Raw genomic sequence first — 56,154 nt, 5'->3', positions numbered from 1 at the left:
CACGTCGTGCTGCTGCCAGTAGGCGACCATGTCCGCCACCTGCTTCGCGTTGCCGCCCACCACCGTGGAGGCGGGGGATGCGATCACGGCGACGTCGACGCTGTCCGCGCCTTGCTCGGCGAGGTCGTGCTCGACCTGCTCGCGGGGCAGGGCGACAGAGGCCATCCGGCCTGTGTCTCCTGTGCGCAGGGCCAGGCGGGAGCGGCGGCAGATCACCCGGGCCCCGTCCGCCAGGTCCAGGGCGCCCGCCGTCACAGCCGCGGCCACCTCGCCCATGGAGTGGCCGACCACCGCGGCCGGGCTGATGCCGTGGGCCCGCCACATCGCGGCGATGCCCAACTGCACGGCGAACAAGGTGGGCTGCACCCGGTCGAAGCCGGTCACCTCCGCGGGCGAGCCCAGCGTCTCTCGCAGGGAGAACCCGGACTCGGCGGCCACCAGCGGCTCCAGGTCGTCGATCACCCGGGTGAACGCCGCATCGACGTCCAGCAGGTTCTGGCCCATGCCCGCCCACTGCGAGCCATGCCCGGAGAACATCCACACCGGTCCAGGACCGGTATCGTGGAGCGCCGTCGCCTCGACCACGCCGTCCACCGTCTCGTTCTGGGCCAGGGAGCACAGCTTGTCCGCGAGTTCCTTGGTGCTGCCGGCCACCACCGCGGCACGATGACGCAGGTGTGAACGGCGGACGGTGAGCGTGTAGGCGATGTTCTCAAGCGGGGTGTCCTGGCCGTGCTGGTCCACCCAGTGGGCCAGGCGGGCGGCGCCGGCCCGGACGGCCGCCGCCGTCCCGCCGGAGAGGGGGAATATCTGCGGCACACCGGAACTGTCCCGCTGTCCCACCGCACCGGCCGCGCTCTGAGCGAGGGGTACTGGGGCCTGTTCGACGATCACGTGGGCGTTGGTGCCGTTGATCCCGAATGCGGAGACTGCGGCCAGCCGGGCCGGGCCCGGTACCGGCCAGGGCACCGGCTGCGTCGGCACGAACAGGCGGGTGGAGTCCGCGTCGATCTGCGGGTTCCAACGCGTGAAGTGCAGCGACGCCGGAATGGTGCCCGAGCGCACCGCGAGGATCGCTTTGAGCAGTCCGGCCACGCCAGCAGCGGGCTCAGCGTGACCGATGTTCGTTTTGACCGAACCGAGTGCGCACCGGGCCTGGCCCTGCCCGTAGACGGAGGCGAGTGCGGCGAACTCGATGGGGTCGCCGACCGCCGTGCCGGTCCCGTGTGCCTCGATCATGCCGATATCGCCCGGCTCTACGCCGGCGCGGCGCAATGCCTCACGGGCCAGGGCCGCCTGGGGCGGCGCGGACGGCGCGGTGAACCGGGTGCCGTGCCCGGTGTGGTTGATCGCGGAGCCCCGCAGCACGGCCAGGACCTGGTCGCCGTCGCGTAGGGCGTCCTCATGCCGCTTCAGCGCCACCACGCCGCAGCCTTCACTGCGTACATAGCCGTCAGCGTCGGCGTCGAACGCCCGGGAGCGGCCGGTGGGGGAAAATGCCGACCAGCTCGCGAGGACAGCAGCGGTCTCCGGCACCAGATTCAAGGTCACCCCGCCCGCCAGTGCCAGGTCGGCCTCCCCGGCCCGCAGACTCTGGCAGGCCAGGTGCACAGCGGTCAGGCTGGAGGCGCACTGAGCGTCCAGGGTGATGTTCGGGCCGCGTATGTCCAGCAGGTAGGCGAGGCGTCCCGAACCCACGCTGGCTAACCCGGTGTACAGGGCGTAGGGCTCGTCTCCCAGCTCCAGGGGGCGCCGGCTGCGCACTTCGTAGTCGTGACTGTAGATCCCGAAGAACAGGCCGGTCCGTGAGCCCTTCAGGGACAGTGGAGGGATGCCCGCGTGCTCCAGTGCCTCCCACGACACCTCCCACAGCAACCGGTGCTGCGGGTCCACCCACGCCGCCTCCTGCTTGTTGATCCCGAAGAACTCGGGCTCGTAGGCGTAGATGTCACCATCGAGGAAGCCGCCGTAGCGCATCCGCTCGGCCACCGGTCCGGGCAGCACCGCCAGTTGCTCCTGCGTCCACCGCTCGGCGGGCACCTCGCGCACCGCTTCACGACCCTCTTCCAGTAACCGGCCCAGTGCCTCTAGCGAGTTGGCCCCGCCGGGGTAGCGACATCCTGCGCCCACCACCGCGATCGGCTCATCCGCCGTCTCACGCCCCTCGACTGTCATCAGCAGTCCTCTCCTTCGTCGTTCCTTAGTTGGTCCTTGGTCGATGCGCCGCCTCACGGCGCCTTGGTGTGCGGGCTGCCCCGTGGGGCAGGGGAGACTGCCAGCCCTCGCCCGAATCCGGCGCACCCGCACCCGCCTCATTGCGGCAGCATGCATATGCCCCCTCTGTATTCCGGTGGGCATCGGATGCCGACAAGGGGACTACCCCTGGCGAGAAACGTTACTGCAGAAAACCCCTGCGGGAACGGAGCGCCGAAGAGTGCACAAGGCGTACGGGTGTCAGAAGAAACGAGCCCGCTCGCGCTGGCAACGCCTGCGTGCGACCGCGTGCGCCATGCGGTGAAGCCAGAAACCATCACCCGGCACCTCACTTCCGCATGACATGCCCCTCCTTCTCCGTATTCCCCGAGCGCCCCAGAGGCAGCCGGGACTATCGCACTTTCACGGCAGGAATATTCGGCACCACCGCACCCCGAACTTCTGGGGCAACAGAGAAACGAGTTGCCGCGCGTTCTCGCCCTCCGCCCCGCCCCGCCCCTCCAACAGGCCGCATAAATCCGGCCGTTCCAAGCACACAACCCGAGCACGGGAGTGAACCCTCTTGACAGGAAGCCGGAACAGGGCGTTAACGTCAGAGGGCCGGCAGAGGATTCCGAACCCCGTTTGCAGGTGCCTGAGAAAAATGTAAGCCGCAGCCCATCGAAGGTTCTTCCCAGATTTTCCGGTTGTTTTTCCGTTGCGCACTAATTCGGGCTGTTGCCATGAAGGGGGACGGGGGCGGATGTCAACAGCCCAAGACACCTGCCCCCCTGTGCCGGACCGATCAGGAGTCATCCGTGCGCCCCATGGGGGCAATGAACGCGCCTGGGCGGAAGGTTCCCGCGCCGACTGATTCCGTCCAGGCGCCCCGCCAGCAGAACGAGATATCACCGCACCCACGAGAAGGAGGATCTTGCTATGGCGAGGAAGAACGCCCTCACCCGGCTGGTCCGCAACAGTGAACGCATGGACAAGGACATCCGCCGGGGAATCCGCAAGGGCCTGGGCACCAAGAAGAAGAAGTCGAAGAACAAGAAGCGGGCGAAGAAGAACCAGCGTCAGATCAACGCGCTCGCCGGCCAGATCGGACAGCTCACCCAGCAGGTCTCCACCCTCGCCACCGTCGTGGCCGAGGACCGCAAGGGCAAACCGGCCGCGTAGCCTGCCCGCCCTTCCGCGCAGTGCGACGGACGAGGAGCATGCATGGCCCAGGGGCGTACCCGCCGCACCGTCCGCATCCTGTCCCGGTCCTTCGCCGACGAGGCCGGCCGCACCCTGAGCACCCGGCGCGGCCGGCCCGCCGTCCCCGACTCTGAGGACCGCAAGCTGCACAGGGCACAGACATTCCGCCGGACACTGGAGACGCTGGGCCCGCTGTATGTGAAAGTCGGACAGATCCTGGCCACCCGCCCGGACTTCGTCCCGAAATACATCCGGGACGAACTGGAGAACCTCAACGACAAGGCCAACGTCGAACCGTTCGCCCGGTTCGCAACGGTCCTGGAGGAAGACCTGGGCGCCGACTGGCGAGCACAGTTCAGGGAGATCAACACCGAACAGCCGCTGGGCGCCGCCTCTTTGGCCCAGGCATACAAGGCCGTCACCACCGATGGCACCCCCTGCGTCATCAAGGTGCAGCGCCCCAACGCCTCCGTGGCAGTCCTGGGCGACATGGCCGTTCTGAACAACCTTGCCCGGCTGATAGCGAAGGCGGCCCCGCACTTCAACGAAATCGTGGACGTCAAGGCCATGCTGGAAGTCCTTTTCACCGTCATGGAAGCCGAACTGGACTTCACACGCGAGGCACGCAACATGAAGGACGCCAGGAAAGCCGCCAGGCACTTCAAACGGATACGAGTGCCCAAGGTCATCACCGCCACCCCCCGGGTTCTGGTACAAACCTTCGCGGACGGTGTGCCCATCAATCGGGTGAAGAGTGACGACCTCAGCATGAAGCAGCGAAAAAAAATCTCCTACCAGCTCATCCAGTTCATGTTCCGCTGCTACTTCCTGGAAAGAAAATTCCACGCCGACCCGCACCCGGGAAACATCATCATCAGCCCCGACGGCAAAGCACACCTCATCGACTGGGGCATGGTCGGACGCCTCGACCGCACCACCAGCGCCGCCATCCTGGGCACCTTCATGGCAATGGCCCACAACGACGGCACCGCCATGGCCAGACAATGGGTCACCCTGGGCACCGCCACCCCGTGGAGCAACGTATCGGCCTTCATCGGCGACCTCACCCGCATCGTCCCCCACTGGACCGACGCCACCCTGGCCGAACTCAACTTCGGCGTCGCCCTCATGACACTGCTGCGCTACTCGTCCCACCGCGGCATTCAGATCACACCGCTCGTCTCGGTCGTGGGAAAATCCGTCGCCAACATCGAAGGATCCGTGCGCTTCCTCTACCCCAAACTGAAACTGTCCACCGCGCTGCGCAGAACACTCAAAGACATCATGCGAGACCTGCTGCTGGACACCCTCACCGAAGAACAAGCCGCCCAGAGCGCCCTGCACCTGCTGGGCACCCTCACCCAGACCCCCGCCCAACTGCAGGCATCCCTCACCGACCTCTCGACCCGCCAGCTCACCGTCCAGACCCGCACCAACCTGGGTGACCCCATCACTCCCGGCCGCCGTCAACGGATCCCGGGACGCAGCGGTGCGGTGCCGGCCGCCGCTCTAGGCGCCGCCTTCGGCCGGATCCGCGAACGAGCACGGAGGAAGTCATGACCGCCGCGACGCCACCCACCAACCCACGCCTTCGGCGAGTTCACCGCACACCCTCGGCCCCCGCCCAGGCCACAGTCACCGCCACGCCCCTGCCCTCCCCGCAACGCCCCGCCATCTGCCCGCACCACCACACTTCGCGCCGGTGTCCCTGATCAGCGACCTGGACGGGACGCGACTGTGCATCGTTCGGTGTGACTCCTGACCAAGGAAGATGCATCGATGACCAGCGGCCCTCGATGAACACGCCAGACAGGTGGTCACCAACATCAGTCACGCACCGTGACCAAAAGCGGATATCGACCCGCCAACTATTGCCCTCAAGATCCGCCAACCAGCTCCCTCCTGCTGCAGACGACCTGCGCCGCAGGGAGCATCACCCGCCAAGTACGATCCTCGGTCACACCACGGACCCTTGTTCGGCCCGGACGCCCACCGACGCACCGGTGGCCGACACGCCGACATTGGATACGCCTGTGACACTTGGGCTTTCGGGCCCCAACGCCCTGGGACCGTCCTGGACGACCCAGCAATGCCGTTCCTGCGGACTTCAAGGGGCAGCCGGGGGACTGGCCAGTCATAGAACCGGCTGAGAGTGAAGGAGCCTGCTGGCCCTCGCGAGGTCCTCCGGTGTGTCGACCGCGAGACCGTCGTCTATGACGCGGAGCATCCGTACACCATGGCCGTGTTCGACGAAGCGCAGCATCTCCACGCCTTCGGTGCGCTCCAGCGGCCCCTGCGGGAGGTGCCGGAACAGGCTGAGGGCCGTTCCGGTGAAGCCGTAGAGTCCGAGCTGCCGCAGGTACTTCGGCCGGTCCCCGCGCGGGTAGGGGATCGGCTGTCGGGAGAACAACAGGGCATTGCTCGCGGCGTCAACGACGACCTTGACGACGTTGTGGTCCAGGACGGTACCGACGTCGTCCAGCTCCGTGTACGCGTTCACCGCGAGCGTCCCGGGCGGCAGGTGTTCCAGGGCTTCCGAGACGGCGTCGATCGCGACGGGCGAGATGAACGGCTCGTCGCCTTGGACGTTGATGTATGCACCGGCGGGCAGGCGCTCCGCGCACTCTGCGACGCGATCGGTGCCGGTGAGGTGTTCTCCGGTGCGCACGCACTCGATGCCCAGGCCCTGACACGCCACCTCGATGCGTTCGTCGTCGGTGGCGACTACCACGCCATCGAGGCGCTTCGCTTCCAGGCAGCGCTGGTAGACGTGCCACAGCAGCGGCTTGCCCCTGAGCTGTGCCAGGGACTTCCCTGGAAAGCGGGAGGCTCCCCAGCGGCAGGGGATGACGGCTAAGTGGCGTCGGGGCGCGGTGCTCGGCGGTGCGGCGGTGGTGGCGGCCACGGCGTACTCCCGTTGGTGGGTGTCAGGAACGGGTGGGGCGGGGGAGGAGGGCCAGCTTGGCGCGGACGGTCGGCGATGCGGCATTCTCGAAGGAGCACCACTCGTAACCGCCGACCTCTTCGGCCTGGAGTGTCACGGTGTGTTGGGTGCGGAGGACGAAGGCCCAGCGGAAGTCCACGTGCTGGTGGGCCGACTCGCCCTTCGCGGCGTTCGCGGCGATGTCGTGCACGTCGATGTCCAGCGGCACGGTCTCGAAGCCCGGGAGGGGGACGACGGCGTCACGAGGGATACCGGTCTCCTCGAATAGTTCACGTAGAGCGGCACCAGGCAGGTCCTGGTCGCCCGGCTCGTTGTGGCCGCCGGGCGCGAGGGCCTTGCCCGTCACGTTGTGGTGGATGTGCAGTACCCGGTCTGCGGCGTCGATGACGATGGCGCTGCACGTGACGTGCGTGGGGAACGTCTTGCGGCTGGTCGGATCGTTCTCGCCGTCGAGAGCGGCCAAGAGCGCGGTCAGGACGTCTCGCTCGTCCGGGTAGCGGTCGAGGTACGCCTCTGCGGTGGCGCGGATGTGGTCGGGGGACGGTGGCATGGGATCACCTGTTGAAGGAGTCGAGCCAGGTCCTGGCGATGGCCTGGCGATCGGGTGCGGGCATGTCGTGCAGGCCGCTCTGGAAGCGGCCTTGGCTGAGGGCTGCGGTGGCGGCGAGTATCTCGGCTTGGACGAGATGGATGTAGGTGCCGACGGCGGCCCCATGCACGAAGTTGACGGCGCCGCCGTCGGCGAGGACGTAGAAGTAGTGGCCGGTGATCTCGTAGCGCGTCAGGTGTTCGCCGACCGGCGTGCGTTGATAGAGCCCATGGAGGCTGCCGAGTTCGAGTTCGTCCTCCGAGGACGTCACCGACACGAGGTAGGCCCCGTTTCGCAGCGCGGCGAAGTCGCCGTGGCGGAGTGCGAGGTTGCCGGTGGCGCACAGGACAAGTTCCGCGTCCTGGAGTGCCACGGCCGTTGATGTGCTCGTACGGAAGCCCTGGGAGTGGGCCTGCACCCTCTTGACCGGATCGGTGTCGTGCACGGTGACGCGCAGGTCCTGGGCTCGCAGGGTCTGAGCGATGGCCCGGCCGACTTTGCCGAACCCGATGACGCAGGCGTTTCTGCTGGTCAGGATGTCACCGCGGCCACGTACGAGGGCGTCGGTCGAGAAGACGATGGACCGGCCCACGAGGTGGTCCTCGCAGTCCTTCAGCGGGGAGCGGGCCACCGAGACGACGGGACAGGACAGGTGGTCGAGTGCCGCGTACCTCTGGTGTCCGTTCTCGGTGTCCTCGACGACGCCGAGGACGCGGCCGGAGAACTTCTCCACCAGGGTGTCGAGACACGGCGCGAAGTAGCCACCGATATCCACCAGGACGACGTTCCGGCCGCCGGCCGTGTCCTCCAAATACTCCAAGGCCCTGGTCGAGTCGGCAAACAGCTCTCGACTGAGGTCATGCACGGTGAAGGCGCGTCGGACCTGCTCCAGCGTCGGCTCGTCGACGGACCTGGGCTTGGGCAGGACGGCGGCGACCGTGGACGTCGCGGCCATCGCGCGGAGGAACGCCGGCCGCTCGGGCAGCAGGTGCGTGATGACCAGTGTGGTGACGGGGTCGCCGGCGGGAAACCGCGTCGTGATCTGCTGGAAGAAGGCGTTCAGCCGCGCCTTCTCAGGACTCTCCACTGCAACTCCTCGTGGTGTCGCGCGGGTTATGCCGCGCGGCTGTACGCGGCGGGCTCGGTGGCCAGTGCCTGCATCTGGGCCCGCATTCCGTTGGGGAGGTCGACCTGGGGCTGCCAGCCCAGGACCTCATGGGCGCGACCGGGGTTGGCGCGGGTGGTGAGGACGTCGCCGCTCCGCGGGTTCTCCTGGTGAACCTGGATCTCGCGCCCGGTAAGGCTGTTCGCGATGTTGATCACTTCGAGCAGGGAAGCGCTTGAACCGCCTCCCACGTTGATCACCCCGTTGGCCGTCGGGATGGTGGCCGCGGCGATGGTCGCGGCGACCGCGTCGTCGATGTACGTGAAGTCCCGGCGCTGGTGGCCGTCCCCGTAAAGGCGCAGCGGCTGACCGGTGAGGGCGGCCTTGAGGGCGCGGTGCGTGAACATGTCGGGGCGCTGCCGGGGGCCGTAGACCGTGAAGTACCGCAGGGCCACGACGCTGGTGGGGCAATGGGCCTGGGTCGCGTGCGCGAGGCAGAGCTGCTCCTCGGCGAGTTTCGTGACCGCGTACGGGGAGGCCGGCTGGGGCCGGTCGGTCTCGACGCTCGCACCGCCCTGGGTGGGGCCGTAGACGCTGGAGGACGAGGCCACCACGAGCCGGGGGACGCCCATCCGGGTGGCGGCTTCCATGACGCGGTGGGTGGCGAGGACGTTGGAGGCGACGTATTCGCCGAACTTCGGTCCCCAGGAGGGGCGTACCCCGGGGATGCCCGCCAGGTGGAAGACAGCGTTCGCGTTGACGAGCATCGGCTCGATCGCGCAGCTGAGGAGGTCCCCAGTGACGTGCATGTAGCCCGGGAGCCCCTGCAGGACGGCGAGGTTGGCTGCGACTGTGGGGTCCGTGGCCGGGTCGCGCCGGTCGACGCCGATGACGATGGTGCCGGCCTGGATGAGGGCGTGCGCCAAGTGGGAGCCGATGAAGCCGGCGGCGCCGGTCACCACCGCTCGACGGGGTACGGCGGTGGTCAGGTGGGATGAGAGCTGTGACACGGAGGTCTCCAGGAAGTCCGGGAAGGGGGTGGTTCAGAGGAGCCGGGCCAGAACGGTGCGGCCGTGGGTGCTGAGGGCGAGGTCGTCCTGCTCGTGTCCGCGGACCAGTGCGGTGACGGCCTCGATGGCGCCGAAGGACTCCAGCAGCCGCTGTTCGGTGTCGTTCAGCGGTTGTCCGTACCCGGCGAAGAAGGCCGTGCGGAGGTTGGGGGCGGCCTGCCACCGGCGGAACTCGAGCCGGGCGAAGTCCCGGATGCGGGCGTCGCGGCGCATGTGCTCGAAGTCGCACAGCCCGAAAACGTCGCCCAGGATCCAGTTCCGCGGCTGGTAGTCGAGGTGGCATACAGCGCTGTCCATGAGCGTGTTCGCCAAGACATCCGTGTGGTGGCTCAGACGGTCGCGTTCGACCGTGGAGATGAGGCCGGCCCGGTTTGCGCGGGCGGTCCAGTTGCGCAGCCGCTGAGCGAGTTCCGTGCCTACAGCGCCGGTACGCGCTACCGAGGTGGCGTGGTGCAGCTTGCCCAGCACTCGCCCGGCCTCATAGTGAGCCTGCTCCTCCTCGGGCGAACCTGGTGCGACCGAGTCCACCCGTACCCCGGGAACAGCGGTGAGCAGCAGGGTGCACGTCCTGTCCTGCCGGCCCACCACACGGGGGACGTGGCCGATCAGGTTGGCCCCCCAGGTCAGATAGGCGTGCAGCTCCCGGACGTACCGATCGCGTTCGCTGTGGTGTTTGGCGAAGAACTCGTTGCCCTCGGCATCGACCAGGCGCAGGACGCGGGGCGGGAGCGTCGGATCGTGCACGATCCGCACCGATCCGAGCGCGCCTCGGGCCAGGTTCAGGCGCGGGTCGTCGGACAGCGTGATCACGAGGCGGCCTCCTGCGCTAAGGCGGCCAGGTGCTCGGTGTCGTTGTGCCGGTCGAGCATCCACCGTCTTTGTCCGAGGCGGTTGAGGTGGTGCTGCCAGCGGCTGATGGAGCCGTGGGAGATCGTGAATCCGGCCGAGGCACCGAGTGGGATGCCCAGCAGCAGGGTGTGGGCGACGATCACGGTCTCGCCGTGCGCGGCGAAGAGGACGCGTTCGCCTTCGTGCTGGTCGATGAGTTCCCGCAGGAAGCGGCCGGCCCGCTCCAGGTAGCCGTTCCAGGTGTCGGATTCAGCAGCCCAGGGTCTATCTGGGTGGGCGTGCGGTCCACCATCGGCGGCGGTCTTCACTTCGGTCCAGGGCTGGCCGTCAGCGGCGCCGTGGATGGGACCGTCGAGACGCTCATCCACGGACAGGGGGATCCTGAGAGCCTGGCTCATGATCTCGCCGGTCTGGCGCAGGCGGATGCGCGGTCCGGCGTACAGCACGTCGAACGGCTCTTCGCGGTGCTCGGCGGCGAGTCGCAGTGCCACCTGCTCGACCTGCGCGTATCCGCGGTTGGTCAGCCCGGTGCAGGTGCGCGGGCCTCCGACCAAGCCGTCGACGTTGCACTGGGCCTCGCCATGGCGGACGAAGACGAGTTCGGTGGTGATCATGCGGAACCTCCCGGGCAGGGGTGGAGTGCCCCGCTGTGGCGGTAGCCGTTGCGCCAGACGTACGGGGCGGTCAGGACGGCATGCAGGGCGAGGAAGTCGTCGAGCCGCTCGCGATCCGTGGCACCGAGCCGGGCGTCGTGGCGTCCGGCGGCCTCGTTATACGCCTGCAGGCTCGCGTTGACGGACTCGGTCGGCAGAGGCCCGTACGTCAGGATCAACGTGGCGATCAGTTTCGCCAGGTCGTACGCCATCGGGGCGAGCGTGAGATCGTCGGTGTCGACGGTGTAGACGTCGCCAGCCTCGGTGATGATGAAATTCCGGGGGTTGCTGTCCTTGTAGAACGCGGTCGGCCCCTCGGCGGTCTTCTCCAGCAGCGCCAGCATCGCCTGGAGAGCGACCCAATCCGGCAGGTAGCCCTGTTCCAGCCTTCTTCGCAGGGCGGTTTGCCGGGGACCGACGTAGTCGCCGAACAGGGTGCCGTCCTGGAAGCGGTGCGGCGTGTTCAGCGCGGCCGGCCGGAGGTCGCTGCTCCAGGCGGCACCGTGGGCGTCGCCCAACAGCCCGGCCAGGGTGAGCAGGTCCTCGGGCCGGGCCGGTCGGCCGTCGATCCACTCGTACGTCAGGCTCGTCGGCCCGACTACCGTCAGCACCGGCAGACGCAGCGGCCGTGCGTGCTCGGCGAGCCAGGCGTGGTGACGGGCGGCCGAGGCCACCTTGCCGGGGGTCTCGTAGCGCTTGATGAACCGGCGGACGGTCACGGCCTGCCTCCCCGTGACCGGGCCACGAAGAAGGTGACGAGCGACCTGGTGGTGAGGGGCCGGTCCGGCACGAATTCGTGCAGGGTCGCCGCGAGGGCGCCGGGATTCCCGTACAGGCCGGGGGCGAGGTCGTACTTCGGGTTGGTGGCCAGGTACTCGGCAACGTGGTCGTGGCCGTCGAAGGTGAAGCTGTGCTCCTGCTGCTCCACGGCCAGTACGTCGAGCGACAGGGCGGCCAAGTCGGCGAGGTTGCCGCTGTGCGCCGAGATGTACAGGCTCTCGTGCTCCTCGGCCCGAGGGTCGAGGCCGGCGGCAGCGACCAGCTGGTCCATCTCCCGGTAGCTGTCGAGCCCCTTCGTGACGAGCACGGCCAGCCCTCCGGGCGCGAGCGCCCGCTCGATCTCCGCGACCACGGTCTGCGGGCGCGGCGAGTGGTACAGGCAGAACGCGGCGACGACGACGTCGCACGAGCCGGCGGCCACTGGGAGATGGTGGAAGTCGCCTTGAAGGAAGCTCGCCGGGAGGCCGGGCATCCGCCGGGCCCTTTGGAGCGCATGCTCGATCAGGGCCGGCGCGGCGTCGAGGCCGACGACGCGCCGGGACCGTAGCTCCTGGGCGAAGGTCAGGCTGCTCGTGCCGCGCCCGCAGCCAAGGTCCAGGACCAGGCCGAGACGGTCCGGCCGCTCGTGGTGGGCGCGCACCAGTCCGACGATCGTGTCCGGTACGGGGCGCCCAGTGGTCTTCGCCCGCATCAGGGCGTTGGACCGGCCAGCGAGCCGAGAGGCGTGCCCGTACAGCTCCTCCTGACGCGCGCGGTCCAGGAACGGGTTGGCGCCGCTCATGCCGCGCCCTCCCCTCGTGGGCGCGGAGCGCTCAACTGTGCTCGGCGGCGACCTTTCGCAGCCAGCGGCGCGTCTGCCGTCGGTTGGACAGCAACACCACGTCGGCACGGCCCGAGGCGAACTCCTCGATCTTGGCCATCACGCGCGGGCGCATCTTGCGGCGGTACGTCGCCACGTACTTGATCACGCCCCAGTGGATGCGGTTGTGCACCCCGTTGCCCTTGTGCCCGGCGCCGTGCCGGATCTGCCGGGAGAAGATCCCGTACAGCGCCGCCACGGTCGAGACGTCCATCAGGACCACCGTGTCGCAGGCTTCGAGCCGGATCTGCAGCGTCGAGTTGTAGTTCCCGTCGATCACCCACGCCGGCCGCGCGATCAGCTCCCGCTGAAGCGCGGCGAACTTCTCCATGGGCAGCTCGTTCCACTCGTCGTCGTAGAACGCGGCGTCCAGGTGCGTCACCGAGGCGTCGAGAATCCTGCCCAGCTCGCGAGCCACGTACGATTTGCCGCTGCCTCCGCAGCCGACGATGGCGACCTTCTTCATGATGCTCCAGCGTAGAGGCGCTAGGCCGCCCAGTCAGACCGGCCGTTTGGACACGTTCGGATGATCCAGACACCATGGCCCGGGTGGTCAACTGCATCACGCCGCTCCCCGCTCTGCCGCGACGGGATTGACAGCCGTGTCCAGGGCGGCTTCCAGCGCCACGACCTGCCGGCTCAGGCGGAACAAGTCCAGCCGATCCAGGCAGGCTGCGATCAGGTCCGCGTGCTGCTGGGTGCCGGCGATCCGCTGGAGATACGAGAGCCGCTCGAAGACGTCCTGGCCTGAGCGCACGATCAGCTCTGCGGGCACGAACTGATCGACGTGGCGGATGTCCGCCGGGGCGAGCGGGAGGCAGCCGGCGAGCACGGCCTCGAAGATCCGCTGCGTCATCTGCCCGACGGCGGCGTACCTCTCGGGGAGCATGAGGATGGTCGCCAGGGACCGGCCGTACACGGCGTGCACCGCCGGGAAGGGGAGCCTGCCGAGGAACCGCACGTGCGGCCAGCGGCTGGTCTTGGTCCACTTGCCCCCGACCAGGTGGTCGAAGCGGGCGGCGGCCGGCGCGAAGAAGCGGTCGAAGTGGTCGTCGCGGTCGTACTGGTTGCCGACGTAGCCGAGGGCGAGGTCTCGGGGCTTCTTGGCGAGCGCGAGCGGATCCGCCTCGGCGAGTAGACGGTCATCGACGGGGAAGAGCAGCCGGTGGGCGCCGGGCGTCGGGTCGAGGGCGGCCTCGCAGACGGCGGTCCGGTGAGCACCCCGCCACATGCTGTCGGGGCGGAGCTGGCGGTCCTTGTCCCAGACCACGGTCGGCGTTTTCCGCCGCACGGTGTACCGGGTGATGAGTTCGGCTTGTCGGTGCAGGTCGCAGGTGTGCCCCTCGGTGCCGCACGGGGTGGTGTTGCGCCCGTCGATCGCCCAGCGCCACTCCAGGAACAGCACGTCGATGTCCGGGGTGCCGCCGTGGAAGGTGTATGCGTTGCCCAGATCGTCACCGGCCTCGATCAGGTCGCGGTTGGCTTGCAGGAAGACGATCTCGTGGCCGCGGCCGAGGAGGGCGTCGGTCAGGGGGCGGCGGTGGCTGCGGCCCCCGTCCGGGGTGTCGGTGATTCCGTTGCCGAGGAAGCCCCAGAAGCTGTATCCGATCTTCACTTGGTGATCCACCGGCCTTCCAGCAGCAGGGCGTCCAGTCCGGAGTTGGCCAGGCAGTCCAGGGCCATCTCCGGTGTCCCACAGATCGGCTTGCCCTTGACGTTGAGTGAGGTGTTGATCAGCACCGGCACCCCGGTGCGGCGGGCGAAGGCGTTCAGCACGTCGTGCATGAACGGGTTCTGCGACTGGGTGACGGTCTGAAGACGCGAGGTGCCGTTGGCGTGCACGATGGCCGGCACGCGCTCGTGCCCCTTGTCGGTCACGCCGGATGTCATCGACATGTACGGCGCCTCCTGGCCGAGCGTGAAGAACTCCGCAGCGCGTTCGGCCAGGACCATGGGGGCGAAGGGGCGGAACGGCTCTCGGAACTTCACGGTGGCGTTCAGTCGCTCGACGACCCCGGGCTTCAGCGGGGAGGCGAGGATCGAGCGGTTTCCCAGGGCGCGGGGGCCGGCCTCGACGCGGCCCTGGAAGAGGCCGACGATCATGCCGTGGGCGAGCTGGTCGGCGAGGAACTCGGCGCTCTCGACGCCTAGCGTCTTCTGCTGGAGGTCGGGCCACGGCGTGAGGTCGAGGGCCTGGTCCTGGTACGAGGGGCCGAGGTAGCAGGCCCGGGCGACACCGGACACGGGCCGCCGGCTGCGGCTGGCGGTGTGCACGGCGATGGCGGCCCCGATCGCAGTGCCGGCGTCGCCGGGTGCGGGTGGGACGAAGACCTCGTCGAAGATGCCGTCCTCGATGATCCGGCCGATGCTCACGCAGTTCGTGGCGACTCCGCCGCCGACGCACAGACGGCGCGACCCGGTGATCATCCGCGCCCGGGTGGCCAGGTGCAGCATGACCTGCTCGGTGCGCTCCTGAAGGGCGGCGGCCAGATCCCGGTGGACGTCATGGATCGGCTCGCTCGGGTGACGCTCCGGGCACGTCTCGGCGATGAAGCGACGAGAGGTCCTCGGATAGCCCGAGGCCAGCACGCGCGGCGGGAAGTAGGCGGCGTCGACCGCGAAGCCGGTGGGTGTGGTGCGCACGGCCCGGGCGAAGAGGTGTCGGAACCGCTCCGGATCGCCGAGGGCGGCAAGCGCCATCACGGTGCCTTCCTCGTCACCGCGGCGCCACCCGAGGTGCTCCGTGACCGCGCCGTACACGTAACCCAGGGAGGCGGGGTCGGTGATCGCCTTCAGGGTGCGGGTGGAGGGGTGGAGCACGTCATGGCCGCGGGCGATGGTCGTGGTCTGCCGCTCGCCGAGGCTGTCGACGACGAGCACGGCGGACTCGTTCCACCCGGAGGCGGCGAAGGCCGTCAGCTGGTGGGCGCGGTGGTGCAGGACGGGGGAGACGTGGGCGGCGGGGAATCGCCGGCCGAGGGTCCGGGTGCGCCGTTGGGTGCGCAGCGCCACCTTGGCGAAGCCCCGCGCCCTCGGCAGAGCCCGGTCGCGCGTCGTCGCCGACAGGGCCAGGCGCAGGGCGGCCGGGGACTCGGCGAGGTAGCGGGCGGGCTGGAAGTTGTAGGCGACGGTGTCGACGTCGGCGGCGGTGAGCCCGGCCTCGCCCAGCAGCCACTCGACGGCGTGGCGGGGGTAGTCCTTGGTGTGTTTCTCCTGTGAGAGCCGCTCTTCCTCGACGAAGCCGATCAGCTCCCCGTCCACCAGCAGGGCGGCGGAGGAGTCGTGCGTGTAGGAGCACAGCCCGAGGATGACCGAGGGCGTGCGGTCCGTGGCGGCCATCACCGCGTCCCCGCCGTGTCACGCGCGGTGGAGATGCGGCCGCGGTGGTTCAGTTCGCCGTACCAGGCGGTCAGCGCCTCGCCCAGCGGACCGTCGACCTTGTCGGCGACCCGCCACGCCTGCTCGCGGGAGCCGTCCTTCCACAGGCGGTAGCTGCGCAGTGTCTCGGCCATCGCGTCCCAGCCCGGGTGGCCGGTGACGTCCTGGGCCCCCACCTGGTCGAGGAGGTCGTCGAAGCCTCGCCACGGTGTGGTGAGGTCCGGCATGACCGCGCTCGCGGTGACCGAGGTCAGCTCTTCGGCCTGGTCGAGGTGGTCCTCGTAGATGTGCAGGGATCCCACGTGGTGGTGGAACTCGCCCAGCTCGGCGCCGAGCCACCCGGCGACCAGCTCGTGCAGCACGGTGTAGAAGAACAGGTCGTAGGGCATGCCGATCCACACGTCCTGACCGCGCATCGTGGTCGACATGTGCAGGCGGCCGGCGCGCAGGTAGAAACGGAAGCCCAGCGTGCACGGCACGTCCTTGTGCCCGGCGGCGTCCTGGGCCGGGTCGTAGAGCTGGATCAGGGCCCGGCGCGAGTCGGGATCCTCCTTGAGGATCTCCACGATGCGGTGCAGTTGGTCCACGGTGCCGCCCCACTTCCGCATCCGTGGCCCGTACGCACCGCGCAGGACGCCGTTGTCGGCGTACTGCCGCAGGCGTGCGTTGTAGTCGAAGATCCATGGGGCGTCCGAGCCGGAGAGGTGCCAGACGGTCTCCGCCACGGCGAACGCGGGGTTGATGAGACGCGTCGGCGGCGCGTACAGCAGACGGGCCCGCGGCTGGGTCAGCCGCATGTGGACGTCGAGGACCTCACGGGTCGTCATGCCCCGGGGGCTGACCGTCTCGCCGCTCTTGGCCAGGGCGACCGCGCCGACGAAGAGTTCGGCGACGCCGTCGGCGTTCAGGTGTGTCATCGGGTAGGTACTCCTTCGCCCTGCGGCCGTCCGGAGTCGGCGCCGCGGGCATCGTGGTGGACACGGCGGGAATGCGGGACATCGCCGTCGGCGCGCCGGGCGATGAGGCGCGCGACCTGGGCGGCGCTGTCGCCGCGCCACCGGCACACCGCGTCCGTCGCCGCCCGGTCGGCGGGCGGGCTCGGATCGCGCAGTGCGACGACGGCGTCGGCCACCTCGTCGGCGGTACTGCACCGCCGTGCGAGGCCGTGGTCGGAGAGGCCGAGCGTGCGCTCGTCGGGCGAGCCGAGTTCGAGCACCGGGACCCCGAGCAGCGCGGCTTCGATGCCGCACGTCGAATAGGCGCTTGCCAGGGCGTCGGCGCCGGCGAGGCAGCCGCGAGCGCCGACCCGGGGATCGGCCACAGCCACGAGCGGCCGGCTGTCCCGTTGGAGCACGGGGGCGAAGACGTCGACGCTCTGTGCCGGGTGCGGCGCGATGACGAGTCCCCAGTCGCCGGCCTTCCACAGACCGTCCAGGAGGAGGTCGGCATGGGCCTTGAGCCGGTCGGGTCCGAAGGGCTGGCAGGCCCACACCGCGATTCGGGCAGGGCCTCGCCGTGGGCTGGGTGACAGCAGATCCTCCAGGTAGCGCCGCTGGGCTTCGCGGCTGAGGCCGGCGAGCGCGTCGAAGCGGGGCTGGCCCAGGACGTGGATCTCAGCGCCAGGGTGGCGCACCCACGCCTTCGCGAGAGGGAGATCCCGTTCACCCATGACGACGATGTCGCGGCTGTGTAGCGCAGGCCATGCGACCGACTCCGCCGTCCAGGCTCCGTGCTGGACATGCACCGCATTCGCGCCATGGCGCTCTGCCACGTGTACAGCCAGTGCACCCAGCGGGCTGGTGTCGTTGCTGACCAGAACGGTGTGCGGCCGGGCTGCGGTGAGGACGCCGTCCAGCCACGTCTCCGCCCGGACCACCGATCGCCACGAGGGCTGCGTGCATCCGCCGCTCGTCTCCAGTAGTACGGACACGAGACGGACCAGCCGGTCCAGTCGAACCTCGTGCTCATCGACCCGAACGACGCGGCCGTCGTCCCGCCGCCTCAGACCGTCCACGGCGCCGGAGAGGTCGAAGAGACCGGTCGGCGGCGAGCACAGGTTCACCCCCGCGACTTCTGAAGCCGGGCACCGCTCCGCTGGGTCGGTCGCCAAATCCACTACGAGGCTCGGGCGTCCGTTCCTGGCCAGCTCCTCCAGCACCGGCAGCAGAGTGGCCGCGTGACGGGAGGACCACGACAGCGCCACCACTTCACTCAGCGGCAGCTCCGAGGGAGCCGGACCCGGCACCGCTGCGGCCGCCAGGAGAGGAGGGAGGTTGCGTAACTGAGCGGAGCGGAGGGGATTGTGAGGGCCCGCGGCACCGAGCAGATAGGCGATGCCCGACCAGGTGACGGTGTAGGCCCGGTACTCCCGCGAGCTGCTCGACCGCAGCCCGACGAGTCCTTCGTACGGCGCGAGCCTCAGCGGACCTGGAGCCTTGGCGAACGGCCCCCAGGTGCTGAGCGCCGCCAGCTTGCGTACGACCTGCGCCACCAGGCGCCGCGCCGGCACGTGCTGGACGTACAACCACCCCGCGCCACCCGGCGTCCTCGCGAGGTCAGCGCCGTACGCTTCGAGGGCCTCCATCACCTGGTCAACACGTGCTTCCGCTCCCGCCGGGTAGAAGGGCAGGGCCTCCAATTCGGACGTGGCTATCCGGTCGGATTTCATAGTCGCGAGCGCGCCCTCGCCGACCAGCGCCCAGAGGGGCTTGCCATCGGCCTCGACCCGGGCGATGCCGAGGGCGCTGCGCTTGGGCGGCGTCATACCAGGCTCCCTTCGAGGAACGGGCCGGTGTCCACGAGCCGCAGCAGGTCCTTCGGCGATTCGGCGACGAAGGGGGCCGGGGAGCTCGGGGTGCCGTAGCCCCAGCCCGCGTGCACGTACGAGACGCCGGCGCGGCCGGCCGCCTCCTGGTCGACTGCCATGTCCCCGACGTACAGCGCGTCGGCCGGGTCGGCGCCGAGGTCGATCAGGGCGAGCATGATCGGGTCCGGTGCGGGTTTGCCCCGCCCCACCCCGTTGGGAGTGCGCACCGTGGCGAACGGGACGCCGAGCTGGGCCAGCAGAGGAGTGGCTCGCTCCAACGGTTTGGACGTGACGATCCCCATCCGCCAATCGGCCGCGGCGAAGGCGTGCAGGACCTCCGCGACGCCGTCGAACTGTCGGGCGAGGTGAGAAGCGTCCGTCGATGCCTTCGAGTAGGTCTGGTGGATCGGCTCGGCGTCAGCGAGCCCGAGCTGCTCCATGATGTCGGCGAAGGGCCGACCCAGGTGGCGCTCGTACTCCTTGAACGGCACGTCCAGGCAGTGGTCTTCACGGACCTGGCGCCACGCACTTTCCATGACTGGGCGGGTGTCGACGAGCACGCCGTCCAGGTCGAGCAGCAGCACACGTACGGCTTCGGTGCCGAAGCCCCGCCTCGTTCCGCCGGAGAGCGGCATGGGCGAGGGCGTAAACCGGGATGGCATCACGGGTCTCCAAGGGGAGTTGGTCAGGAGGTGATGGGCGACTCGGGGCGCCTCACGAGGGCGATCACCCTCTTGCCGCGTCCGTCTTCCGTGGGGCAGGCAGTCCAGGCGTCAGCCGTCGCCGACACGAGGTGCAGGCCCCGCCCGCTTGTGGCGTAGAGCGAGGCAATCTGAGGCACTGGGGGCTCCGGGGAGTTGTCTTCGACCTCGATCCCCACAACGTCGGCCTGGAGGGCGAGCGTCAGCGTGATCTCATCGACGGGTTCGCAGTCCGTTCTGGGGAGAAGGACCCGGTCGGCGTCGGGAGTTCGGCCATGCCGCTCGGCGTTGGTGGTGAGCTCGCTGACGATCAGCTCGGCCTGGTCCAGAACGTCTTCCACCCCCCACGCCGTCAGCGCCTGGCGGGTGAAGGACCGTGCCCTGCCCGGAGCCCTGTCATCGGCGGCGAGCGTCAGGCTCTTCTGGTGTTCAGGGGCGCTGATTACGCTGCCCAGGCTTTCGATTCGGTCCATGTTCGCCTTCTCGCAACTGGTGAGCTTGAGCCCCTGGAGGACTCGATCGGCGGATCTGTCGGAGCGGTCGAAGCGGCGGAGGTTGTGCACGAGCTCGGCCATCGGCGGGGGTTGGTCGAAGTGCCGAACTTCGGACGTCGAGGCGGGTGCTCGCCCGTCGCCCGAAGAGGTCCGGGCATCGGCGCCAGTCGTGTGGCTGGTCTTCACCGGTTTCCTCCCGGGCAAGAGCAGTTGGTGGTTTCGTTGACCACGAGCGAACCGCGGATCACATCGCGGCGGTATCTCCGGGCGGCTGCCGGGGCCGTCAAACCCGTCAAAGATCGTTTTGGTGAACCGAGGTAGACGATGGCGCGCGAGCGGAATGTGAAGCTGGCCGACGCAATCGCGGAAACAGGCTGGTCGCAGCCAAAGGTGGCGGCTGCCTTCGTAAGGGTCGCGGCCGAGGTAGGAGCGCAAGAACTGCTGGGCACCAGCCGGTCGCACATCGCCATGTGGGTAGGGGGAACACAGCCCTCGGGCAGAGCGCCCCTTATCTTGTGCGAGACGTTGTCCCGGCGGCTCCAACGCCCCATCACTCCGGCTGAAATCGGGCTCTCCGTGCCAGACACGGGTGCAGTCACGGCATCGGAGTGGAACGTCGATACGCTGACTGCGCTGGTAGACCTTGGGAGAAGCGACGTGGACCTCGAACGCCGCCGACTGCTGGCCGGCGCCGCCTACTCGGTGGGCGGCTTGGCCCTGCCCGGACAGCAGTGGTGGGACGAGGCACCCCAGCGGGCGAAGTCCCGCCCCCCGGCGACGAGCCGGAGAATCGGGGTCGCAGAAGTCAGTGCCGTCCGTGAGATGACGGAGTTCTTCTCTCGGAGAGACCAGCGCCACGGCGGCATGGATGGCCGTACGGCGCTCTACCAGTACCTCGTCGACGACGTCGCCAGGTATATCGGCGGGGTGTTCGCCAGCGACGACACTCGTCGTGCCCTTCTTGCCGCTGCCGCCGAGGCGGTGTACGTCGCCGGTTGGATGAGCTTCGACGCCTCACACCACGAGTCCGCGCGGCGCTACTTCACGTTGGCCCTGAAGCTCGCGGCGGAAGCGGACGACGCTCCGTTGGCCGGCCATATCCTGCGGGCGATGGCTCATCAGGCAACGGACCTCGGTCACCCACGGTTTGCCGTCGATCTCGCCACGGCCTCCGTGGCGCGCAAGCGGTACACCCTGGCGACCCCCCGCGAGAGGGCGCTGCTCGGAGTGGTGCAGGCACGCAGCCTGGCCGCCGACGGGCAAAAGCGCGCCGCGATTGCAGCGCTTCTCCGGGCCGAGGACGACCTCACTGCGGCGGACGTCGGCGACGAGGATCCGAGTCGGGTGTGGTTCTTCCAGCGGGCTTCCCTTGCCCACGAGACCGCCCGCACCCTGTGGACGCTCGGCGATCTCGACGGAGCGCTTAGAGAGTTCAACAACAGCGTGCTGACGAGGAAGGCCGACACCTTCAGCCGGACCCACGCGGTGACGTTGGGCTACATGGGCACTGTGCAGGCCCGTCAGGGGAACGTGGAGGCCGCGTGCCACACGTGGGCACAGGCCCTGGACGCGATGGCAGGCGTGCAGTCGGGCAGAGCACGCGAGGCAGCCGTGAACATGCGCCGAGTGCTGTCCCCCTTCCGCAATCGGGGAATCAGCGTGGCGGCGGAGATCGACGAGCGCGCCAAGGCCGTACTCGAACGAGTAGCCTGACGGCGCCATGGTGGTGAAGGCGGGCATGCTGTGGTTGACCGCCTTGCCGTGCCGCGAGCGGAGAAGGGGGAACCCGTGTCCACAAAGTCCATCGAGGTGCCGGTGATCGCCGAGGTGGTCGGAGGCCACAAGGGGCGGCTCGACGACTTCAAGGGCGGTGTGGAGTCGATCATTCGGCTGCGCCCGGAGTACCCGGAGGAGACGCTGCAGGGGATCGAGGAGTTCTCCCATCTCCAGGTCACCTGGTTCTTCAACTTCGGTTCCCCCGAGGACGTCGCTCTCCACGCGCGCAGCCCGCGGGACAACCCGGAGTGGCCGGCCACGGGAACCTTCGTGCACCACAACCACCGACGTCCGGCCCGGCTCGCGACCTCGTTCCCCAGACTGCTCCGCGTCGACGGACGGGACCTGCACGTCACCGACCTCGATGCCGACGACGGCACCCTGGTGGTCGACCTGGTGGCGGTCTTTGAAGAATTCCTGCCGCGCGGCACGGTCACCCAGCCCTCGTGGCCCAGCGAGATGCTGAAGGACTACTGGAGGGACGCCGCCGAACGCTGAGTCGGGGCATCCTCCGGAACCGAGACCGGCGGCCCGACGGGACGTGGCCGCTGAGCGGGGCGCCAAGGGCCGCTGTCGCGCAAGGTCGTTCCGGGAGGCACTCATCGCTCGGTGCCTCCGGCGGCGAGGAGCGGAGCGGCTGCACCTGGTGGAGCCGTCTGTTCACCGCGGATCAGCAATCGATGGGCGCCGGCTTCGCTCAGCTGACTGCGGCGCCGTTCAGCCGCTACGGCCATCCCCCTGGCCGGTGGTGTGCCCCGGGCGGATCAGCTCTCTCCGGCCGCGGTGGCAGTGAGCCAGTCGGCGGCTTCTACGTCAGTTATCAGCACCACCTGCGCCGGGTGGGCGTCGCCGTCCCGCAACGCCGCCTTCGAGACCAGTCCGCAGTTGTGGGAGGCGTCGACGCCGCGAAGCTGCCCGAGCACCGCTTCGTCGTTCTCGACTAGAGCAGGACGGTGCTGGGCTGGCGGAGAGCAGGGTGTCCGACCGGCGCGCGTACGCGGGCGCGGTCGAGCAAGGTGTCTACGTCCATCCCGGCGCGCGGGGCCGAGGCGTCGCCGCCGCCCTGCTCAAGGTGCCTATCGAGTCCACTGAGGCGGCGGGGATCTGGACGATTCAGTCCGGGATCTTCCTGAGAACGCTGCCAGCCTCGCCGTCCACGCGCGGGCCGGGTTCGGGTGATCGGCACCTGCGAGCAGGCCGGTCGGCACTTTGGTGTGTGGCGGGACATGGTGCTCATCAAGCGCCGCAGCACCACCGTGTGTAACTGGTCTTCTCCCGGGGGCGGCTCCAGGGCCGCGCGGGGCGGCGGTCTCAGTCCTGGGTGATTGCCGAGCCGTCTTCAGCGGCCCGATTCCACAGCTTGCTATAGATCCGCAGGTCTTCTTCGGACAGGTTCAGATCGCCGTGGACGCGGACAGTGGTGGTGTCCCAGGGCCGCAGCCCATCGTGGCGGGGAGTAAGCAGGATGCCGAGTGTGGAGGACCCGTCGGCCCTGCCGGTGCGGGAGGTCACCTCATGGTGGCGCAACTGCACGAAGGCGGTGAACGCGGCCCGAATGTCGTCGTCGAAGCGGCTGGCGGCACCAACGATGAGCTGCCGGGTTCCGCCCGCGTCGAGCTGGCGCCGAAAGCGCCACTTTGCCTGCTCGCCAGAGACCTGGGGAACATCATCGAGCATGTCCAGCAGGAGGTGGCCCCATTCGGTGCGCGCTCCCACGGGTAGCCGGTCGAGGTCGGAGAGCACAATGTGTCGGTTGGCCTCGGTGAGAAGGCCGGCCAACGGGCTGAGGGCGATGTCCTCGAGCATGAAGCGGATCATGAGGTGGGCGCGGGTGCCGTCATCACCGGCGGGCGCCTGGGGGAGCTGTGGGACGGAGTACAGCACGCCGCCTTCTCCGACGAGGTCGGTGTCCATCTCACCGGGCGGGGCGATGGCGTCGGCCGCGGCGAGCTCGTAGTAGCGCACCGGCTCCTCACCGAGTGGGACGGCCGGTTCCTTGGCGGCGCGGAAGAGGTAGTCGAGTACGGCGGTGGTCGAGCGCAGCTGGTCGAACAGGAAGTCCCAGTCGCGGCGGGTCAGGGCGATGGCGGGTATGCCGGTTGGCTGCCACGTGGCAATGATTCCTTCCGGCACGCCGGGATGGTCCAGGAGGAACACCGCGATCCACTCATAGTCGTTGCCATCGACGTGCAGGACGCGGCCCCGGCCGTTGACCATGTCGGCGGGCAGCATGCGCAGTTGCCGCACACTGCCCTTGGACTGGCTCATCGCCTTGGCCGCGACCTTCTGGATCCAATTTGCCTCGAGCGCGTCGGGCTTCGGCGGGATGGTGCGGGCCTTGACCTGCACCACCGCGCCCCGGTGGCCGGCGATCAGGAGCCGGTCCCCCTGCTCGCGCGAACCTGATCCCTTCGCCGCGTGCGCCGCCTGTTGGAAGACGAAGTCCGGCAGACCCCAGGTGGCTGCAGCGGTGTGGGCGGCTTCCTCCGCGGCCTTGCCGTGCTCAATGTGGGCCGGCAAGGGTAGCGCCGGGGGTATGCGCCGCATGTGCGGGCCGTTCGACGTGTCGACGATCAGCGTCAGCGACGTGGCGTCGTCCTCGTAGACGAGGCGCCATAGGGCCGCTGAGGGCGTTTCGGTCATGGCGCCCATTAGACGCCACGCTCTACGGCCATCGCCGGGAATTTGTTCGGATTCCAGACAGGAGCTGTGTGAGCTGGCGGGCCGCTTCGCGAGTCGGGCGGCCGGAGCTGATGAAGAGACGGGCGTGGGATGGTCCCGGCGCCGTGGCCAGCAGATGCAGGCAGCGTGGATCGCTGAGGTCCCAGATACTGCTTACGTCGCCGGCCCGGCGGCGGCACGGCGCGGTCCGCCGGGCCGGGATCAGCCGGACAGGGGGATGGATAACGGTCCAGCGTCGTAGGCTGTGCTCACGGCGCGGGGCCTGACAAAAAGAGGTCTCATGCATCGTCCTCGCGTCACCGCGGCGAGCTTCATCGGTCGCGTGCTTCCCGATCCGTACGAGGTCCGACTCGGCGGTCCGGACCCCGAAGCCCTCCACCTCCTGGCCGCCGTCCACGCGGACTTCTCCTGCCCGCCGACCGGTCACCAGGTCTCCTGGCAGGATTGCTACGACGCGGCATAGCAGCGTCCCCTGCCGCACAAGGCCGGCTTCCTGCTGGACGAACGGGGCGACCCGGCGCCCGTCCCCGCCCATTTGCGAGGCGAGGCTGCCGACCTGGCCCGCGAAGCCCAGACAGCAGCGGTCCGAATCCGCCGGGCAGCCGCGGGCATGCCGCTGGGCAACCAGGGCTGAAACCGGCCGGGACCTGAACGCCGGGGACATCCGAGGCCGGTGCACCGAGCCGCCGTGCTCCTGCGTCCTGCTGACAATGCCAGCGACGTTCGCCGAGTCGAAACACGGCATCCAGCGGGGCTTCATGTCCTCCTGGACCGTGGCGAGGCCACCGAAAGAGGCGTCCTCTGGCCCGCCCTCGGCCGTGGAGAGCACGGTGTAGATCATTTCCGGCTGCGCCGCCGAACAGCGAACGGTAGAAGGAGAGGGCGGCCGACGGGTCCGAGACGTGAAGATCCAGCACAGGGCGCCGCCCTCGGAAGTCGCTTCCAGCCCATTGACCGTGGCCGGCTGCCGCACAGCGAAGTCGGCACCACCGGGTCAGTGAGAGCGGCCGTTCGCCCGGTGTCTATGACATCGCACGGCTCGACCCGCACCCTACCGTCGCCCCACTCCACCGCCTTGGCTGTTGCGTCGGCGTCCGGCCGGAAGCCTTATCGACATTCCGGCGGGGTGATAGCGGGCATTCGCTCACGGCAGACGAGATGCAACGGCGAAAGACTGGAACGTCGGTCAGGAACATGTCAACGTACAACGCCTCGGGAAAACGCCAAGTCAGGCGAGAACTGCTCGACGAACAGGGAGGGAAGGTTGCAATCCCAGTCGTGTGCGATTGGCGCGCTGAAATGGTTCCTCGCTAGGACCGGATGAATATCTGGTGACCATGGTGCTGTCTCTACCGGACTGTGCGTCCGCGCCTGCGTGGCTGTCCTCTTTGGCGAGGACGTCCTGCAGCGAAGCTATCGTCGCGACCGCGCCGTCTTAGCTCATATTGCGGGCCCCCTAGGGGCGCGAGGAGTCATGTGGCCTGAGCCGTGATTGTTTCCGAGCGCTGCGCGAAATCTGACCGCCCTACTAGGTGACCGTCTGCTGGCGATCGTTGCAGACAGAATCTCACCGGCCCTGCGCTGGTACCGCTTGGCTTCCTGACGGAAGTCCACCCGAGGGCAGACAGCTGATCGGCGCGGGGCGCGCAACATAGCCGACGATCGCCGGTTAGCCAAACCGGCGATTGCCAGGACGATTCAGGTGTTCGCGTTCGACTGTGCTTGGCGGTGGAGTCGTACTGGACACGGGCTGCTTGGGCCCGTTCTCTTTCGTCCCTCACAGGAACCCCTCTATGCCTGCACGATCGCCGTTCATACCCTCGGCTGCGCCTGATCCCGCTAGCGCTGTACGCGCGGGCTTCCTCAACGTAAAGGATGCTGCCGCGTACCTCGGCATATCACCGCACACGCTTTATGTCTGGAGGCATCGGCGGCAGGGGCCGCCCAGCTTCCGCATGGGTCCTCGTGGTCGCGTCATGTATCGGCGGACGGCCCTTGATGCCTGGATCCACGAGCAGGAACGCGCAGACTCTCGCTCCAACCCCGCCTTGAACCCACTGAGTGCGCCTCCGCAGCGACGTACGAACCCCGCTGCTTGACACACCGAACGTTGACGGGTGCCGTTCGCATCCCTGAAAGGAAACCAGCCTGTCCGGCTATATCGAGGATCGTTGGATCAAAAAGAAGAAGGACCCGGTCACCGGGAGAAGGGAGAAGACCGCCCGCTACGGCAAGGGCAAGCGGTACAAGGTCGCCGGCATACCTGGGGTGCGAGACCGATCCTTTGACGTGCTGGAGGACGCCAAGGCGTGGCTTCGCCGGACAGCCACGGACGAGGAGCGAGGCGAGTTCGTAGACCCGCGCGACGGGTCCATCACGCTGGCCGACTACATCGCGACGCACTGGGCGCCAGGGCGAGGAGGTGCTCCGAAAACCCAGGACAGTCAGGAGCGTAGGTGGCGTCTCCATATCGTCCCGCACCTGGGCCAGCTTCCGCTCAGGAACATCGTCGCAACGGATCTGCGCGCGTTCATAACCAAGCTGGAGTCGACGGTCTCGTCAGTTGACTACCAGCGCGGCATCCTGTCGGAGCTTTCATCCATTCTGGAAGCGGCCGTCGACGACAAGCGCCTCGCTCGCAACCCCATGCACGCGAAATCTGTGCGGTGGCCCAAGTCGCCACGGGAGCGGCGCGACGCGTGGCCGATGGCTACGGCGCTGCGGGTCCGCGATGCCATCAGCGAGCGGAACAGGATCGCCGTCGTACTCGGATTGGGCTGTGGACTCCGCCAGGGCGAGGTGTTCGGGCTGAGTCCGGAGGACATCGACTATGAACGCGGCCTGCTGCACGTTCGGCGCCAAGTGCAGGCGATTCACGGAAGGCTGTACTTCGCTCTTCCGAAGGGGAAGAAGATCCGCACGGTGGATCTGCCCCCCTCGGTAGCCGAGGATCTGAAGCGTCACATCGAAGCTTTCCCGCCGGTAGAGGTGGAGCTGCCGTGGGGCAAGCCGGAGGGGGAGAGGAAGAAGTTCTCCCTCCTGCTCACCACGCGCTTCGGCAACGCCGTCGCGGTGAACACATGGAACACCTACACCTGGAAGCCCGCCTTGGCCAAGGCCGGCGTCATCCCGCCACGTGCCGAGGGGGCGAAAGCCTGGCAGTGGGCGGCGGCCCCCAGGGACGGTTTCCACGTGCTTCGGCACACCTACGCCTCGATCATGTTGGAAGCCGGAGAGTCCGTTGTGACCCTGGCCCGGTGGCTCGGACACTCCTCACCGGCGATCACACTCGGTTACTATGCTCACTTCATGCCGGAGGCTGGCAGCAAGGGGCGCGGCGTCATCGACGGTCTGCTGGGGGAGCGGGGAGACCGGCCCGCCGGCCGAAACTCCCCAGATTCTCCCCAGCGTCGTTGACCGGCGATTCCCGCCGCTACGCCCCGCAGAAGTCGTCCGTGGATTGCAAGGCTGAAGAGATAGGTGGCATGGGAAAGTGCTGGAAGAGGTCGTCGCGACCCGCTATATCACGCCTTTGCGTGAGGGCGGCTCGCTCCCCGGGATCGTCGAGGCCGACGACCTCGGCACGTACGTCATGAAGTTCACCGGAGCCGGGCAGGGCCGCAAGACCCTCGTGGCGGAGGTCGTCTGCGGGCAGCTCGGCCGGCGGCTCGGCCTGCGCGTGCCCGAGCTGGTCACCATCCAGCTGGACCCGGTCATCGGCCTCGGCGAGCCCGACCAGGAGGTGCAGGAACTGCTCAAGGCGAGCGGCGGGCTGAACCTCGGCATGGACTACCTGCCGGGCTCGATCGGCTTCGACCCGCTCGCCTACACCATGGACCCGGCCGAGGCGGGCCGTGTCGTCTGGTTCGACGCACTGATCAACAACGTCGACCGCTCCTGGCGCAACCCGAACATGCTCGTCTGGCACGGCGAACCCTGGCTGATCGACCACGGCGCCACCATGATCTGGCACCACAACTGGCCGGGCGCGCGGGCGTCCGCCGCCAAGCCGTACGACGCCTCCGACCACGTCCTGGCCTCCTTCGCGCCCGACGTGGCCGCCGCGGCCGCCGAACTCGCCCCCCTCGTCACCGAGGAACTGCTGACCGAGGTGACCGCCGACGTACCCGACGAGTGGCTGGTCGACGAGCCGGGCTTCGACACGGCCGACGCCCTGCGCCGCGCCTACGTCGAGGCGCTGCTGCCGCGCGCCGCCACCATCCACGAGCGGATCGCCCTGGGCGAGCGGACCCGGCCGGGCCCGTCCCGTGCGCCCGGATGGCTCACCGACCACCTGGCCCCCTGGCCGCACCCGACCAGGAACAGCGCCGACGGCAGCACGAACGGCAGCACGAACGGCAGCGCGAACAGCACCGAGGACGGCAGCGAGTGAACGACCGGGACGTCTTCGAGTACGCGCTGCTGCGCGTCGTGCCGCGCGTCGAGCGCGGCGAGTTCTTCAACGCCGGCGTGGTGGTCTACTGCCGCGCCAAGGCCTTCGTGTGCGCCCGTACGCACCTGGACGAGGCCAAGCTGCGGGCCCTGGACCCCGCCGCCGACGTGACCGGCGTACGCGCCGCCCTGCACGCCGTGGAGGGCGTCTGCCAGGGCGGCGAGCACGCGGGGCAGGCGGCGCGGGACGACGCCGGACGGCGCTTCCGGTGGCTCATCGCGCCGCGCTCCACGGTGGTCCAGCCCGGACCGGTGCACACGGGGCTGACCGCCGATCCCCAGAGCGAGGCGGAACGCCTGCTCGACCTGCTGGTGCGCTGAGTGACCGGGCGCACCCGGTGGGCCGTTGACACCGGGTGCCAGGGTCTCTAGCGTCTCGTCTGCTGAAGGTACTAAGCGGTCGCTCACCGGCAGGGACGTTGCCGGCCGGGCCGCTTATCCGGGATCCAAGGGCGAGGAGAACCAGCATGTCCACCACCGAGCAGCGCGTCGCCGTCGTGACCGGGGCCGCGCGGGGCATTGGCGCCGCCACCGCGGTCCGGCTCGCGGCCGAGGGCCGCGCCGTCGCCGTACTCGACCTCGACGAAGCGGCCTGCAAGGACACCGTCGAGAAGATCACCGCGGCGGGCGGCAAGGCCATCGCCGTCGGCTGCGACGTCTCCGACGCCGCCCAGGTGGAGGCCGCCGTCGCGCGTGTGGCCACCGAGCTCGGGGCGCCGACGATCCTCGTCAACAACGCCGGCGTGCTGCGGGACAACCTGCTCTTCAAGATGAGCGAGTCCGACTGGGACACGGTCGTGAACGTGCACCTCAAGGGCGCCTTCCTGATGGCCAAGGCGTGCCAGAAGCACATGGTCGACGCGGGCTTCGGCCGCATCGTCAGCCTTTCCTCGTCCTCCGCGCTCGGCAACCGCGGCCAGGCCAACTACGCGGCCGTCAAGGCGGGCCTCCAGGGCTTCACCAAGACCCTCGCCAAGGAGCTCGGCAAGTTCGGCATCACGGCCAACGCCGTCGCGCCCGGCTTCATCGTCACCGAGATGACCGCGCAGACCGCCGAGCGCGTGGGCATGGGCTTCGAGGACTTCCAGGCCGCCGCCGCCACCCAGATCCCCGTCCAGCGCGTCGGCCGGCCCGAGGACGTCGCCAACGCGATCGCCTTCTTCGCGGGCGACGACGCCGGCTTCGTCTCAGGCCAGGTCATGTACGTGGCCGGCGGCCCGCTCAACTGAACCGGAGAGTGACGGACATGACCGCACAGGAACTTCCCCCGCCGTCCGGCAAGGTCGCCCTCGTGACGGGCGCCAGCCGCGGCATCGGTTACGGCGTCGCGGAGGCGCTGGTCGCCCGCGGGGACCGGGTGTGCATCACCGGCCGCGGCGAGGAGGCCCTCAAGGAGGCCGTGGAGAAGCTGGGCGCCGACCGCGTGATCGGCGTCGCCGGCAAGGCCCACGACGAGGCCCACCAGGCGCACGCCGTGGAGCGTGCCATGGAGGCCTTCGGACGCGTCGACTTCCTGATCAACAACGCCGGGACCAACCCCGTCTTCGGCCCCATGGCCGAGCTCGACCTCGACGTCGCGCGCAAGGTCTACGAGACCAACGTGATCTCGGCGCTCGGGTTCGCCCAGCAGACGTGGAAGGCGTGGCAGAAGGACAACGGCGGTGCGATCGTGAACATCGCGTCGGTCGCCGGCATCGCGCCCTCGCCGTTCATCGGCGCCTACGGCATGAGCAAGGCCGCCATGGTCAACCTGACCCTCCAGCTGGCGCACGAGTTCGCGCCCGTGGTGCGGGTGAACGCGATCGCCCCCGCGGTCGTGAAGACGAAATTCGCCCAGGCCCTCTACGAGGGCCGGGAGGCCGAGGCCGCGGCCGCGTACCCGCTGGGCAGGCTCGGAGTGCCCGAGGACATCGGCGGGGCCGCCGCCTTCCTCACCTCCGCCCAGTCGGACTGGATCACCGGCCAGACGCTGGTCGTCGACGGCGGAATTTTCCTCAATGCCGGAGTCGGCTGATCCGGTTTTCCCCGGTTGACCGCCGAATGCCTTGAGTGCCCCGCCCGGCCACCAGATTGACCTGGCGGGGCACTGCGGTATGGTCGGCCGACCCATGGCTGAACGAGGAGCGTGCGCACGTGTTCAACCGGACCAGTCTGCAGGCGGCTGCAGCCCTTGCGTCCATATCCCTGCTGGCGGGATGCAGCCTCTTTTCCGGGGATGACGCCGATGGGGAGAACAAGATCGTAGTCGGCACGACGAGCGAACCCAGCACGCTCGACCCCGCTGCCGCCTGGGACGGCTCCTGGGAGCTGTACCGGAACGTCTTCCAGACCCTTCTGAGCTTCCCGACCGGCAGCGCGACGCCGCAGCCGGACGCGGCCGACTGCAAGTTCACCGACACCGTGAGCAAGGTCTACGAGTGCCGGCTGAAGGAAGGCCTCGCCTTCTCCGACGGGGGCAAGCTCGACGCCCGCGCCGTGAAGCACTCCATCGACCGCATCCGCACGATCAACGCCAAGGGCGGTCCCGCCCCGCTCCTCGGGTCCCTCGACAAGATCGTGACCAGCGGTGACCGCACCGTCACGTTCCAGCTCAAGGAATCGGACGCCACCTTCCCGTACATCCTGGCCACGCCCGCCATGTCCATCGTGCCGCCGGAGCGGTACCCGGCGGACGCGCTGCGCGAGGACGGCAAGCTCACCGGCTCCGGCCCGTACGTGCTGAACGCGTTCGAAGAGGGCAACAAGGCGGAGCTCACCAAGAACCCCACCTACAAGGGCTTCGCCAACCGCAAGAACGACGCCGTCACCATCCGGTACTTCCAGGAGTCCGAGGCGATGGTCGGCGCCCTGCGGAAGAAGGAGATCGACGCCACCTACCGCGGTCTCACCGCGGAGGAGGTCGTCCAGCTCCAGGAGAAGAAGCCCGAGAACGAGGGGCTCCAGCTGGTCGAGTCGACCGGCGCGGACATCCGCTACCTGGTGTTCAACGCCAAGGACCCGTCCGTCAGCAAGATCGCCGTCCGCCGGGCCATCGCCCAGGTCGTCGACCGCGACACGCTGGTCGCCAAGGTCTACCAGGGCACCGCCGAACCGCTGTACTCCATGGTGCCCAAGGGCATCGCCGGACACACGACCGCCTTCTTCGACCGCTACGGCGACCCGGACGTCGAGAAGGCCGGGAAGATCCTGGACGAGGCGGGGATCGACGGACCCGTCGCACTGACCCTCTGGTACACCACCGACCGCTACGGCTCGTCCACCGAGGCCGAGTTCGCCGAGCTCAAGCGGCAGCTGGAGGCGTCCAAGCTGTTCAAGGTGACCGTGAAGGGCAAGCCGTGGAAGGACTTCCAGAGCGGCTACCAGAAGGGCGAGTACCCGGCCTTCGGGCGTGGCTGGTTCCCCGACTTCCCGGACCCCGACAACTTCATCGCCCCGTTCGTCGGCAAGGAGAACGTGCTGTCCACGCCGTACGTCCGGCCCGAGATCACCGACCAGCTGCTGCCCAAGTCCCGCAAGGTCAGCGACCGGGGAGCGGTCACGGAGGAGTTCGAGCGGGCGCAGGAGATCCTCGTGGACGACGTCCGGCTGCTGCCGCTGTGGCAGGGCAAGCTGTACATCGCGGCCAGCGAGGAGATCGCCGGCGGCGAGCGTGCGCTGGACCCGCAGACGGTCATGCAGATGTGGGAGCTCCAGCGCAAGACCAGTTGGTGAGGCGAGGCGGGGCCCGGCGGCCCCGCCCGGGGACAACGCCTGGTGGGACCGGTTGTCAGTGGTCACCGGTAAGTTCTGTGAACAGACAAGGCGATCACCCCACCGGAGGTTGTTGACGTGACCGACACCGACATGCTGCCCGAGTCCTGGCGCGGCGTCCTCGGAGACGAGCTGCAGAAGCCGTACTTCAAGCAGCTCGCCGAGTTCGTCGAGGAGGAGCGGGCCAAGGGGCCGGTCTACCCGCCGCGCGAGGAGGTGTTCGCCGCCCTCGACGCCACCCCGTACGACAAGGTCAAGGTCCTCGTCCTCGGCCAGGACCCGTACCACGGCGAGGGCCAGGGGCACGGCCTGTGCTTCTCCGTGCGGCCGGGCGTCAGGACGCCGCCGTCGCTGCGCAACATCTACAAGGAGATGCAGGAGGAGCTGGGGCACCCGGTGCCGGACAACGGCTACCTGATGCCGTGGGCCGAGCAGGGGGTCCTGCTCCTCAACGCGGTCCTGACGGTCCGGGCCGGCGAGGCGAACTCGCACAAGGGCAAGGGCTGGGAGAAGTTCACCGACGCGGTGATCCGCGCGGTGGACGCGCGGCCCGACCCGGCCGTCTTCGTGCTGTGGGGCAACTACGCGCAGAAGAAGCTGCCGCTGATCGACGAGACGCGGCACGTGGTGGTGAAGGGCGCCCACCCCTCGCCGCTCTCCGCGAAGAAGTTCTTCGGGTCCCGCCCCTTCACGCAGATCGACAAGGCCGTCGCCGACCAGGGCCACGAGCCGATCGACTGGCGCATCCCGAACCTGGGCTGAACCGGCCGGCCCGCCCGCGGCGCGGCCACGCCGGTGCCGATGGGGGCGAGCGGGCCTGCGCCGCCCCCGGTCGCCGGGCGGTGGTCCGTGCCGCCGGGGCACCGGCCCCGGCGGGCCCGGTGTGTGTCCCGGCGGTACGCCCTGCGGCCTGTGGGCGGTGCGTGTGCGCGGCGGTGCGGCCGGGCGGCGGTCCGGGCCGTCCCGTAGGCCCCCTGTGGTGTCCCGCCCCGCTGACGCGCCCGGCCTGAGCGGGGATGCGGGTGACTGCGGATAGCGTCGGAACACCGGCCCCCGGCCTTCACCGGCCCGGTGCCGGGTCGCCGACGGACGAGTGGAGGCCGCAGTGCGCGAGCAGCAGCAGGACGCGTCGGACGCGTCGGAGGACGCCGTCCTGACCAGGATCGGGCAGACGATGATGCTGCTCCACGGAGGCGACCGGGAGGAGGCCCGCAACCGGTTCGGCCGCTTGTGGGAGCAGCTCGGGGCGGAGGGCGACCCGGTGCAGCGCTGCACGCTGGCGCACTGCATGGCCGACGCCCAGGACGACCCCTACGACGAGCTGGCCTGGGACCTGCGGGCTCTGGCCGCCGCGGAAGGAGCCGGGGGCGGTGACCACGCCGGTATGCGGGCCCTTTACCCCTCGCTGCACCTCAACCTCGCGGCCGACTACGTCAAGCTGCGGCGCCCGGACGCCGCGCGGATCCACCTGGACCGGGCCCGTGCCGCCTCGCACACCCTCGACGACGATCGGTACGGTGCCGGCGTCCGCGCCGCCATCGCCCGCCTCGCGGAGCACCTCGCCACCGAGTGACCCCGCGCCGCGCGGGCCCGCGGGCCCCGCTCGCGCGCGGGGCCCGCACCTCGGGCGTCAGTGGCCGTAGGCCTCCTTGCAGAGCCGGGCCTCGCGGCTGCCGGGGTCCCAGCCGCCGTGGCTGCGCCCGAGCGCGCACACGTCGGGGACGGTGCCCGTGACCGGAAGGGACGGTACGGCTGGAGGGCGGACGCGGGGGAGCCGGTCCCTCGGCTCGTCCGGTGACGGCAGCCGGGGCGGTCGGGCGGCGGGCGGGGCGGAGCGGGGGGCGGCCGGGGGCGCGGAGGCGGGGGCGCGGTCGGGCACCGCCCGGGAGGGGGTGCGCGGGTCGGGCTCGGCGGCGGGTGGCGGCAGTGCGGCTTCCAGCGCCTCCCGGGCGGGGCCCTCGACGATCTGCGGCGCCACGTCCTGCTCGGCCGGGCGGCTCGGCCCCGGGGCGGCCGGCGCGGGAGCGGGGCCCGCGTCCACCGCCACGCAGCCGGAGACGGCCGCCACGGCCATGGTGGCCAGGACCCTCGCTGTGATTCTGGTTCGATGCACCCCGCAACTCTCGCCGGTCACCGGCCCGTTGGGCATCCCCACCGGCGGATGTTGGCCCGCACGGGTGAGGGGCGGGCCGGCCGGTGATCAGTTCCCGGTGTCCGGTGGGCCGCCGAGCATGCCGGCGAGCAACTCGCCGAAGCCGGTGCGAAGTTCCTCCGGGCTCGGTACGGACGAGTGGAACGACCCCACCGCGCAGGAGAACATCAGCCCCTCGCACCACGCCACCAGGGAGAGCGTGTGCCGTTCCGGCCGGGTCGAGCCCGCCGCCCTCATCAGGTGGGTCAGCGGCTCCCGGAACCGGCGGCCCGTCTCGTCGTAGAAGGCCCGCAGCTCCGGGCGGCGGGTGGCTTCGAGGCCCAGCTCGTAGCGGGCGACGAGCAGTTCGCGGTGGTCGGTCAGGTAGCGGTGCAGCGCCAGTGACAGGGCGTCCAGCAGACCGTCCATCCCACCGGGCCCGACGCCACCGCCCGGAGCCCCCGGACCCCCGGGACCGCCCGGCCCCCCGGGACCGTCCGCACCGTCCCCGCCCGGACCGTCCGCCCCGTCCCCGCCCGGGCCGTCCGGCTCGGTCCCGCCGGCGGGTGGCGCCGGCATCCCGTCGACGAACAGGACCTGCGCCTCCCGGTCCGCCAGCCGCCGGACCGCAGTCTCCAGCAGCGCCTGCCGGGTGCGGGCGTAGTTCGACGTCGAGCCCTGGGGGAGTCCCGCGGCCTCGTCCACGGCGCGGTGGGTGAGCCCGCGCATGCCTCGTTCGGCGAGCAGGGCCAGGGCGGCGTCGGCGATCAGGTCGGCGCGTGCGGTCATGGGGCCAATCTACCGTCCGCACTACATCCGTAGTACGGTGCAGAGGACACTACAGGTGTAGTACCCGGCCTCCCGGAGGAGCCATGGACACCCCGACCGCCGCCACCCCCCACGCCGTCGTCATTGGCAGCGGGATCGGCGGCCTCACCGCAGCCGCGGCCCTGCACGCCCGCGGGTGGCGCGTCACCGTCCTCGAACGCGCCGCGTCGCTCCAGCCGGTCGGCGCCGGCATCGGCCTCGCCCCCAACGCCCTGCGGGCCCTGGACGTCATCGGTGTCGGCGACGAGATCCGTGCCCTCGCCACCTGGCAGGGCGACGGCGGGATGCGCACGCCGAGCGGCCGCTGGCTCGCCCGTACGAGCGCACAGGCCGCCGCCGACCGGTTCGGCGACCTGATGGTGCCGGTCCACCGGGCCGTGCTCATCGACGCCCTCGCCGCCCGCCTGCCGGACGGCACCGTCCGTACCGGAACTCCCGCCGCACTCGCCGACCCGGGCGCCGCCGCCGGGGGCCGCCGTGCCGTCGTCACGACCCCGGACGGCGACATCCGGGCCGACCTCGTGATCGGAGCCGACGGCATCAACTCGGGCGTCCGCCCCGCCCTGTTCCCCGGCCACCCCGCACCCTCCTACGCGGGCCTCACCACCTGGCGCGTCGTCATCCCCGCCCCCGACCGGCCCTTCGCCCCGCACGAGACCTGGGGCCGCGGAGCCCTGTGGGGCACCCAGCCCCTCAAGGACGGCCGCGTCTACGCCTACGCGGCCGCCGCCGCCCCCGCCGGCGGCGCCGCCCCGGACGACGAACGGGCCGAACTGCTGCGCCGCTTCGGGACCTGGCACCACCCGGTCCCCGCCATCATCGGCGCGGTCGCCCCCGACCAGGTCCTGCGGCACGACGTCCGCCACCTCACCACCCCGCTGCCCGCCTTCCACCGCGGCCGGACCGCGATCCTCGGCGACGCCGCCCACCCCATGGCGCCCACCCTCGGACAGGGCGGCAACCAGGCGATCGAGGACGGTGTCGTCCTCGCCCACCACCTGCCGCCGCACGGCGACCCGGGCGCCGGGCTCGCCGCGTACTCCGCCGCGCGGGTGCACCGCACCACCGGCATCGTCCGCGCCTCCGCCCGCGTCGCCCGCCTGGTGGCGCTCAAGGGCGCACCGGCCGTCGCCCTCCGGGAAGCCCTGATGACCCTCTCCCGCTTCGGCCCCGGCCTCGCGCTGCGCACCTTCGACGGCATCGCCGACTGGAGGCCGCCCCAGCACACGTATTCTGACCAGGCGCAGGAGCACGACGACAGGCGCGCACGGCGATAGGGAGAGCACTGTGAAGATCGGCTGCATCGGACTCGGCGACATCGCGCAGAAGGCCTACCTGCCGGTGCTCGCCACCGTCCCGAACGCCGAACTGCACCTCCAGACGCGCACCCCGGCCACCCTCGACCGGGTCGCCGGGACCTACCACGTGCCCGCCGGCCGGCGCCACACCGACCTCGACTCGCTGCTCGCGGCCGGCCTCGACGCCGCCTTCGTGCACGCCCCGACGTCCGTGCACGCCGAGATCGTCACCCGGCTGCTGGAGGCGGGCGTCCCGACGTACGTCGACAAGCCGCTGGCGTACGAACTCGACGAATCCCGCCGCCTGGTGGAGCTGGCCGAGCGGCGCGGCACCGGCCTCGCGGTCGGTTTCAACCGCCGCCTCGCCCCCGCCTACGCGCAGTGCCTGGACCACCCGCGTGAGCTCATCCTCATGCAGAAGAACCGGGTCGGACTGCCCGAGGACCCCCGCACCCTGGTCCTGGACGACTTCATCCACGTCGTCGACACCCTGCGCTTCCTGCTGCCCGGCCAGATCGAGCACACCGACGTACGGGCCCGGATCCGCGACGGCCTGCTGCACCACGTCGTGCTCCAGCTGTCCGGCGACGGCTTCACCGCCATCGGCATGATGAACCGGATGAACGGCTCCACCGAGGAGATCCTCGAAGTGTCCGGACAGGACACCAAGCGCCAGGTCCTCAACCTCGCCGACATCATCGACCACAAGGGCCAGCCCAGCGTCCGGCGGCGCGGCGACTGGGTGCCGGTCGCCCGCCAGCGCGGCATCGAACAGGCCGTGCACGCCTTCCTCGACGACGTACGCGCCGGAAGGACGCTCAGCGCCCGGGACGCACTCGCGACCCACGAGCTGTGCGAGCGGGTGGTACGGGAGTGCCTGGAGCAGGCCGCCGCCTGACCGCCCGGACGGTCCCCACCGCGCCCAGCCCGGCCAGTACCGCCAGCGCCGCGTACACCGCCCAGTCGCCGAACCGCACATAAGGGGTTGTCGCGCCGGCCAGGGGGACCTCGTACACCGCGGCCCCGCTGCGGTCCGTACCGAGCGGGGCACCGACCCTGCCGCCGTCCGGGCCGTACACCGCGCTCACGCCGGTCAGCGTCGCGTGCACCACCGGCCGGCCCGTCTCGGCCGCCCGCAGCGCCGCCAGCGAGGCGTGCTGCCCGGGCGCCCAGCTGTCCTGGAACGTCGACGTCGCCGACTGCGCCACCAGCAGCTGCGCGCCGCCGCGCACGAGGTGCCGGCTCATGTCCGGGAACGCCGACTCGAAGCAGACCAGCGGGCCCAGCCGCAGCCCCCGCTGCCCGGGCGCCTCCCCGACCGTCATCACCACCGGCCGGTCCCCGCGCCTGCGGTCCTCCTGCGCGGCCTTGCCGACCGAGGTGGCCCAGCCCAGCACCGAGCGGAAGGGGACGTACTCGCCGAACGGCACCAGCCGCATCTTGTCGTACCGGTCACCGGTGGTGCCCCGGGGGCCCACCAGGACGCTGCTCTTGTAGATCCCGGGCCGGTCCGCGCGGCGCGCGTCCACGTTGACCAGCACCTCGGCGCCGACCTGCCGCGACAGCGCAGAGAGCCGGGCGGTGTACTCGGGCCGTGCCGTCAGGTCCGTACCGACACTGCTCTCGCCCCACACCACCAGGTCCACGTCCGCCCGCCCGGCCAGCCCCCTCGTCAGCTCCTCGCCCCGCGCGAACCGCCGCTCCGCCCCGCCCGCCCCGTCGATGACGCCCGGCTGGACGACCGCGACCCGGACCTGACCCGACGTCCGGGGGGCCGACGCCCACCACGCCGCCGCCCCGACGGCGAGCGCGCACACCGCGACCCCCGCCACCGCCTGCACCCGCAGGGCGCGCACCGACACCAGCAGGACCACCGCGGTGTTGACCGCCACCACGAGCAGCGTCACCAGCCACACGCCGCCCAGCGACGCCACCCGCAGCACGGCCGGCACCTGCCACTGACTGGCCCCCAGCAGCCCCCAGGGCCCGCCCAACCCCTCCCAGGACCGCACCAGTTCCACCATCAGCCAGCCCGACGGCACGACCGCGAGCGCGGCCCAGGCACGCGCGCGTGACGGCGCCCCGGCCAGCATCAGCCGCACCAGCGGACCCCACGGCGCCCACAACGCGCCGAGCAGCGCGGCCAGGAGCACGATGAACACGTGCAGGCTCGGCATCAGCCAGTGGTGGACGGCCAGCATGAAACCGATGCCGCCCAGCCACCCGTCGAGCGCCGCACGGCGCCCGGTGGGGGCCGTACGGATGAGCAGCATCCACGGCACCAGCGCCACGTACGCCCACCACCACAGCGACGGCGCGGGGAACGCGAACGCGGGCAGCGCCCCCGCCGCCACCGCGGCCGCACCCCGCCACCACGGGGACGTCCCCGCACCCCGCCACCACGACACTCCCGCGGCCCGCCGCCGCGGGGGCACCGGCAGCCGCCCCGCGCCGCCCCGCCGGCCGACCGCGATCCGCATCCCGCGCCTCCTCGCGCAGTGGGCCCCTCCTGATGCCTCCAGTGTGCGGGAGGCGCTCATTCCGCCGACAGTACGCCTCGGGCGCGTCGCCACCTCTCGTGCACCACCACGGTGCGCAGCCGCCAGCCGTCGTCCGTCCGCGCCAGTGCGAAGGCGTACCGTCCGCCGGAGACGACGTCATCCCCCGCCCCGGGGCGCATCGGGTTCAGGTAGTCGGCCAGCGCCTCGGCGGTGTCGCCCGGGTAGCCGCCGAGGTCCTCGATCGTCACGCGCCGGTTCACGATGAGGTGCTGGCGCACGGGGAACGGCCGCATGGCCGCCGCCAGCCAGTCCGCCACCTCACCGGGCCGGCCGGCGACGCCGCCCGCGTCCCGGTAGTCGGCCCGGCCGTCCGCCGTGAACAGCTCCCGGTAGGCCGCCCAGTCGGAGTCGTCCAGGGCCACCGCGTACCGGGTGATCAGTTCGTCGATGGCGAGCCGGTCCAGCAAGGTCGCGAGGTCCACGCGCTGCGTCATCGCCTCAGTGTCGGGCAGCGGACGCCCGGGGCCAAGAGCCCTGCACGCCCGTCCCGCGCGTGCCCGTCAGGCCGCTTCCCAGTGGTGGGCGCGGCCGCCGCGCCACTCGACGAGGTGCGGGTCGTCCAGCGAGATGTCGGCCTCGTCCAGCCCGGCGCGGCGCAGGAACTCCACGAGGTCCGCGTCGTTGTGCGCGAGCCCCGCGATCTGCCCGCGTATCGTGACGCGCCGCCCGCCGCCGGGGGAGGGGCGGTGGACGACGACGGGTGCCTGCCAAGCCATGGGACCAGCGTGCCCCGCACGGCGGGTGATCGCAGCACGAGCGGGCCGTGTCCGGCGGTCGCCGGCCGGTGCTGCGGGCCCCGGTTCACACGGGGTGTGAAAGGAGTGCGTGCATATATGCGCCGCGTGCCCTCGCGCCGGGCCCGTCGGCGCGGGAGGCTCGTCCTGCGCGCCCGGGACGGAGGACCGGGCACCGGGCCGCCGGTCACCCCCCCCTGCCGGCGGCCCCCGCGCATGCCCGGGGGGACGGGGCGCGGGTCAGGAGTGCGGCCCCTCCGCCGCAGGCACCCCGCGAGCGTGAGGGCCGTTCACGGCGGGCCGGGGGCGGCGGATAGCGTGCGGGCATGGCGAACACGGGGAAGCGAAGGGTCCTGTACCGGCAGGGCAGCGGATTCTGGCGGATGACGGCGAAGTGGGTCCTGGTGTTCGGAACCCTGTATCTGCTGGACGGCGGGCTGATCCGGTCGTGGGGCGACGCCGTGGCATGGCCCCTGATCGGGATCGTGCTGTACGTGCCGTTCGGGATCGGCGTCGCCTGGTACCCGAACAAGGACCGGCGCGTCGAGTTGACGCCGGTGGAACTGCGCGTGGGGCGCAAGCGGCTGCCGATGGAGAGCGTGAACCTGCTGCACGTGGCGCGGCTGTGGCTGGAGGGACGGTCCACCGCGGACGACCAGCCGGTGCTCCGATGGCCACGGGCCGTCCGGGTGGTGTGGGTGCCACTGTGGGACGGCCGGGCGTTCGGCGTGGAGTTCCGCGACCCGGGCGCGTTCGCCGGGGTCTTCGGCGACTTCGCCGTCGAGGCGTGCGGCGGGGCCGACGCCGTCCGCGCGCGGGCCGCGACGGAGACGTACCCGGAACCGCGCCCGATGCGGTCGCGCCCCGCCGGCGACGCGGGCTCCCGGACGGATCTCCTGGACCTCTTCGACTGACGGACACCCCGCCGACTGCGGGGGACCCACGGTCGAGCGTGCCGACGCGCCGCACCAACGCGCCACCGCGCTCGACGGGTGCGGCCGCCGTCAGGGGCCCGGCACGTCGAGCCGTCGGGCGTCGCCCGGTGCCAGCAGGAGGCCGGCCTGCCGTTCGATCCGCGCCAGACGGGTGCGCCACTCGGCACCGTACGGGACGCCCAGTGCGCGCAGCCGCACCTGGGTGGCGACGAAGCCCGCGCTCTCTTCCGGGGTCCAGGGACGGCTGCGTTCCTGCTCGAGTGCCCGGCGGAGCCGTGGGGGGTCGGTCCAGCGGCCGGTGGCGTCCAGGACGTTGCGGTACCGGGGGCGGCTCTCGCCGTGGCGGTGGACGACGGCCAGGTCGGCCAGGGCGCCCCGGTCGACTCGCTCGGCGAGCTCCAGGATGCCGGCGTAGGACTCGTCGGCGTTCGCCTGGACGGTCAGCCGCCCCTGGCCCCGGTCGGCGAGCTGCTCGAAGTACCGGCCGACGATGCCCTGGTTGCTCATCGCCCGCGGGACTCCCAGGAACAGCGCCTCGACACGCGCTCCCGCCCGGCGGTGCGCCCGCATCCTGTCCTCCGTGGACCGGGCGTTCTGGGAGGTGTCCTGAATGACGGCATGCACGCGGTGCGTGCGTACGTACTCCTCGGCCCGGGCCATCCAGGCCCGGCCGTCGGCGCGGGTGCAGGCGGCCATGAGGGAGTCGTCCCGCGCCAACAGCTCGGCGTAGGCGGGGTGGTAGGGCTTGTAGAGGTCGCTGTCGACGTCCACGAAGCCGCCCCGCCGGTCCAGCACGTCGGCCAGCGCGTGCGCGACCCGGCTCTTGCCCGCGCCGGGCGGGCCGACCAGGAAGACGACCGTCGGCCGCTCCTGGACGGCGGGCCCCTCCAGCAGCTCCGGGACGATCTCCTCGTGGAAGATGCGCCGGTTCTCCTCCTCCGGCAGCCGGTAGCGCTCCGGGGTGACGGGGCCGGTCACGCGCCGCCCGCCGTCACGTCCCGCGCCAGTCGCGCGTAGTGCGCGCGGGCGGCGGCGATCTGCCGGTGGTCGGTCGGCCTCAGGGCCCTCCGTTCGCGGGCCAGCCGCGCCCGCGCCGCCCGGGCCTCCTCGACGACCGCCCGGTCCGGGGCCGGTCTGCGCTCCTCCGCGGCGATGACGGCGCTGTACGCCCCGACGGCGCCGTTCACCGCCTCGACGGCCGCCTCGTACGCCGCGGTCTCCTCGTTCGACCACGTGTACGGCTCCAACCGGTCCGTGACGAAGGTGTCGTCGGCGGGTTCGGACATGTAACCCCCTGTCTGCGGCGGCCGGTCCCGGCGGACGGCCGGCGCACTGCCGGATCGGGCTCCGGGCCTGCTTCCACGGGGAGCCTTCCCACGGGAGCCTCGTGGAGACCGGAGCCATCGGCAAGGGGGCGGTGGCGCGCGCACGTCAGGATGTGCGGCGCCGGGTGCCGGGCGCGCTGTCCGGCACGGTCGTACGGAGGAAGCGGCGCGCGCCGGTCGGGTGACGGGGGCGTCGGCCGGGCTCAGGTCCGGACGAGCCGGCCGAGGGCGAGGCGGGCGAGCGGGGCGTAGGCGGCCAGGACGGGGAGCGGGCCCCGCATCGTGAGCCGGGTCGCGCTGCCCTTCGGGTGGGTCTGTACGCCGTGGTGCAGCCGGAGCCGGAGCGGCCCCGAGCGGACGCGCCAGGTCCATTCCCGGCGGTCGTGGTCGACGCTCTCGACCACGAAGGCGGCGCGGATGCCCGCGACCGAGGCGACGCTGCCCTCCAGCCCCGCCACCAGCGCGCGGCCGTCCGCGTGCACGGCCCTGATGTGCGGCGCCCACCGCGGCCACTCGTCGAGGAGTGCGTAGCGCTGCCAGACCGTGTCCGGCGACGCCGGACCGGCGGCGTGCAAGGTGATCGTCCCCATGGCGGGTGCTCCTCTGCCGGTGGCGCGGTCCCGTCGTCCCGCCGTTCGGCGTCCAGCCTCGCCCGGGCGGGCGCACCCCGCATCCCGGGCCTACGCTGCTGCGGGTGCACACCGTGGAACTGCTGCCCGACCCGGCCACCGAAGGCGTGGTGCGGGAGGTCTGGAGGGCGCTCGCCGCCCGGGGGCTGCCCAGCCTGGACGGTCACCGCCACGGGACGAACCGCCCCCACCTGACGCTGGCGGCGGCGGACGAGCTGCCGGGGGACGCGCGGCGGCGGCTGGAGGCCGCGACGGGCGTCCTGCCCCTGCCCCTGTGCCTCACGGGCACGCTCCGCTTCACCGGACGGACCCGGGTGCTGGCCTGGCGCGTCGTGCCCGGTCCTGGGCTGCTGGATCTGCACCGCGCCGTGTGGGACGTCCTGCACCCCCGGGGCGGAGAAGGGGGCAACCCTCTGCACGCACCGGGACGCTGGGTGCCGCACATCACCTTGGGCCGGACCCGGGCGAAGAGCGGCGACTGGGCGGAGGACCTTCTCCCGCCCGCCCTCGGCCTCCCCTGGAACGGCATGTTCACCGGGGCGCGTACCTACGACTCCGTCACCAGGACCACCGCAGCACTGCGCGGGATCCCGTAGGCGGGATGTACGCCCTAGGCGGCTTCGGCGATGTCTCCCTGCTGCGACGTCCGGGCGTACTGGAGCACCAGGGCGCTGTAGATCCGCTGCTCGTCCGGGGAGAGCCGGCCGCCCGCGCGCACCCACAACTCACGGATCGCGGCGTTGAGGGCCTCGGCGTCCGGGGTGGGCAGGTCGGCGGGGGAACTGGTCATGGCACCCAGCGTAGGCAGAGGGCCGGGGGGTCCGGCTACTTCTGAGGGTGCTTTGTGACGAAGCTCCCCCGGCGCGGCACATGTGGGCGACGTCTCGTCGCCGGGCGCCGGCCGGGGGCGTGGCGGGCACTCCGGGGGCGTCCCGGGCCCGCCGGCGCAGGGGCCGGGTGGCCGGGGCCGGGGCGGGTCAGCCGCCCGACTCGCCGGCGTGGGGGCTGAGGACTCCCAGCCCGACGAGGGCGAACAGCACCAGGCCGAGCAGGATGCGGTAGATCACGAACGGCATGAAGCTCTTGGTGGTGATGAACTTCATGAACCAGGCGATGACCGCGTAGCCGACGCCGAAGGCGATGACCGTGGCGAAGATCGTCGGACCCCAGGACACGTGTCCGCCCTCGGTGGCGTCCTTGAGCTCGAAGAGTCCGGAGGCCAGGACCGCGGGGATGGCGAGGAGGAACGAGTAGCGGGCCGCCGCCTCGCGGGTGTAGCTCATCAGCAGGCCGCCGCTGATCGTCGCCCCGGACCGGGACACGCCGGGGATCAGGGCCATCGCCTGGCACATGCCGAAGATCAGGCCGTCCCTGACCCCCAGGTCCTTGAGGGTCTTGCGCTCGGGGGCGGCGCGGTGCCGGCCGCCCTCCTCCACACGGGCCGCCAGCCGGTCCGCGATGCCGAGGACGATGCCCATCACGATCAGGGTCGTGGCGATCAGGCGCAGGTCCCGGAACGGGCCCTCGATGTGGTCCTTGAGGGTGACGCCCAGCACACCGATCGGGATGGACCCGACGATGACCAGCCAGCCCATCTGGGCGTCGTGGTCGCTCCGCATCGCCTTGTCCCGCAGCGACCGGAACCATGCGGAGACGATCCGTGCGATGTCCTTGCGGAAGTAGATGAGGACGGCCGTCTCCGTGCCGATCTGCGTGATCGCCGTGAAGGCCGCGCCGGGGTCGTGCCAGCCCGCGAAGGCCGCGGTGAGGCGCAGGTGCGCGCTGGATGAAATGGGGAGGAACTCCGTCAGCCCCTGGACGAGCCCGAGGATGAGTGATTCGAACCAATTCATGGGGCTACGGCCGTCCCGAAGGTGCTCGTGCGGTCAATGGGGGGCGGCCGTTGATCGACGGCCGGTCGGTGCGCAGCGTACAGCCCTCAGGTGAATGAACCGGTCTCAGGCCCCGACCGGCCCCGCGGTCGTCCAGCCGGGAGCCCGCACGTGCGGGGTCAGGGTGTCGCCGCGGGCCTCCTCGCCGCAGCACCCGCAGACCACGACCGGGCGCAGCGTGGCGCCGCAGGAGTGTTCGATCACGGTCGGGGGCTCGTCGGTGAGGTGCCGGTCGCCCCAGGCCATCAGCGTGAGCAGGACCGGGTGCAGGTCGCGCCCCGCGTCGGTGGGGCGGTACTCGAAGCGCCGCGGGCGCTCGCTGTAGGCCACCTTCTCCAGGATCCCCGCGTCCACGAGGCGGCGGAGGCGGGCGGTGAGGACGTCGCGGGGGGCGCCGGTGTTGCGGGCGATCCGGTCGAAGCGGCGTACGCCCAGGAACACCTCGCGCAGCACCAGCAGCGCGTACTTCTCCCCGACGAGCGCCAGGGTGTCGGCGATCGAGCAGGGCCGGGCGTCCTTCATGCGGCGTCCTTCCTTCCCGGAGCTCCGGGTCCGGGTGGTTCCGTGGCCAGCCTAGAAGTGAGGGTTGGATTTCCCAACCCACTCCGTTATGTTACCCACGAGTGAAGGTCCAGTTTTCCAACTCACTCCACTCCCTCGCCCGTCTCCCGCGAAAGAGGAGCCGCACCCATGCGTGACGCCGTCATCGTCGAGGCCGTCCGGACCCCCATCGGCAAGGGCAAGCAGAACGGAGCCCTGGCCGGAACCCACCCCGTCGAGCTGCTGTCCCACACCCTCCGCACCCTCGTCGAGCGCAGCGGGATCGCCCCCGCACTCGTCGACGACGTCATCGGCGGCTGCGTCGACCAGGTCGGCGAGCAGGCCATGAACACCACGCGGTACGCCTGGCTCGGCGCCGGGCTGCCCGAGTCGGTGCCCGCCACCACCGTCGACCGCCAGTGCGGCTCCTCCCAGCAGGCGACGCACTTCGCGGCGCAGGGCGTGCTGTCGGGCGCGTACGACATCGTCGTCGCGTGCGGGGTCGAGTCGATGAGCCGCGTCCCCATGTGGTCGAACGTGCCGCCCGGCGCCGACCCCTTCGGCCCCGGCGTCGCCGCCCGCTACCCGGAGGGCCTCGTGCCGCAGGGCATCAGTGCCGAACTGATCGCCGCCAAGTGGTCCATCGGCCGCACGGCGATGGACGAGTACGCGGTCATGTCGCACCGGCGCGCCGCCCGCAGCTGGGCGGACGGTCTGTTCGACGCGGAGGTGGCGCCCCTGGGGCAGCTGACGCGCGACGAGTGCGTCCGGCCCGGGACCACCACCGGCGTACTCGCCGGCCTGCGGCCCGCCTACCACGACCCGGTCTTCGCCGAACGGTTCCCGCAGATCGACTGGTCCGTCACCGCCGGCAACGCCAGCCCCGTCAACGACGGGGCGTCGGCCGTGCTGATCATGTCCGGCGACACCGCCCGGCAGCTCGGTCTGCGCCCGCTCGCCCGGCTGCACAGCTTCGCCGTCACCGGCTCCGACCCGCTGCTGATGCTGACCGGTGTCATCCCCGCGACCGAGAAGGTGCTGCGCAGGGCCGGCCTCCGGCTCGACGACATCGACCTCTTCGAGGTCAACGAGGCCTTCGCCGCCGTGGTCCTCGCCTGGCAGCAGGAGACCGGCGCCGACCTCGACCGGGTCAACGTCCACGGCGGCGCCATCGCTCTCGGGCATCCGCTGGGCGCCAGCGGCACCCGGCTGACGACCACGCTCGTGCACGCCATGCGCGAGCGAGGGGCCCGCTACGGGCTGCAGACGATGTGCGAGGCCGGCGGCCTGGCGAACGCCATGATCCTCGAAGCGCTGTAGGGACTCGCCTCACGCGACCGCGCCCCCGGTCGGCCGCCATACCCCCGGCCGGCCGCTACGCCTCCGGCCGGCCGCTACGCCTCCGGCCGGCTGCGCAGGCGGTGGCGCTTGCACCAGGCGACCACCGCCGCGCCCAGCCCGCTCAGCACGATGAACCCCATCGCGAACAGGAAGGCGGGCGAGGTGGGCGACGCCGCCTCGCTCCCGGCGATCACATAGGCCGCCGTGTTCGGTACGGACCCGATCGCCGTCGCGAGCAGGAACGGCAGGTACCCCATGCGCGACACCGCGGCGCAGTAGTTGGCGGCGGCGAACGGCACCCCCGGGAACAGCCGGACCGCGAGCATCGAACGGAACCCGTGCCGGCTCAACTGGCCGTCCGCCGCCTTCAGCCAGCGCCCCCGCACCAGCGGCCGCAGCGCGTCCTGCCCCAGCAGCCGGCCGAGCGTGAACGCGATACCGGCGCCCAGCACCGTCCCGGCCACCGCCGCCGCCAGCCCCGCCTGCGACCCGAACAGCGCCCCGGCCGCCAGGTTCAGGATCGGCCGCGGCACGAAGGCGGCGGTGCACAACCCGTACGCCAGCGCGAACAGCACCACCGCGCCGGCGCCGCCGACCTGCGGCGGCCATCCCGCCGACAGCAGCCGCTGCGGCTCGTAGAGGACCACCGTCACCGCCGCCGACGCGAGGACGACGAGGAGCAACGACAGCCGCGACCACGGCGACAGAAGGGCGCGGGAGCAGCGGACGGCGAGACCGGCCTGGGGCCTGGTGACGGGGTCGAGCATCCGGGGAGACTAACCGACGGGCCGCCGTGATCGCCGTAACGTCCGCCTCATACGGGCCACAAGAGCCCCGGCGGCCACATCACCACCACCCGCCCCGGGCACGCCGAAAATCGGTCGACGCGCGCGCCCGTCCCGGCGATGATCAGCACATGTTCCGGTACGCCTTCCCCGCAGCGTCGTCCGCAGTCGCGGACGCGCCGAAGGCTGACGTCGCCCCGGCGCTCCCGATCCTCGACGGCGCCCGAGGCTGACCCTTCCCGGATCGTCCGGCGGACCCCGCAGGGGGAGGGTCGGCCAGGCCGTGGGGTCCCCTCAACGCTTCGAGTTCCGGGAAGGAACCGCCGGCAGTCATGTCCAAGACGGCATACGTGCGGACCAAGCCGCACCTCAACATCGGCACCATGGGTCACGTCGACCACGGCAAGACCACGCTCACCGCCGCCATCACCAAAGTGCTCAGCGAGCGCGGGACCGGCACGTTCGTGCCGTTCGACCGGATCGACCGGGCGCCCGAGGAGGCCCGGCGCGGTATCACCATCGACATCGCGCACGTCGAGTACGAGACCGACACCCGCCACTACGCGCACGTCGACCTGCCCGGGCACGCCGACTACGTCAAGAACATGGTCACCGGCGCGGCGCAGCTCGACGGGGCGATCCTCGTCGTCTCCGCGCTCGACGGGATCATGCCGCAGACCGCCGAACACGTCCTGCTCGCCCGCCAGGTCGGCGTCGACCACATCGTCGTCGCCCTCAACAAGGCCGACGCGGTCGAGGGCGGCGAGGACGCCGTGCTCGCCGACCTGGTGGAGCTGGAGGTGCGCGAGCTGCTCACCGCGCACGGCTACGGAGGCGACGCCGTCCCCGTCGTCCGGGTCTCGGGTCTCCGGGCCCTGGAGGGCGACCCGCGCTGGACCGGCGCCGTCGAGGCGCTGCTCGACGCGGTGGACACCTATGTGCCGATGCCCGTGCGGTACGTGGACGCGCCGTTCCTGCTGCCCGTGGAGAACGTGCTGACCATCACCGGCCGCGGCACGGTCGTCACCGGCGCCGTCGAGCGCGGGACGGTCCGGGCCGGCGACCGCGTGGAGGTGCTGGGCGCGGACACGGAGACGGTCGTCACCGGGGTGGAGACCTTCGGCAGGCCGATGGAGTCCGCCCAGGCGGGCGACAACGTGGCGCTGCTGCTGCGCGGGGTGCCGCGCGACGCGGTCCGGCGGGGCCACGTCGTCGCGGCCCCCGGCAGTGTCGGGCCGCGCCGGCGCTTCGCCGCGCGGGTGCACGTCCTGTCCGCGCGCGAGGGCGGCCGCGCCACGCCCCTGTCGACCGGCTACCGGCCGCAGTTCCACATCCGCACCGCCGACGTCGTCGGGGACGTGGACCTCGGCGAGGCGGGCGTGGCCCGCCCCGGCGACACGGTCACCATGACGGTCGAGCTGGGCCGTGCCGTCCCGCTGGAGCCGGGGCTCGGCTTCGCGATCCGCGAGGGCGGCCGCACGGTGGGCGCCGGGACGGTGACCGAGGTGCTGTGACGACCGCCGCCGCCCGCCCCACCGGAACGCCCTCCGGTGGGGCGGGCGGCCGGGCCGCGTCGCCGGCCGCACCCGCCCGCGCGGGGGGACCGCGGCCGTCGTACGGCACCGCGTCGTACGGGCACAATGGGGCGGTGAACCACCTCCCGCCCGAGCCGCTGCCCGTCCTGCGCGAGGTCGACCACGGCACCGCCAAGCTGATGCCCGACGTGGACCGCGACCGGGCGTGGCTGCTGACGGTCGACGGGGCGCCCCAGTCGTACGTCGACCTCGACGACCCGGTGCACCTGGAGTTCGAGTACGCCCGCCGGCTGGCCCACGCCGTGGACTGCGCGGCGCCCGACGGCGAGCCGCTCGACGTGCTGCACCTGGGCGGCGGGGCGCTCACCCTGCCCCGCCGGCTGGCCGTCACCCGGCCCGGCTCCCGGCAGGACGTCGTCGAGGCCGACCGGGGCCTCATCGCGCTCGTGGCGGAGCACCTGCCGCTGCCGCCCGGCAGCGGGATCACCGTGCACGGCGCGGACGCCCGGGCGTGGCTGGAGGCGGCGCCGGAGCGCTCGGCCGACGTGCTGGTCGCGGACGTCTTCGGCGGGTCGCGGGTGCCCGCCCACCTGACGTCCCTCGCGTACGCGCGGGCCGCCGAGCGGGTGCTGCGGCCGGGCGGGACCTACGTGGCGAACCTGGCGGACGGGGCGCCGTTCACGTTCCTCCGCTCCCAGCTGGCCACCTTCGCCGCCGTGTTCGCGCACCTCGCGCTGGTCGCCGAGCCCGCCGTGCTGCGCGGCCGGCGGTTCGGCAACGCCGTGCTCGTCGCCTCGCACCGGGAGATCGACACCGCCCGCCTGGCGCGGCGGGCGGCCGCCGACGCCTTCCCCGCGCGCGTGGAGCACGGTGCGTCGCTGGCCCGCTTCACGGGCGACGCGCGGCCGGTGCGCGACGAGGACGCCGTCGCGTCACCCGAGCCGCCCGGCGGGGCCTTCGGCATCGGATGACGCCACCGGCACGGCCGCCTGCGCGGTGACCTCCTTGGTACGCCGCCTCAACTGCCGTACGTCCGGCACCAGCAGCACCAGCGCCGTGACCAGCACCACCAGGGCCGCGCACCCCCACAGGGCCTGCGACCGTCCGAACACGCTCTCCGCCGGCCCGGCCAGCGCCGTCGACAGCGGCAGCATGGCGGTCGAGCCGAACCAGTCGTACGCCGAGACCCGCGACAGCTTCTCCTCCGGGATCTCCTGGTGCAGCGCGGTCATCCACGCGACCCCGAAGATCTCCAGCGAGACGCCGCAGACGAACATGGCCGCGATCAGCCCGCCGACCGGGAGCGGCACGGCCAGCGCGGCCGACGGCAGCGCCAGCGGGAAGACGCACACCGTGCCGACCAGGAGCAGCCGGCGCGGCTTCCAGCGCATCGCCAGCAGCGCCCCGCCGACCGTGCCGACGCCGAACGCCGCGAGCGCCAGGCCCCAGGGCCGCGCCCCGCCCAGCCGCTCCTCGGCGACCAGCGGCCCGTACACCGACTCTGCGGCGCCGACCACGGCCACCACGACCGAGAACTGCGCGACGATCGCCCAGAGCCAGGGGCGCCCGGAGAACTCCTGCCAGCCCTCCCGCAGATCGGCCAGCAGCCCGCCGCCGGGCTCCCGCTCGCGGATGTGGCCGACGTCGAGGAAGGCGCGCAGCCCGCCCGCCACGGCGAACGCCGCCGCGTCGATGGCGAGCACCCACCCGGGGCCGAAGGCGGCGATCATCGCGCCGCCCAGCGCGGCTCCGCCGATGCCCGCGCCGTTCATGGCCATCCGGAACAGCGCGAAGGCGCGGCTGGCCTGTTCGCCGCTGACGCTGGACATCAGCATGCCCTCGGCGGCCGGGCTGAAGAACGCCTGTCCGGTGCCGCACAGGGCGGTGAGCAGCATCATCTGCCACAGCTGCGGGTCGCCGGCCAGCACGAGGACGGCGAACACCGCCTGGGAGACGCAGTTGAGGGCGTTGGCCGCGACCATGACCCGGTGGCGGGGGAGCCGGTCGGCCACCGCCCCGCCTATGAGCAGGAACAGCACCAGGGGCAGGGTGCGGGCAGCGGCGACCAGGCCGACGTCGCCGCCGTCACCGCCCGCCTCCAGCACCGCGAACGCCGCCGCGATCAGGGCGCCGTGGGTGCCGAGGTTGGTGACGATCGCGGCGGCGGTCAGCAGGACGTAGTTGCGTCCGGCCCACTCGGGGCGCCGGGGACTCGGGCGCCTCCGGGGCGCGGGCACGGGAGTACTCACCAGGGGACTATCCCCGGCCGCGCGCCCCCGTGCCAAACCGGTTTCGGTGCGGGCCGGTCAGGAACCGGCCCCGGACAGCCGTACCGTCGCCAGGATCTTCTGGATGGTCGCGTCGTCCAGCTCGTCCGGGATGCCGGTGTTGGCGTACATGACCCAGCTGACGTACTCACCCTCGCCGTTCTTGAAGGAGAAGGCGATGGACTTGCCGTCCGTGTCGCACTTGCTCTCCTTCTTGGTGTTGCGGGCGGTCGCCGTGGCGACGTGTCCGGTCAGCCCGGAGGTGGTGGTGTACGGAACGGCCTTGGTGACCTTGACGGTGCCCTTGGGCTCGGTCTGGGCGTAGCCCGCCCACACCCAGTTGCCCGCCTCGTTGTAGGCCGCCTCGGCGGTGCTCTTGGCGCCCTGGCCGCCCTTGGTACCGACCACGGCCAGGCCGTGCTCCTCCTTGCGGCCGTCCTTGTCGGCGTCCTCGACGCACCACTTGCTCTTGTACTCGGCCGGGGCGGACATCACGACGACGGAGGTGCCGTCGCCCTTCTTCTCGTCCTCGAAGCCGACGCTGGTGCCCGCGCCGATGACCTCCCAGTCGGCCGGCACGTCGAACTGGGCGCTGCGCTTCGGGTTGAAGACGACCTTCCAGCCCGGGACGGTGGGCTTGGCCGCGCCGGAGCCGTCGCGCGGGTTGCCCGTCGGCGCGGGGGCGGGCTCGACCGGCTTCGACGTGCTCTGCGTGGGCTTGGGGTCCCCGCCGGCGTTCGTCTTAGGGTCGTCGTCCTTCAGCACCAGGAAACCGGTGACACCGGCGGCCACGACCACGGCGGTCGCCGCGACGATCGCGACGACGGTCGTCTTCTTCCTGTCGTCGTCGCCGCGCGGCGGCGGCACGGGCGGGCCGGGCATGCCGTACTGCTGCACGGTCGTCTGCTGGTACGGGTTGGGCTGCTGGTACGTGGGGTGCTGGCCGGGCTGCTGCGGATAGCCGTATCCGGGCTGCTGCGGCGGAGCGCTCGGCGGCGGCGGTGGCGTACCGGGCTGCTGGTACGGGTTGGGCTGCTGGTACCCCGGCTGCTGGTACGGGTTCTGGTCCTGCGGGTTCTGCTCGCCCCCGGGCGGCTGCTGTCCTGGCCACATGGCGAGTAACCATAGAGGGGCGGGGTGACGGGTGCCACGCCCGCCCCCACGACCATGCCCCTGACATGCGCCGCCGTCATGCTCCCGGACACCTTCCCGCGATTGCTACTGCCTGGTAACTTCGGGGCATGTCCGAGACCCAGCCGAACATCGGCGACATGCTGCTGGCCACCGTCCCCATGGCCAAGACCCTGAACCTGGAGGTCGTCGAGGCGACCGCCGAGCGGGCCGTGCTCCGCCTCCCCGACCAGGGCGCCTTCCACAACCACGTCGGCGGCCCGCACGCGGGTGCCATGTTCACGCTGGGCGAATCCGCCAGCGGCGCCATCGTCATCGGCGCGTTCGGCGACCAGATGCACCGGGCCGTGCCGCTCGCCGTCACGGCGCAGATCGGCTACAAGAAGCTCGCGATGGGCCCCGTCACCGCCACCGCCACGCTCGGCCGCACCAAGGCGGAGGTCGTCGCCGAGCTGGACGCCGGTCAGCGCCCCGAGTTCCCGGTCAACATCGCGATCACCCGCGAGGACGGTGCCGTGACGGGCGAGATGACCATCATCTGGACCCTGCGCCCCCACTCCTGACCGCCGCCGCCCGGCCGCCCGGCCGGTGCCGCCCAGTCGCACGCGCGCGTGGTCGGACGCGCGCGTGGAGGCCGCCCCCGCACCCCTCTTCGGGTGCGGGGGCGGCCGTGTCCGGCGGCACGTCGCACGTGACGCCCCGTCACACCCGCATAGTGCGGCTATGTCACGAAAAGTCACCCGCCGGGCCACCCTCCGCCTCCTCACCGGAGCGGCCGCCGCCGCAGCCTCCACCACCGGCCCCCCGTCCGCACCGGCCCACGCCGCCGCGCCGTCCGCCGCCGCGCCCCCCGTCACCGCCGGCCGGGTCGACGACCTGCTCGCGCGGCTCACCCTCGACGAGAAGCTCACCTTCCTGCACGGCGCCAAGGACCCCCGCAGCCTCGGCCAGGCCGGCTGGATCCCCGGCGTACCGAGGCTCGGCATCCCGCCGCTGCGGCTCGCCGACGGCCCCGCCGGCGTGCGCGTCCGGGCCCGTGCCACCGCCCTGCCCGCCCCCGTGATGCTGGCGAGCGCCTTCGACCCGGCCCTCGCCCGCGAGTACGGCCGGGTCATCGGCCACGAGGGCCGGGCGCTCGGCCAGGACGTCCTGCTCTCGCCCATGGTCAACCTGATCCGCACCCCCTACGCCGGCCGGAACTTCGAGACGTTCAGCGAGGACCCGCTCCTCACCGCCGACCTCGTCGCCGAGGAGATCCGCGGCATCCAGGACGAGGGCCTGATCGCCACCGTCAAGCACTTCGCGCTGAACAACCAGGAGAAGGACCGCACCACCGTCGACGTACGGATCGGCGAACAGGCCCTCCACGAGACGGAACTGCGCGGCTTCGAGGCCGCCGTCGCCGCCGGCACCGGAGCGGTGATGGGCGCGTACAACAAGGTCGACGGCCGCCACGCCTGCGAGAACCCGGACCTCCTCACCGGCGTCCTGCGCGGACAGTGGGGCTTCGACGGCTGGGTGATGAGCGACTGGGACGCCACCCACAGCACCGTCCCGTCCCTCACCGCGGGCCTCGACATGGAGATGCCCGCCGGCCGCTGGTTCGGCGACCCCCTCCGGCGCGCCGTGCGGGACGGCACCGTCGGCGAGGACGCCGTCGACCGCTCCGTACGCCGCATCCTCACCGTCATGGGCCGCTTCGGGCTCCTCGACGGCACCGCGCCCGCCCGCCCCGCCGCCCGCGACCGCGAGGCCGGGGCGCGCGTCGCCCACCGGGTCGCCGTCGCCGGCGCCACCCTGCTGCGCAACGAGCGCGCCACGCTGCCGCTCACCGGGCCCGCCGCCCGCTCCCTCGCCGTCATCGGACCGACCGCGTACGTCCCCTTCGCCGGCGGCGGCGGCAGCGCCCACGTCGTCCCCGACCGGGCCGCCGCCCCGCTGGACGTCATCACCGCCCGCGCGGGCGAGGGCGCGACGGTCACCCACGCCCTGGGCGAGGACCTGTACGGCAAGCCCCTCCCCGTGCGCGGCGCCCACCTCGAAGGACAGCGCGTCCGCCCCGGCCGGACCTACACCTACGAGGGGACGCTCACCCTCGACCGCCCCGACGAGTGGACCTTCGTCGTCCACTACGGCGGCACGCGCCCCAAGGTCTACGTCGACGGCACCGAACTCTTCGCCCTCCAGGACCGCGAGACCGAACTCTTCGCGGGCTTCGGCCTGGTCTCCACCGCCCCCGACGGCCTGAAGGTCCGCCGCCGCACCCTCCGCCTCACCGCCGGCCGGCACACCCTGCGCGTCACCGCCGACGGCGGCGCCCAGGGGCAGCTGTTCCGGCTGCGCCGCATCACCGCCGCCACCCGCGCGGCGGACGTCGCCGAAGCGGTACGCGCCGCCCGTGCCGCCCACAGCGTGGTGCTCTTCGCCTACGAGGACGCCGCCGAGGGCCGCGACCGCACCACCCTCGCCCTGCCCGGGCACCAGGAGGCGCTCATCGACGCGGTGACCGCCGCCAACCCCCGTACGACCGTCGTCCTCAACACCTCGTCGGCCGTCACCATGCCGTGGCTCGACCGCACCGGCGCCGTGCTCCAGATGTACTACCCCGGCCAGGAGGGCGCCGCCGCGACCGCCGAGGTGCTCTTCGGGGACACCGACCCCGGCGGCCGGCTCACCCAGACCTTCCCGGCCTCCGACACCCGCCACCCCGGCGCCGGCGACCCGCGCCGCTACCCCGGCACCGGCGGCGTCCAGGAGTACTCCGAGGGCGTCCGCACCGGCCACCGCTGGTACGACGCGGAGGGCGTCGAGCCGCTGTTCCCCTTCGGGCACGGCCTGTCGTACACCACCTTCGCGTACGCCGGCCTCGTCGTGACCCCGGCCCGGGACGGCGGCCTCACCGCCCGCTTCACCGTCCGCAACACCGGCCGGCGCACCGGCGTCACCGTCGCCCAGCTGTACGCCGGGCCGTCGCCGGACCTGGCGCTCGACCAGCCGGTCCGCGTCCTGGCCGGCTACCGGCGCATCGAGCTGCGGCCGGGCCAGGTCCGCCACGTCTCCGTGCCGATCGCCGCCCGGACGCTGTCCTGCTGGGACCCCGAGCGCCACGCCTGGGTCCTCGGCACCGGCACCCGGACCGTCCGGCTCGGCACCTCCTCGCGCGAGCTGCTGCTCACCGCTCGGGCTCGGGTCCTCCCGGTGTGACCGGGTAGGCTGCCCGGCGTGCGCGGCCGCACGCCGGGCAGCACCGAGACGACGACGGAGGAACCGGCTTTGCACGTCCAGGAGTGGCTCGAGACCGTGCCCGCGGTCAGCATCTACATCCTGGTGGGGGTGGTGATTGGGCTCGAGAGCCTCGGCATCCCGCTGCCGGGTGAGATCGTCCTCGTCAGCTCGGCGCTGCTGGCCTCCCAGCACGGTGACATCAACCCGTGGGTCCTGGGCGCGTGCGCCACCGCCGGCGCGATCATCGGCGACTCGATCGGCTACGCCATCGGCCGCAAGGGCGGCCGGCCCCTGCTGGCCTGGCTGGGCGGGAAGTTCCCCAAGCACTTCGGCGAGGCCAACATCGCCATGGCCGAGCGGTCGTTCGAGAAGTGGGGCATGTGGGCCGTCTTCTTCGGGCGGTTCGTGGCCCTGCTGCGGATCTTCGCGGGCCCGCTCGCCGGTGTGCTGCGCATGCCGTACTGGAAGTTCGCCATCGCCAACGTCTTCGGCGGCATCCTGTGGGCGGGCGGCACCACGGCCGTCATCTACTCGGTCGGCGTGGTCGCCGAGGCGTGGCTGAAGCGCTTCTCCTGGCTGGGCCTGGTCCTCGCGGTCCTGGTGGGCCTGACCTCGATGCTGATCCTCAAGAACCGCGCGAAGAAGGCGGCGGCGGCCTCGGAGGCCCGGGCGGCCGCGGACACCGCCCCCGCCCCCGAGCCGGTCGCCGCCAC

Annotated in this window: 55 protein-coding genes and 1 pseudogene (1 of these 56 only partly in view); 25 read left to right on the top strand and 31 right to left on the bottom strand. The window is 71.4% G+C overall.

All coding sequences use genetic code 11. From position 1 onward, the window contains the following. Positions 1–2,175: the beginning of an SDR family NAD(P)-dependent oxidoreductase gene (locus A4V12_RS09835; RefSeq protein ID WP_159028838.1), read on the bottom strand. It extends 4,227 nt beyond the left edge of the window; only the first 2,175 of its 6,402 coding nucleotides appear in the window; it begins with the start codon at positions 2,173–2,175; its stop codon lies off the left edge, out of view. A 957-nt stretch (positions 2,176–3,132) separates the two neighbouring features. Between A4V12_RS09835 and A4V12_RS09830 the strand changes: the two genes are divergently transcribed. Next, positions 3,133–3,375 (top strand): hypothetical protein, encoded by a 243-nt coding sequence (locus A4V12_RS09830; protein WP_064068883.1) that lies wholly within the window; start codon positions 3,133–3,135, stop codon positions 3,373–3,375. Positions 3,376–3,417: 42 nt separating this feature from the next. Further along, on the top strand, positions 3,418–4,956 hold the full coding sequence (locus A4V12_RS09825; RefSeq protein WP_064068882.1) for an ABC1 kinase family protein: 1,539 nt from the start codon (positions 3,418–3,420) through the stop codon (positions 4,954–4,956). A gap of 574 nt (positions 4,957–5,530) precedes the next feature. On the opposite strand, the gene A4V12_RS09820 is transcribed toward A4V12_RS09825, so the two are convergent. The 15 genes from A4V12_RS09820 to A4V12_RS09750 all read right to left on the bottom strand — a co-directional run bounded on the left by A4V12_RS09820 (position 5,531) and on the right by A4V12_RS09750 (position 19,705). Further along, on the bottom strand, positions 5,531–6,301 hold the full coding sequence (locus tag A4V12_RS09820; protein ID WP_064068881.1) for a 3-deoxy-manno-octulosonate cytidylyltransferase: 771 nt from the start codon (positions 6,299–6,301) through the stop codon (positions 5,531–5,533). Between the two features lie 22 nt (positions 6,302–6,323). Then, the gene (locus tag A4V12_RS09815) at positions 6,324–6,890 is read right to left on the bottom strand and encodes an NUDIX hydrolase (protein WP_064068880.1); all 567 of its coding nucleotides are present in this window, start codon (positions 6,888–6,890) and stop codon (positions 6,324–6,326) included. A 4-nt stretch (positions 6,891–6,894) separates the two neighbouring features. Then, positions 6,895–8,016: an adenosylhomocysteinase gene (locus A4V12_RS09810; RefSeq protein ID WP_064068879.1), complete on the bottom strand. Its 1,122-nt coding sequence runs from the start codon at positions 8,014–8,016 to the stop codon at positions 6,895–6,897. 26 nt (positions 8,017–8,042) lie between these two features. Continuing rightward, positions 8,043–9,044 carry an NAD-dependent epimerase/dehydratase family protein gene (locus A4V12_RS09805; protein WP_234372122.1) on the bottom strand — a complete coding sequence of 334 codons (1,002 nt, stop codon included), beginning with the start codon at positions 9,042–9,044 and terminating at the stop codon, positions 8,043–8,045. 33 nt (positions 9,045–9,077) lie between these two features. Then, positions 9,078–9,914 carry a phosphotransferase gene (locus tag A4V12_RS09800; RefSeq protein ID WP_064068877.1) on the bottom strand — a complete coding sequence of 279 codons (837 nt, stop codon included), beginning with the start codon at positions 9,912–9,914 and terminating at the stop codon, positions 9,078–9,080. Next, entirely contained in the window at positions 9,911–10,567 is a 657-nt protein-coding gene (locus tag A4V12_RS09795; RefSeq protein WP_064068876.1) for a histidine phosphatase family protein, read from the bottom strand. The genes A4V12_RS09800 and A4V12_RS09795 overlap by 4 nt, the downstream gene beginning before the upstream one ends. Further along, a complete protein-coding gene (locus A4V12_RS09790) occupies positions 10,564–11,325 on the bottom strand; it encodes a phosphotransferase (RefSeq protein WP_064068875.1) in 762 nt (253 codons plus the stop codon). Before A4V12_RS09790 ends, A4V12_RS09795 begins: the two co-directional genes overlap by 4 nt. Next, positions 11,322–12,167, bottom strand: a complete 846-nt coding sequence (locus tag A4V12_RS09785; RefSeq protein WP_064068874.1) for a class I SAM-dependent methyltransferase — start codon at positions 12,165–12,167, stop codon at positions 11,322–11,324. Before A4V12_RS09785 ends, A4V12_RS09790 begins: the two co-directional genes overlap by 4 nt. A 31-nt stretch (positions 12,168–12,198) precedes the next feature. After that, a complete protein-coding gene (locus tag A4V12_RS09780; RefSeq protein ID WP_064068873.1) occupies positions 12,199–12,711 on the bottom strand; it encodes a topology modulation protein in 513 nt (170 codons plus the stop codon). Positions 12,712–12,807: 96 nt separating this feature from the next. Further along, entirely contained in the window at positions 12,808–13,860 is a 1,053-nt protein-coding gene (locus A4V12_RS09775) for a glycosyltransferase family protein (RefSeq protein ID WP_234372121.1), read from the bottom strand. After that, complete coding sequence (locus A4V12_RS09770) at positions 13,857–15,584, bottom strand: carbamoyltransferase family protein (RefSeq protein WP_064068871.1); 1,728 nt, start codon at positions 15,582–15,584, stop codon at positions 13,857–13,859. Before A4V12_RS09770 ends, A4V12_RS09775 begins: the two co-directional genes overlap by 4 nt. After that, positions 15,584–16,540: a thymidylate synthase gene (locus A4V12_RS09765; protein ID WP_064068870.1), complete on the bottom strand. Its 957-nt coding sequence runs from the start codon at positions 16,538–16,540 to the stop codon at positions 15,584–15,586. Before A4V12_RS09765 ends, A4V12_RS09770 begins: the two co-directional genes overlap by 1 nt. Continuing rightward, positions 16,537–18,387 carry a hypothetical protein gene (locus tag A4V12_RS09760; protein ID WP_064068869.1) on the bottom strand — a complete coding sequence of 617 codons (1,851 nt, stop codon included), beginning with the start codon at positions 18,385–18,387 and terminating at the stop codon, positions 16,537–16,539. The genes A4V12_RS09765 and A4V12_RS09760 overlap by 4 nt, the downstream gene beginning before the upstream one ends. Further along, positions 18,384–19,064 carry an HAD family hydrolase gene (locus A4V12_RS09755; RefSeq protein ID WP_107415374.1) on the bottom strand — a complete coding sequence of 227 codons (681 nt, stop codon included), beginning with the start codon at positions 19,062–19,064 and terminating at the stop codon, positions 18,384–18,386. The genes A4V12_RS09760 and A4V12_RS09755 overlap by 4 nt, the downstream gene beginning before the upstream one ends. A 50-nt stretch (positions 19,065–19,114) precedes the next feature. Then, complete coding sequence (locus A4V12_RS09750) at positions 19,115–19,705, bottom strand: ATP-binding protein (protein WP_159028837.1); 591 nt, start codon at positions 19,703–19,705, stop codon at positions 19,115–19,117. A gap of 243 nt (positions 19,706–19,948) precedes the next feature. Here A4V12_RS09750 and A4V12_RS09745 point away from each other — a divergent pair, with 243 nt between their 5' ends. The 3 genes and pseudogenes from A4V12_RS09745 to A4V12_RS38480 form a co-directional block, all read left to right on the top strand. Then, positions 19,949–21,337 (top strand): hypothetical protein, encoded by a 1,389-nt coding sequence (locus tag A4V12_RS09745; protein WP_064068866.1) that lies wholly within the window; start codon positions 19,949–19,951, stop codon positions 21,335–21,337. 75 nt (positions 21,338–21,412) lie between these two features. Further along, the gene (locus tag A4V12_RS09740; RefSeq protein WP_064068865.1) at positions 21,413–21,898 is read left to right on the top strand and encodes a TrmO family methyltransferase domain-containing protein; all 486 of its coding nucleotides are present in this window, start codon (positions 21,413–21,415) and stop codon (positions 21,896–21,898) included. A 360-nt stretch (positions 21,899–22,258) separates the two neighbouring features. Then, positions 22,259–22,659 (top strand): annotated as a pseudogene (locus tag A4V12_RS38480) (GNAT family N-acetyltransferase); the annotation flags it as partial. A 52-nt stretch (positions 22,660–22,711) separates the two neighbouring features. Here A4V12_RS38480 and A4V12_RS09735 read toward each other — a convergent pair. Continuing rightward, complete coding sequence (locus A4V12_RS09735; RefSeq protein WP_159028836.1) at positions 22,712–24,043, bottom strand: hypothetical protein; 1,332 nt, start codon at positions 24,041–24,043, stop codon at positions 22,712–22,714. A 319-nt stretch (positions 24,044–24,362) separates the two neighbouring features. On the opposite strand from A4V12_RS09735, the gene A4V12_RS37425 reads away from it, so the two are divergent. The 10 genes from A4V12_RS37425 to A4V12_RS09690 all read left to right on the top strand — a co-directional run bounded on the left by A4V12_RS37425 (position 24,363) and on the right by A4V12_RS09690 (position 33,857). After that, on the top strand, positions 24,363–24,545 hold the full coding sequence (locus tag A4V12_RS37425) for a hypothetical protein (protein WP_159028835.1): 183 nt from the start codon (positions 24,363–24,365) through the stop codon (positions 24,543–24,545). Positions 24,546–25,875: 1,330 nt separating this feature from the next. After that, on the top strand, positions 25,876–26,181 hold the full coding sequence (locus A4V12_RS34550) for a helix-turn-helix transcriptional regulator (protein WP_079136940.1): 306 nt from the start codon (positions 25,876–25,878) through the stop codon (positions 26,179–26,181). Between the two features lie 190 nt (positions 26,182–26,371). Then, the gene (locus A4V12_RS09725) at positions 26,372–27,499 is read left to right on the top strand and encodes a tyrosine-type recombinase/integrase (protein ID WP_064068862.1); all 1,128 of its coding nucleotides are present in this window, start codon (positions 26,372–26,374) and stop codon (positions 27,497–27,499) included. Between the two features lie 76 nt (positions 27,500–27,575). Next, positions 27,576–28,475 (top strand): HipA family kinase, encoded by a 900-nt coding sequence (locus tag A4V12_RS09720; RefSeq protein ID WP_199831250.1) that lies wholly within the window; start codon positions 27,576–27,578, stop codon positions 28,473–28,475. Continuing rightward, positions 28,472–28,855, top strand: coding sequence for a DUF3037 domain-containing protein (locus A4V12_RS09715; RefSeq protein WP_064068861.1), 384 nt, complete (start codon positions 28,472–28,474; stop codon positions 28,853–28,855). Before A4V12_RS09720 ends, A4V12_RS09715 begins: the two co-directional genes overlap by 4 nt. Positions 28,856–29,001: 146 nt before the next feature. After that, the gene (gene fabG, locus A4V12_RS09710) at positions 29,002–29,763 is read left to right on the top strand and encodes a 3-oxoacyl-ACP reductase FabG (RefSeq protein WP_064068860.1); all 762 of its coding nucleotides are present in this window, start codon (positions 29,002–29,004) and stop codon (positions 29,761–29,763) included. Between the two features lie 17 nt (positions 29,764–29,780). Further along, the gene (locus A4V12_RS09705) at positions 29,781–30,548 is read left to right on the top strand and encodes an SDR family oxidoreductase (RefSeq protein WP_064069006.1); all 768 of its coding nucleotides are present in this window, start codon (positions 29,781–29,783) and stop codon (positions 30,546–30,548) included. A gap of 119 nt (positions 30,549–30,667) precedes the next feature. Next, the gene (locus A4V12_RS09700; protein ID WP_064068859.1) at positions 30,668–32,245 is read left to right on the top strand and encodes an ABC transporter substrate-binding protein; all 1,578 of its coding nucleotides are present in this window, start codon (positions 30,668–30,670) and stop codon (positions 32,243–32,245) included. A 117-nt stretch (positions 32,246–32,362) separates the two neighbouring features. After that, positions 32,363–33,046, top strand: coding sequence for a uracil-DNA glycosylase (gene ung, locus A4V12_RS09695; protein ID WP_064068858.1), 684 nt, complete (start codon positions 32,363–32,365; stop codon positions 33,044–33,046). 412 nt (positions 33,047–33,458) lie between these two features. Next, the gene (locus A4V12_RS09690; protein WP_064069005.1) at positions 33,459–33,857 is read left to right on the top strand and encodes a hypothetical protein; all 399 of its coding nucleotides are present in this window, start codon (positions 33,459–33,461) and stop codon (positions 33,855–33,857) included. A gap of 57 nt (positions 33,858–33,914) precedes the next feature. On the opposite strand, the gene A4V12_RS09685 is transcribed toward A4V12_RS09690, so the two are convergent. Together A4V12_RS09685 and A4V12_RS09680 are read right to left on the bottom strand one after the other, a co-directional pair. Then, positions 33,915–34,397, bottom strand: a complete 483-nt coding sequence (locus tag A4V12_RS09685; RefSeq protein ID WP_079136960.1) for a hypothetical protein — start codon at positions 34,395–34,397, stop codon at positions 33,915–33,917. A gap of 87 nt (positions 34,398–34,484) precedes the next feature. Continuing rightward, positions 34,485–35,204: a TetR/AcrR family transcriptional regulator gene (locus A4V12_RS09680; protein WP_064068856.1), complete on the bottom strand. Its 720-nt coding sequence runs from the start codon at positions 35,202–35,204 to the stop codon at positions 34,485–34,487. Between the two features lie 83 nt (positions 35,205–35,287). Between A4V12_RS09680 and A4V12_RS09675 the strand changes: the two genes are divergently transcribed. Both A4V12_RS09675 and A4V12_RS09670 read left to right on the top strand, forming a co-directional pair. After that, a complete protein-coding gene (locus A4V12_RS09675) occupies positions 35,288–36,520 on the top strand; it encodes an FAD-dependent monooxygenase (RefSeq protein WP_064068855.1) in 1,233 nt (410 codons plus the stop codon). A 10-nt stretch (positions 36,521–36,530) separates the two neighbouring features. Next, entirely contained in the window at positions 36,531–37,439 is a 909-nt protein-coding gene (locus A4V12_RS09670) for a Gfo/Idh/MocA family protein (protein ID WP_064068854.1), read from the top strand. Here the strand turns inward: A4V12_RS09670 and lnt are convergent. The 3 genes from lnt to A4V12_RS09655 form a co-directional block, all read right to left on the bottom strand. Continuing rightward, positions 37,360–39,021, bottom strand: a complete 1,662-nt coding sequence (gene lnt / locus A4V12_RS09665) for an apolipoprotein N-acyltransferase (protein ID WP_079136939.1) — start codon at positions 39,019–39,021, stop codon at positions 37,360–37,362. The two genes, A4V12_RS09670 and lnt, sit on opposite strands and share 80 nt — an antisense overlap. 56 nt (positions 39,022–39,077) lie before the next feature. Beyond that, the gene (locus A4V12_RS09660) at positions 39,078–39,536 is read right to left on the bottom strand and encodes a nuclear transport factor 2 family protein (protein ID WP_199831249.1); all 459 of its coding nucleotides are present in this window, start codon (positions 39,534–39,536) and stop codon (positions 39,078–39,080) included. A 66-nt stretch (positions 39,537–39,602) separates the two neighbouring features. Further along, positions 39,603–39,818: a hypothetical protein gene (locus tag A4V12_RS09655; protein WP_064068853.1), complete on the bottom strand. Its 216-nt coding sequence runs from the start codon at positions 39,816–39,818 to the stop codon at positions 39,603–39,605. 344 nt (positions 39,819–40,162) lie between these two features. Between A4V12_RS09655 and A4V12_RS38475 the strand changes: the two genes are divergently transcribed. After that, positions 40,163–40,750 (top strand): hypothetical protein, encoded by a 588-nt coding sequence (locus A4V12_RS38475; RefSeq protein WP_064068852.1) that lies wholly within the window; start codon positions 40,163–40,165, stop codon positions 40,748–40,750. A 90-nt stretch (positions 40,751–40,840) separates the two neighbouring features. Here the strand turns inward: A4V12_RS38475 and A4V12_RS38470 are convergent, their stop codons facing one another. The 3 genes from A4V12_RS38470 to A4V12_RS09635 all read right to left on the bottom strand — a co-directional run bounded on the left by A4V12_RS38470 (position 40,841) and on the right by A4V12_RS09635 (position 42,686). Further along, on the bottom strand, positions 40,841–41,749 hold the full coding sequence (locus tag A4V12_RS38470; RefSeq protein WP_064068851.1) for a zeta toxin family protein: 909 nt from the start codon (positions 41,747–41,749) through the stop codon (positions 40,841–40,843). Then, positions 41,746–42,057 carry a hypothetical protein gene (locus A4V12_RS37980; RefSeq protein WP_064068850.1) on the bottom strand — a complete coding sequence of 104 codons (312 nt, stop codon included), beginning with the start codon at positions 42,055–42,057 and terminating at the stop codon, positions 41,746–41,748. The genes A4V12_RS38470 and A4V12_RS37980 overlap by 4 nt, the downstream gene beginning before the upstream one ends. A gap of 242 nt (positions 42,058–42,299) precedes the next feature. Then, positions 42,300–42,686 carry an SRPBCC family protein gene (locus A4V12_RS09635; RefSeq protein WP_064068849.1) on the bottom strand — a complete coding sequence of 129 codons (387 nt, stop codon included), beginning with the start codon at positions 42,684–42,686 and terminating at the stop codon, positions 42,300–42,302. 104 nt (positions 42,687–42,790) lie between these two features. On the opposite strand from A4V12_RS09635, the gene A4V12_RS09630 reads away from it, so the two are divergent. Further along, positions 42,791–43,321, top strand: a complete 531-nt coding sequence (locus A4V12_RS09630) for a 2'-5' RNA ligase family protein (protein ID WP_064069002.1) — start codon at positions 42,791–42,793, stop codon at positions 43,319–43,321. A 14-nt stretch (positions 43,322–43,335) separates the two neighbouring features. On the opposite strand, the gene A4V12_RS09625 is transcribed toward A4V12_RS09630, so the two are convergent. The 3 genes from A4V12_RS09625 to A4V12_RS09615 all read right to left on the bottom strand — a co-directional run bounded on the left by A4V12_RS09625 (position 43,336) and on the right by A4V12_RS09615 (position 45,139). Next, positions 43,336–43,515: a hypothetical protein gene (locus A4V12_RS09625; protein WP_064068848.1), complete on the bottom strand. Its 180-nt coding sequence runs from the start codon at positions 43,513–43,515 to the stop codon at positions 43,336–43,338. Between the two features lie 187 nt (positions 43,516–43,702). Further along, positions 43,703–44,578: an undecaprenyl-diphosphate phosphatase gene (locus A4V12_RS09620; RefSeq protein ID WP_064068847.1), complete on the bottom strand. Its 876-nt coding sequence runs from the start codon at positions 44,576–44,578 to the stop codon at positions 43,703–43,705. 105 nt (positions 44,579–44,683) lie between these two features. Beyond that, on the bottom strand, positions 44,684–45,139 hold the full coding sequence (locus A4V12_RS09615) for a winged helix-turn-helix transcriptional regulator (RefSeq protein ID WP_064068846.1): 456 nt from the start codon (positions 45,137–45,139) through the stop codon (positions 44,684–44,686). Between the two features lie 168 nt (positions 45,140–45,307). Between A4V12_RS09615 and A4V12_RS09610 the strand changes: the two genes are divergently transcribed. Continuing rightward, positions 45,308–46,477, top strand: a complete 1,170-nt coding sequence (locus A4V12_RS09610; protein ID WP_064068845.1) for a thiolase family protein — start codon at positions 45,308–45,310, stop codon at positions 46,475–46,477. 74 nt (positions 46,478–46,551) lie between these two features. Here A4V12_RS09610 and A4V12_RS09605 read toward each other — a convergent pair whose 3' ends face one another. Then, on the bottom strand, positions 46,552–47,265 hold the full coding sequence (locus A4V12_RS09605; RefSeq protein WP_064068844.1) for a TVP38/TMEM64 family protein: 714 nt from the start codon (positions 47,263–47,265) through the stop codon (positions 46,552–46,554). Between the two features lie 350 nt (positions 47,266–47,615). On the opposite strand from A4V12_RS09605, the gene tuf reads away from it, so the two are divergent. Both tuf and A4V12_RS09595 read left to right on the top strand, forming a co-directional pair. Further along, entirely contained in the window at positions 47,616–48,797 is a 1,182-nt protein-coding gene (gene tuf, locus A4V12_RS09600) for an elongation factor Tu (RefSeq protein WP_064068843.1), read from the top strand. Between the two features lie 200 nt (positions 48,798–48,997). Next, positions 48,998–49,789: a spermidine synthase gene (locus A4V12_RS09595; RefSeq protein ID WP_064069001.1), complete on the top strand. Its 792-nt coding sequence runs from the start codon at positions 48,998–49,000 to the stop codon at positions 49,787–49,789. Here A4V12_RS09595 and A4V12_RS09590 read toward each other — a convergent pair. Then, positions 49,751–51,067, bottom strand: a complete 1,317-nt coding sequence (locus A4V12_RS09590) for an MFS transporter (RefSeq protein ID WP_064068842.1) — start codon at positions 51,065–51,067, stop codon at positions 49,751–49,753. The genes A4V12_RS09595 and A4V12_RS09590 overlap by 39 nt on opposite strands. Positions 51,068–51,124: 57 nt before the next feature. Continuing rightward, positions 51,125–52,198 (bottom strand): hypothetical protein, encoded by a 1,074-nt coding sequence (locus tag A4V12_RS09585; RefSeq protein WP_064068841.1) that lies wholly within the window; start codon positions 52,196–52,198, stop codon positions 51,125–51,127. Positions 52,199–52,326: 128 nt separating this feature from the next. Here A4V12_RS09585 and A4V12_RS09580 point away from each other — a divergent pair, with 128 nt between their 5' ends. The 3 genes from A4V12_RS09580 to A4V12_RS09570 all read left to right on the top strand — a co-directional run. Next, entirely contained in the window at positions 52,327–52,779 is a 453-nt protein-coding gene (locus tag A4V12_RS09580; protein WP_064068840.1) for a DUF4442 domain-containing protein, read from the top strand. A 160-nt stretch (positions 52,780–52,939) separates the two neighbouring features. Then, a complete protein-coding gene (locus A4V12_RS09575) occupies positions 52,940–55,420 on the top strand; it encodes a beta-glucosidase family protein (protein WP_064068839.1) in 2,481 nt (826 codons plus the stop codon). A gap of 69 nt (positions 55,421–55,489) precedes the next feature. Then, a partial coding sequence (locus tag A4V12_RS09570; RefSeq protein ID WP_064068838.1) for a DedA family protein occupies positions 55,490–56,154 on the top strand: 665 nt, incomplete at its 3' end.

The sequence above is a fragment of the Streptomyces noursei genome (assembly GCF_001646665.1).
Lineage (GTDB): Bacteria > Actinomycetota > Actinomycetes > Streptomycetales > Streptomycetaceae > Streptomyces > Streptomyces lavendulocolor.
Note: the sequence above shows the minus strand (reverse complement) of the source record. Positions and strands in the feature narration are given on the sequence as shown.

Coding starts and splice junctions, on each gene's coding strand:
- A4V12_RS09830 (WP_064068883.1), top strand. CDS start 3,133: ATGGCGAGGAAGAACGCCCTCACCCGGCTGGTCCGCAACAGTGAACGC.
- A4V12_RS09825 (WP_064068882.1), top strand. CDS start 3,418: ATGGCCCAGGGGCGTACCCGCCGCACCGTCCGCATCCTGTCCCGGTCC.
- A4V12_RS09815 (WP_064068880.1), bottom strand. CDS start 6,890: ATGCCACCGTCCCCCGACCACATCCGCGCCACCGCAGAGGCGTACCTC.
- A4V12_RS09795 (WP_064068876.1), bottom strand. CDS start 10,567: ATGATCACCACCGAACTCGTCTTCGTCCGCCATGGCGAGGCCCAGTGC.
- A4V12_RS09785 (WP_064068874.1), bottom strand. CDS start 12,167: ATGAGCGGCGCCAACCCGTTCCTGGACCGCGCGCGTCAGGAGGAGCTG.
- A4V12_RS09780 (WP_064068873.1), bottom strand. CDS start 12,711: ATGAAGAAGGTCGCCATCGTCGGCTGCGGAGGCAGCGGCAAATCGTAC.
- A4V12_RS09770 (WP_064068871.1), bottom strand. CDS start 15,584: ATGGCCGCCACGGACCGCACGCCCTCGGTCATCCTCGGGCTGTGCTCC.
- A4V12_RS09765 (WP_064068870.1), bottom strand. CDS start 16,540: ATGACACACCTGAACGCCGACGGCGTCGCCGAACTCTTCGTCGGCGCG.
- A4V12_RS09760 (WP_064068869.1), bottom strand. CDS start 18,387: ATGACGCCGCCCAAGCGCAGCGCCCTCGGCATCGCCCGGGTCGAGGCC.
- A4V12_RS09755 (WP_107415374.1), bottom strand. CDS start 19,064: ATGCCGCTCTCCGGCGGAACGAGGCGGGGCTTCGGCACCGAAGCCGTA.
- A4V12_RS09750 (WP_159028837.1), bottom strand. CDS start 19,705: ATGGCCGAGCTCGTGCACAACCTCCGCCGCTTCGACCGCTCCGACAGA.
- A4V12_RS09745 (WP_064068866.1), top strand. CDS start 19,949: ATGGCGCGCGAGCGGAATGTGAAGCTGGCCGACGCAATCGCGGAAACA.
- A4V12_RS09735 (WP_159028836.1), bottom strand. CDS start 24,043: ATGACCGAAACGCCCTCAGCGGCCCTATGGCGCCTCGTCTACGAGGAC.
- A4V12_RS37425 (WP_159028835.1), top strand. CDS start 24,363: ATGCATCGTCCTCGCGTCACCGCGGCGAGCTTCATCGGTCGCGTGCTT.
- A4V12_RS34550 (WP_079136940.1), top strand. CDS start 25,876: ATGCCTGCACGATCGCCGTTCATACCCTCGGCTGCGCCTGATCCCGCT.
- fabG (WP_064068860.1), top strand. CDS start 29,002: ATGTCCACCACCGAGCAGCGCGTCGCCGTCGTGACCGGGGCCGCGCGG.
- A4V12_RS09705 (WP_064069006.1), top strand. CDS start 29,781: ATGACCGCACAGGAACTTCCCCCGCCGTCCGGCAAGGTCGCCCTCGTG.
- A4V12_RS09690 (WP_064069005.1), top strand. CDS start 33,459: ATGATGCTGCTCCACGGAGGCGACCGGGAGGAGGCCCGCAACCGGTTC.
- A4V12_RS09680 (WP_064068856.1), bottom strand. CDS start 35,204: ATGACCGCACGCGCCGACCTGATCGCCGACGCCGCCCTGGCCCTGCTC.
- A4V12_RS09675 (WP_064068855.1), top strand. CDS start 35,288: ATGGACACCCCGACCGCCGCCACCCCCCACGCCGTCGTCATTGGCAGC.
- lnt (WP_079136939.1), bottom strand. CDS start 39,021: ATGCGGATCGCGGTCGGCCGGCGGGGCGGCGCGGGGCGGCTGCCGGTG.
- A4V12_RS09660 (WP_199831249.1), bottom strand. CDS start 39,536: ATGACGCAGCGCGTGGACCTCGCGACCTTGCTGGACCGGCTCGCCATC.
- A4V12_RS09655 (WP_064068853.1), bottom strand. CDS start 39,818: ATGGCTTGGCAGGCACCCGTCGTCGTCCACCGCCCCTCCCCCGGCGGC.
- A4V12_RS38475 (WP_064068852.1), top strand. CDS start 40,163: ATGGCGAACACGGGGAAGCGAAGGGTCCTGTACCGGCAGGGCAGCGGA.
- A4V12_RS37980 (WP_064068850.1), bottom strand. CDS start 42,057: ATGTCCGAACCCGCCGACGACACCTTCGTCACGGACCGGTTGGAGCCG.
- A4V12_RS09635 (WP_064068849.1), bottom strand. CDS start 42,686: ATGGGGACGATCACCTTGCACGCCGCCGGTCCGGCGTCGCCGGACACG.
- A4V12_RS09625 (WP_064068848.1), bottom strand. CDS start 43,515: ATGACCAGTTCCCCCGCCGACCTGCCCACCCCGGACGCCGAGGCCCTC.
- A4V12_RS09620 (WP_064068847.1), bottom strand. CDS start 44,578: ATGAATTGGTTCGAATCACTCATCCTCGGGCTCGTCCAGGGGCTGACG.
- A4V12_RS09615 (WP_064068846.1), bottom strand. CDS start 45,139: ATGAAGGACGCCCGGCCCTGCTCGATCGCCGACACCCTGGCGCTCGTC.
- A4V12_RS09610 (WP_064068845.1), top strand. CDS start 45,308: ATGCGTGACGCCGTCATCGTCGAGGCCGTCCGGACCCCCATCGGCAAG.
- A4V12_RS09605 (WP_064068844.1), bottom strand. CDS start 47,265: ATGCTCGACCCCGTCACCAGGCCCCAGGCCGGTCTCGCCGTCCGCTGC.
- tuf (WP_064068843.1), top strand. CDS start 47,616: ATGTCCAAGACGGCATACGTGCGGACCAAGCCGCACCTCAACATCGGC.
- A4V12_RS09595 (WP_064069001.1), top strand. CDS start 48,998: ATGCCCGACGTGGACCGCGACCGGGCGTGGCTGCTGACGGTCGACGGG.
- A4V12_RS09585 (WP_064068841.1), bottom strand. CDS start 52,198: ATGTGGCCAGGACAGCAGCCGCCCGGGGGCGAGCAGAACCCGCAGGAC.
- A4V12_RS09580 (WP_064068840.1), top strand. CDS start 52,327: ATGTCCGAGACCCAGCCGAACATCGGCGACATGCTGCTGGCCACCGTC.
- A4V12_RS09575 (WP_064068839.1), top strand. CDS start 52,940: ATGTCACGAAAAGTCACCCGCCGGGCCACCCTCCGCCTCCTCACCGGA.